Genomic DNA, 49,795 nt, shown 5'->3' on the forward strand with positions numbered 1-49,795 from the left:
TAGTTCTGTATTTTTTCTGTTTTTATATCAAAAATATTTTGTTTATTAAAAATTAAAAAAAAATTATTTAGTATCATTTTCTGTAGAACAATTCTTTTTTAAGAAATATTCTTATATTCTCACTTTAATATTTAAAGAAATTAGGTTGAATTAATTCTATTATTTGTAAAAGATGTTTACTTAGATGTTAAAAAGGCGCCTTGAGCCCTAAGACTTAGCTGTTTTTTTTGAAGTGTACTTAGTAAGCTTTGACGTGTTCTTGAGATATGGTTTTCAATAAGTGATATCGTTTTTTGTATTTTTCCCTTTTTTAAGGCAATCACTATTTGACGATGTTCATCCCATCCCGTGTGATCATATTTGTTTTCAAGCCAGCGGGCTCGTCTTAATCTCATCATTGCATTTTCAGTGCCTTGAATAATAAATTCATTTTCTGACAGTTTTGCAATCCATATGTGAAAATCATGGCCAATTTGATCAAGCTGTTCATGAGTTGAGGTTGGTGAAATTGAATTCAGTAGATTTTCAACTTTTGAAATATTTTTATCTATAACTATTTGTGTTGTTTCTTGAATAGCGGCAACCTCAAGTATTTTACGATAAATGCACACTTGAGAAATTTCTTCTAGATTAATCGGGGATACAATCCAACCGGATTTTTTGTGAATAACCAGTCCCTCACTAGCAAGTTTAAATAATGCGGTTCGAATGGAGGTTCTAGAAATCCCAATGAACCCTACAATATCACGTTCTGTTATACGTTCACCCGGTGCTATTTCCATATTCAGAATAAGATTTCTTAATTTTATTTCAGCATGCTGAGCTTGAGTAAGGGTTTTGTTCATAAATTTGTTTCTTATTATTGATTATATGATAGGATCATTTTGGTATACCAATTTGGTATACCAATCAAAGACAATTTTATGGTGGATTTATCATGTCCTCAACAATTGAAACAGATCAAGATGAGCCATATTGGGTTCGCAATCTTTTTGTTTGTTTATTTGGATCATTTACAACCTTTCTTGCAATGACATTAATGTTGCCTTTTTTACCGATCTATGTTCAGCAGTTGGGAGTCAAAGATCATGCAAGTATAGCTCAATGGTCAGGAATAGCCTATAGCGCAACATTTTTTATAGCAGGAATGATTGCGCCATTCTGGGGATATCTGGGGGATCGTTATGGTCGTAAACCAATGCTTCTTAGGGCAAGTCTAGGTATGGCCGTGACAATGGCATTGATGGGATGTGCGACAAATATTTGGCAATTGGTTGGATTACGATTGCTTGCGGGTTTTGCTGGAGGATATTCTTCAGGTGCAACAATCATGATTGCTGCCCAAACTCCCAAGGATCGTTCTGCTTGGGCACTTGGACTGCTTTCATCCGGTATCATGGCAGGAAATCTGATTGGTCCCCTGATTGGGGGGATATTGCCATCTTTAATAGGAATCCGTATTACGTTCATAGGGGCAGGATGTTTAATTTTCATTACGTTTCTTGTTACATTGGTTTTTATTCGAGAATCTTCAAAGTTGGTTATTCATGAAAAAACCGTTAAAGGAAATTGGTTCGATATTCCCAATAAAAGATTGATTTTCATAATGCTGGTTACGGGTATGTTACTAATGATTGCCAATATGTCTATCGAACCAATTATAACCTTATATGTTCATCAACTGGCTGTTGAGCAATCCAGAATAACTTTCTTTGCAGGTTTGATTATGTCGGCTGGTGCTTTTGGGAGTATCTTGTCTGCTTCATGGCTTGGTCATTTAGCGGATAAAATAGGTCATGCATGGATTATTATCTGGACCTTAATTATTGCCGGGATATTACTTGTTCCCCAAGCCTATGTCACGTCAGTCTGGCAACTTATCGTATTACGTTTTTTTATGGGATTGGCCCTTGGTGGTTTAATGCCCTGCATTATAACAATCATTCGACATCAAGTTCCAAATCATTTAGTGGGAACTGTATTGGGTTATATTATTTCCGTACAATATATTGGTCAGGTTATCGGTCCATTGGTTGGCGGGTTTGTCAGTGGTTATATGGGTATGTATTTCGTATTTCTCGCAACAAGTGTTCTAATGCTGATTGGTGCCATAGGCAATTGGTTTGCGCTAAAAATATTGGATTATAAATATTAATATTATATTAAAAAGGCTAATTTAATGGTTTATTTAAAAAGAATAAAGAAAAAACAGCTTTTCTATTTATGGATTTTCAAGATTTTATGTTAAATAATTTTATATCTTTTTCAGTCGCCGGACAGATTACGGCACTGGATTATAAATTAACTGTTTTAAAAGTTGCTTGTTTCAATAGTGATTCTGCAAACACATAATTTTCTGACAGATAATTTTTTTTCAAAAACTTGGTTCTGTTATATATAATGATGAATTACTAAGTCAGCTTTCATAATACTACTGATACGTCTTCCCGATAAATTAAATTAAAATATTTTTCTTTCATGGGTCTAGATAGTAAGTTGTATTTTTATTCAGAAAATCTTCTGTTACTTTTGATTCCTTTGCAAAAAACATTCTTATAAATGAAATTCGGGTTTTGATCCTATATCTGTTTTTTTTGCAAATAAAAGGTTGATTAATTCAAAAATATGTCTCATTAACAGTATCCTTTGCATAAGGCAAAGTAAATCTGTTGATAACAATGATATGTGATATTAATTTGTAAAAAATATTTTCTTAATAAAAAAAATAGTTTCTTAATAAAAATGTTTTGTTACTATAAATTTTATAAATAATGTTCTCAAAATTGTTTGTAAAATTTATTTAGATAATAAAGGCAGGCATATGAATGAGTTAGCACCGCACCAAGCTCAGTTATCTCTTTGGCGAGTTATTATCATCGGGATAGCTTACATGACTCCCATGACTGTTTTTGACACATTTGGTATCGTATCAGGTGTAACGAATGGTCGTGTTCCTATGGCTTATTTATTGGCATTGGGTGCCATCATGTTGACTGCTTTTAGTTACAGTCGACTCGCTGTTATTTTTCCTAAATCAGGCTCTGCTTATAGTTATACCAATCAAGTTTGCGGTAAAATTAGTGGTTTTATTGTCGGGTGGGGAACCCTGCTTGATTATCTCTTATTGCCAATGATTAATAGTTTACTTTCAGGAATTTATCTCAAAGCTTTATTCCCTGATATTCCCGCGTGGATGTTAATCATTCTTTATACGGCATTAGTTACGTTTATTAATTGTCGAAATATTAAATTTCTTGCCAATCTTAATGCCTTGTTCGTTGGTATTCCTTTAATTTTGATGGTTTATTTCATCTATTTGGTTATTCATGCTTTGGTCTTTAAATATGATGTATCGCACGTAATGACGTTAAAACCTTTGATGAATGGGGACAATTCTTTTATTCCCTTGGTAAGTGGTGCTGCTATTTTATGTTTTTCTTTTTTGGGATTTGATGCTGTAACCACGCTTGCAAATGAAACTTTTGATGCCAGAAAAAATATACCGCGGGCGATTATTGCTACGGTTTTAACGGGTGGTATTATCTTTTTTGTATCGGCATGGTTTATCCAGCTTTACTATCCGAATAATAGCCCTTTCAAAGATCCTATTGAGGCAATGCCTGAAATTGTTTTGTACGTGGGGGGGAAATTGTTTCAATCGATTTTTTTATTAGCTATCTTGATTAATACTTTCGCTTCGGCTCTGGCATCGCATGCCAGTGCAGCACGCTTAATTTATATTATGGGGATTGATGGGGTTATTCCATGGAAAAAATTGCAATATATTCATCCTCACTATCGCTCTCCTATTGTTTGTGTGCTGTTGGTGGGAATTCTTTCTTTAAATGCTATTTTCTTTCGGTTAGATACAGCCGTCTCATTAATTAGTTTTGGTGCAATGGTCGCTTTTAGTGCGGTTAATATTTCTGTGTTTATATGGTTTGTATGTTATAAAAAAGAGTTTTCAACGCTTAAACAAATTTTAAAAAATATTATCTGTCCTTCTTTGGGAATGTTCTCAGTAATTGTGATGTGGTCTAATTTAAAAGAAGACGCACTTTTATTGGGAGGCTTTTGGACCGCTTTAGGAATAACCTATATTTTATACTGTAAAGTTCGTAAACGGCCTTTATTTAAAAGGCATGATTTGTCGTTAACGTCTGGAACAGATATTCATGTAGCTAAATCAACATTATAAGTGTGGTCGGATGAGAATGATGAATACAGAACAAAAACTTGAAAAACCTATTTTAACAGAAGATGTTACCTTTAGAAAAACGGATGAAGGTCCTAAACAGGAAGAATGGAATTGGGTTGATTCGCGACAAGTACAAGATGAGGATGTATTAGCTAGACCCGCCAATTATTATGAGGCGACTTTATCCCCATGGAAAACATTTCCAGCCTTAGAACATGATTGTGAATGTGATATGGTAGTGGTTGGTGGCGGATTGCTTGGGGCTTCTACGGCTTTACATTTGTCAGAATCTGGGGTTGAAACAATCCTTCTTGAAAAAAATAAGGTGGGGTCAGCTGCTTCGGGAAGAAATGGCGGACAATTGACGCCTGGATTGGCACGATGGGAAGCAGAATCTATTATTGAGAATTTCGATTATGACGAAGCTTGTCGTTTGTGGAAATTTACATCCATTGAATCGTTTGATCTTATTCAAGAAATAACAGAACATTATGCCTTGGATTTGGATATGCGTCGTGGGCATTTAACCGCGGCGATTCATCCTGGTCATATTAATGCTTTGACGGTTGGGGCAGATGCACGTCGATATTTAGGTGATGATAGTGTTCGCATTTTAGGGCCTTATGAAATTCGTGATCATATCAATTCAGAACTTTATTATGGTGGTGCTTTGGATAAGATTGGAGGGCAAATTCATTCTTTAGGTTTAACGCGTGGTTTGATTTATGGTTTTGTTAAAAATGGTGGGCATGTTTATGAGGATAGTGAAGTTCTAAAAATAGAAACTGTATCAGAAGGGGTATCTATTGAAACGGCACAGGGTAAAATTCTTGCTAAAAAAGGCGTGGTATTAGCCGTTCACCATACGACCTTTCAATTATTATCAGATGTTAATTCAACCATTCCTTTTTATACTTATGTTGGTGTTACCAATCCGGTTGAGGGGGGGAGTAAAACATTACTTCCGACACAAATGGCTGTTTATGATACGCAGCTACAAATAGATTATTATCGCCCGGTTCGTAAAGAGCGTATCTTATTTGGAGGGCAAGGAACAGGAATGCGATGGAATTCTGATAAAGTTGTTGATTATTTAATGTCACGAATTAAGACCATTTTTCCTCAACGTGATGATATTCATTTAGAATTAGCGTGGAGTGGAACAACTGATTTAACCCTAAATGGGGCGGTAGATTGTCGTAAATTAGGAGAAAAAGCGCCTATTTATGCGGTTCACGGATGGAGTGGTCATGGGATTGCCCAAACGGTCCGTATAGGCAAAGCGATACGAGATGATTTCCTAAAATTAAATGATGATTTTGAAATGCTGGCCTCTATCGAGCACCGTTCAATTTTAATGGGGAGACAACTTGCACCTGTTGCAATTCCTTTAGCCAAGTCGCTGTTGGGACTTGGAAATAAAATTACACCCGGTAAAATGATTTCTTTCTGATAAAATTGCTCGTCATTATTATTTATTTATTGAATTTTGACGAGCTTTTTATAAAAGAAATAGAAATGTTATTTTTTAAAAATAGGTTTGAGTTTCACGATAAAATCCCAGCACATAATTAAAGCGCCTATAGAAAAGAAAATATCCCCGATTATACGTAACCATTGCCAAAATGTTTTGGTATCATAAAAGCTTAAGCTTCTGGCGTAAGTTAATCCGTGTTCGTAAACAGCGTTGAGTTGGGGCCAGCCGACAGGGAAAAAGGTTAATGTAGTCCATAGGACAAGTGTGATATTATAGAGGAATAAGGCAATATATCCCCATTTTTCTATAAATGGATATTTGTCACTAGCAATATATCTTAAACAGAAATAAATCATTCCCAGTCCCAAAAGACCAAAGGCTCCAAAAAGAGAGGTGTGGGCATGATTCAAGGTTAAAAATGTCCCATGTTCATAATAATTAACAAGTGGTGCATTCAATACACCTCCACCAAAGACACCCGCACCGATAAAATTCCATACTGCAGCAGCGATAATATACATATATCCCAATTTATACTGGAAAGTCTGATGGGCTGTAATGATTTTATATTCGTCAATAGATTCGATAACCAATAGAATTAGGGGTAAAACCTCGATAAATGAGAACATGCTTCCCATGGGGATCCAAATGGATGGTTCACCGGCCCAATACATATGGTGACCTGTGCCAATGACCCCACCAAGAAAGATCAGGATAAGTTCAAAATAAACTGTTCGCTCAGCAAAACAACGGGAAATCAATCCTGTCCCCATCAAAAGATAGGCGGTAACACATGCCGTGAAGAATTCAAAGGATTCCTCAACCCAAAGATGAACGACCCACCATCTCCAGAAATCGTCCATGGTATAGGACTTGCCTATTTCAAACATGGGTATCATGCCAAAAATGTACAATACAGCAATATTTAGGGTCGATAACCAGAATAAATGTTCAAGACGTATATTTCCTATACGGAATGATTTAAAGGCTCTTTGCCAGTGACGTTTATCGGGCCAGAAGGAGCGGAATACTAAATAACTCCAAAACAAAAGAGCGGCAAAAAAAGCATATTGCCAACCTCTGCCTAATTCCAGATAGGAATTGCCCTGGTTGCCGAACCAAAACCATAAATGAGGCAGGTAACCCATGATGCCCAGATAGTTGCCAATGACAATATCCGCAATAACTATCACTGATGCATAAAATAAAAGATCAACAAGTATATTCTGATATTTTGCTTCTTTTCCACTGATAATTGGCCCTAAAAACAGAGCTGAACCAATCCAGGAAAATGCAATCCATACAATCGGGGTTTGCAAATGAATACTTCGTAGAAAATTAAAAGGTAAATATTTTCCTATTTCAAATCCGTAAAAACTTGTCCGTTCAGAATAATAATGGGCCATTAATCCACCCATTAGAAGCTGGACGAGGAAAATAGCGGCAACAAATAAAAAATATTTACCGATTTTTTTCTGGCTTGGGGTCAGATTCTTAAATCCGTCGATAACCTGGTCCATCGCCTCCCTATCTTCACCAGATAGCCAGATACGATTGATCGTGATCACGGCACCAAAGCCTGCAAAGGCAAAACAGAACCCAGCCCATGTCCAGGTAAAGGTTTGGCTGGTAGGTTGGTTTCCTGCAATGGGTTCATAAGGCCAATTTTGTGTCCAGGATATGGTGCTGTTGGGGCGATGGCCTACGGATGTGAGGGCTGTATAGATAATAAATTCAGAAGTGCTTTTGGCATCCGCCTGATTTAATGCATGAGCCCGCGAGTAACCGGCCTTGAAATTATCCTGTACTAATTCTTGAGATAAATTTTTTCTGACATCGACGATTGCCTGACTAAACGCAGCAGGAAAACGTAAAGATTTCTGTGTAAGATCAACGTTATGTAACATTATTTGCATTTTCCTTTGAATAAGGAATTGTTGATCTGAAGTTAATAAATGAAAAGACTGATGAAATTTTTCTTGGGCTAGATATTCTCGAATTGCTTTGGCAAGATCCACGAGAGTTTTGGCAGTATAATCGGGTCCAAACATGGATCCCATACCGTATAATCCACCGTAATCAATCAGATCGGCTTTTTGAAAACCCTGTTTTCCAAGAAAAACATCTTTGTCTGTGAATAAAACCTGATCTTGTGATGAAATGAATTGAACTGGAATAGGTGGGCTTTGCTGATAGGTGAATAATGTTGCCCATCCCATAAATAAAAAACATAGAAAGGCTGAAATTAAAAGTAGCCATTTCAATTTTCTGTTAACAGGGTTCCTGTTAAGCTTTGTAAGTATTTCTGATGTTAGATTACTGATAACACCATCTTGATAATTACTTTTCATAGACTTATCGATTCAGTATTTTTAAATATATTTATTTGAAATAAAAGGATTCTTAATATTTAAGTAAAAGATTTATTTCAAATACATCTTATATAACGTTTAATATGAAAAGGCAATAAAGATGTATTTTAATTACATCTTTTTAATTTTTACGAATTAATAATAAAAATGACGAATAAGTTTGATTGTAATTGAAAAAAAGTTAAAAGATATTAATTGATTAGTAATAATGTTAATATATATAGAAAATTGATTTTCAATTATAAAAAAGAATTTATAATGAACTTAAATTAATATTTTAATTGTTTTTTAATTATTTTATTCAAAAAAGATGCAAGATTTTTCTCTTTAAAAAGATATCCTGTAATATTTGCATTTTCTGCAGCCTGTAAATCAGTCGATTTATCACCAATCAAAAAAGAATGCTGACGATCAATGAATAAATCATGAATTGCATGTTCAATCATTCCTGGATGCGGTTTACGATCAGGGTGATCCTGTCGATACTTTTTAATCTTGGCTTCTGGATGGTAGGGACAATAATAAAAGGCATCAATAGCGGTATTATATTTTTTTAGTTTTTCTTGAATATAGTGATGAAAGTTCTGGACATCCCGTTCTGTGAAAAAACCGCGTGCAACCCCGGATTGATTGGTTACTACGACGGTAAGGAAACCGAGTTTCTTGGCTTGACAAATAGCTTCTTCAACCCCTTCAACCAAAATTAAATCTTCCAGACGATAAGGATAGTTCGTATCGATATTGATAACACCATCCCGGTCAAAAAAGATTGCGGGTTTTATAAATTTTGATAAAAAACGGGACATTCGAGAATATTTTCTATTTCATTGACGATTGTTAAATAAAATAATTAATTCGTTTTGACCGGTTATGAAACAGAAATCAATTTAAAAGTTTTCTTATCACGTTTAAAGATTTATGATGATTTCAAATAAAGAAAGCGGTTGATTGTAAGATATAATAATAATTTATTAAAAAAATCATGTATAAAATTGCTTTTACAGAATAGTGAACTAATTCAATAGGAATTAATTTTAATCACAATTTATTTTAATTTTTTCATGCAAGGGTTAACGGATGCCTCAATATCGTTCATACATTTCTACTCATGGTCGTAATATGGCTGGTGCACGTGCTTTATGGCGTGCAACTGGAATGAAAGATGATGATTTTCATAAACCAATTATTGCTGTGGTTAATTCTTTTACCCAATTTGTTCCCGGCCATGTTCATTTAAAGGATTTGGGCCAGATGGTTGCAAAAGAAATTGAAAATGCCGGTGGCGTGGCAAAAGAATTTAACACAATTGCGATTGATGACGGAATTGCGATGGGGCATGATGGAATGCTATATTCCTTACCAAGTCGAGAGATTATTGCTGATTCAGTTGAATATATGGTGAATGCGCATTGTGCAGATGCAATGGTTTGTATTTCGAATTGTGATAAGATCACTCCTGGGATGCTAATGGCTGCAATGCGTTTGAACATCCCTGTTGTTTTTGTGTCCGGTGGTCCAATGGAAGCGGGTAAAAGTCATCTGGCTAATCATAAACTGGATCTGATTGATGCGATGATTGCCGCCGGTGATGATAATGTTCAAGATAGTCAGGTAACGGAATATGAACGAAACGCCTGTCCAACCTGTGGTTCCTGTTCTGGTATGTTTACGGCCAATTCCATGAATTGTCTAACCGAAGTTTTGGGTTTTTCCTTTCCTGGTAATGGCACTTTGTTGGCTACGCATAAAGATCGCCAGTTTTTATTCAGAAGGGCGGGCAAAAGAATTGTTGAACTTTGTAATTCTTATTATAGGGATGGTAATGATAAAATATTGCCGCGTTCCATTGCAACGAAAGAGGCCTTTGAAAATGCGATGGCCCTGGATATTGCTATGGGGGGGTCAACGAATACGATTTTACATCTTTTGGCTATAGCACAAGAAGGGGAAGTTCCTTTTACATTACAGGATATTGACCGTCTATCTCGTAAAATACCACAATTATGTAAAGTGGCCCCGAATACTCAGCTCTATCATATTGAGGATGTGCATCGGGCCGGAGGTGTTTACGGAATTCTGGGTGAACTGGCTAAAGCAAATTTATTGCATCTAAATACAATTACAGTCCATTCAGATAGTTTAAAGGATGCTATTCTTCATTGGGATATTATTTCAACACATGAAAAATCTGTTTTGGATTTTTTTAAAGCCGCTCCCGGTGGTATTCCTTCTCAACAGGCCTTCAGTCAAAATCAGCGTTGGAAAACGTTGGATCAGGATCGTGTTGGCGGCTGTATCCGTGATATTGAACATGCATATTCCAAAGATGGTGGGCTGGCTGTTTTGTATGGTAATTTAGCCGAAGATGGGTGTGTTGTAAAAACAGCCGGTGTTGATCAATCAATTTTGGTATTTGAAGGCAAGGCACGTGTTTTTGAAAGCCAGGATAGCGCAGTTGAAAGCATTTTATCAGACCAAATTGAACCTGGGGATATTGTTGTCATTCGTTATGAAGGACCTAAGGGAGGTCCGGGAATGCAGGAAATGCTTTATCCAACCAGTTATTTGAAATCAAAAAATCTTGGGAAACTTTGTGCGTTATTGACAGATGGACGCTTTTCAGGTGGAACATCCGGTTTATCAATTGGTCATGTATCTCCAGAGGCTGCCGACAAAGGAACAATTGGCTTGGTTAAAGACGGGGATACAATTAAGATTGATATTCCTAATCGCTCCATTCATTTGCAGGTATCGGATGAGATCCTGAAACAGCGCCGAAATGAACAGGATCAAAAGGGCTGGAAACCTGTCAAGGCAAGAGCACGTAAAGTTAGTATGGCCTTGAAATCCTATGCGATGATGGCAACCAGTGCGGACAAGGGGGCGGTTAGAAATAGAAAATTATTTGATTGATTAAAATAACTACGCTTTTAGTGGGATAATTGTTTCAATATTTTATTGAAAGCGTATTATTTCGTAAAAAAATGTGTTTTGAAAATGCAATATAGGATTTTATTTAAATAAGAATATTTTTAACTTTATAATTAAATCCATCTTTTATTCCATTAAATAAATATCTTAAGGATTGGACTCTATTTTTTTGAATCATGCATAAAAGGAAACATGTCATAATTCTGCATAAAGTTGAAGGCAAAGTAAAAAAAGGTTTGTTCCTGTAAATTTTATGGGTAATGATCAGGTTACGTACAAGATAATATAATTTCTTATTTGAAAAAATTTGGGAATGTAAAATAACATCATGTACAAAAATAAAATCTGGAACATACAGAATTTTATTATTTTTTTGTGACAAGTAATATGAAAAAGCCAAATCGTCAAAATAAATAAACAGATCATCTATTATGATATGGGCGTATTTTTTTAAAATGTTTTTATGAATAATGGTTCCTACAAACGAAAAGGTTTGTACTTCACAGATTGCATCAGACTGTGGTAAAAACTGTTTTGGGTTTATTTTATAATGTATTGTGGCCAGTAAAGTTGAAGGTATTTTTTTAAAGGGTATGTTCATGGAACATATTTTATAATCAGGGGTTAATACCCTGCAGCAAAAAATTTGATAATTGTCTTTTTTGAACTGGATAAAATTATCAAGCAAATTCTCAGCTGGATAGGCATCATCATCAAAGAAAAAAATCCAGTCTATGTCTAAAGACGCAATATATTGGGCACCGTATTTAAATCCACCCGCACCCCCAATATTATTTTTCATGCGCAAGATTTGTAGGCGGGATTCTTTTAGAGAGGATAGCCATTGTTCTGTACCATCTGTGGATGCATTGTCAATGACTATTATTGTATCAAATTTAAGGGCAAAGGTTGCGCGTAAACATAATTGTAATTTATTCAGCCGATTGTAAGTTACAATGAGAGCAGCACATTTCATTTATGGGAGAGCCATTTAAAAGAATACATATTTCTTTATATAGCATAAAACAATAGAATAAGTTAAAATAACAAATGGTTATTTAACTTCAGACTAGATATGAATAATATTCGATGCAAATAATTTATGCAATAAATTATTGGCGTCCCGTACGGGAGTCGAACCCGTGTTGCCGCCGTGAAAGGGCGATGTCCTAGGCCTCTAGACGAACGGGACAGAGGCAATGAAGGTTTTAATACATGGGTGTGATCTCTTGGTCAAGTAAAAAATATTAATTTTTTATAAAACTTGCATCTTTTATAAAAAAAGTTGTATTTTCTTTTCCATTCCATTGATTGTTACGTAACCATCCTGCCAAATGAACAGGTCGCCGGTTTTGAGAATCTTCTAAGAATACAGTTATCGGATTCTGATCTGCACGGAAGAGAAGGGCTTTTAAGGATTGTCTTTTTTCTCCCTGAATGATTAACCGTAAGGTATTCCCATCTTTGCCTATCCTGTCCGTACGGATAATGTGTACATAAGACAGGACAATGAGGGGTTCTTCATTTCCATTTCCAAAGGGAGCCAGATTTTCAATCTGTTTGGCCAGTTCAACTGAGGCTCCTGCTGGAGTGATGACGGTTTCAATTTCTAAATCTGCGACAGTCGGATAATGAGTGGCCTGGTTTAAATAATGATTAAGAAAATCGTGTAATTTCTGGCCTTTGTCTTTATGATAGCAATAACCGGCTGCCATTGTATGACCTCCTCCCTGGATTAATAAATCAGCCTGTTTTGCTGCGATAATAGCGGCTCCCAAATCTAGGCCAGGAACAGACCGGCCAGAGCCTTTGACGGTGCCATCCTGTAGTTCTGTCCCGATTAAAATTGGACGGTTGATTTGTTCCTTGATGCGGCCTGCAACAATGCCAACGATACCGGAATGCCATTTTGGATTGCTAAGCATAATGACGGCATTACCTTGTCTATATTGTTCCATTGCTTGTTCAGTGGCCTGATCCAATACATCTTTTTCAATATTCTGCCGTTGTTTATTGATGGTATCCAGACGCTCGGCAATCAGTCTTGCATCAAAGGGGTTAGAGTTCGTTAATAGCTGTAATCCAAGACTTGCTTCGGAAATACGTCCACCAGCATTAATTCTCGGACCTAATGCGAATCCGCAACTAAAGGCGTTGGGTACTTGCGTAATTCCAGCAACATCCAATAAGGCAGCCAACCCTATACGTTCACGTTTTGCTAGGATTTTTAAGCCTTGCGTGACAAAGGCTCTATTTAAGCCTGTCAAAGGCATAACGTCACAAATTGTCGATAAAGCGACGAGATCCATTAATTTAAAAAGATTAGGTTCAGGGTTGGTTTGAAAATAATTTTTTTCCCGCAGATTTCGGGTAATTGCAATGGATGCAATAAAACTTACTCCACCGGCACAAAGATTGCCTAGTCTGGATGTGCAGTCTAAACGATTAGGATTGACGGTTGCATAAATATTGGGAACGTTCTCTGATTTATGGTGGTCAAAAACGATAAGGTCTGTTTTTTCCTGATTAATCTGATCAAAAACGGAATGAGCTGCGGTTCCACAATCGACACAGATGATAAGGGTTGCCCCTTGTTGAATAAGCTGTTCCAGCGCTTGCACATTTGGACCATAACCTTCCTTGAAGCGATCTGGAATGTATGAAATGGCTTGATTTCCCAGCATGGAAAAAAAATCGCTAAACAGGGCTGTGGCACAGCCACCATCTACATCATAATCGCCAAATATGGCAATTTTCTCATGGTTAATTATGGCATCGGCAATACGTGCTGCCGCTTTGTCCATATCTTTTAAACAAGAGGGATTGGGGAGCAATGCTTTAAGGGTTGGGGATAAAAAAAAAGGCAAATTTTCCGCGGATACCCCTCTTAATGCCATCATGCGACCAACAACCTCGAAAAGGGAAGCTTTCTGAGCAATCGCTTGTGCCTGACGATCCAGAAAATGCTGGTCCAGAGAAGAATGACGCCATACCCATTGGCGTCCTGAAAGACTTTGACTGACATTAAGGACTAGAGAAGAGGTTTCCGACATGGAGATTTGAGGAATTTAAATAGTTGTTTGAGGTTTGTTACGCGGGTCGTGGCAAGCGTTAATGAAACGGATGGTTTTTGATACTGATCTCGTAACTATTGAATTTGTCCATACATGATTTCCTTTCCAGCGTACACCTTTAAGGATATCACCATTTGTAACCCCTGTTGCCGAAAATAAGACATTTCCATTGGCCATGTCATGAAGGGAAAGTTTGCGTTGCGGATCAAGGGGATTCATCTTTCTGGCACGATCAATCTGCTCTTTATTTTCAAAAAGCAGTCTGCCCTGCATTTGCCCATCAAAACAACGTAATGCCGCAGCAGCAAGAACGCCTTCTGGGGCACCACCTGATCCTATGACAATATCAACATTACTTTTTGGGAGACAGGTTGAGATAATGCTGGCAACATCGCCATCAGACACTAGTTTGACATGAGCACCGGCTTCACGGGCTTTGGCAATAATTTCCTCATGACGCTCTCTTTCCAAAATGCTGAGAGTTAAATCAGAAACATCAACTTTTTTCGCTTTTGCAAGGTTCATTAAATTAGTTTTAACATTATTATCTATGTCAATGACACCTTCGGGGTAGCCCGGACCAATGGCAATTTTGTCCATGTAGATATCAGGGGCATGAAGAAAGTTTCCCTTTTCCGCCAATGCAACGACAGTGATCGCATTGGGCAGATTCTTGGCAACGAGATTTGTTCCTTCCAATGGATCGACAGCAATATCCATTTCGGGTCCGCCAGCCCCAACTTTTTCACCAATATAAAGCATGGGAGCCTCATCCATTTCACCTTCACCGATTACGACGGTGCCTGAAATGGCAACAGTATCAAAAGCTTGCCGCATGCCTTGAACGGCTGCTGCATCAGCTTCGTTTTTCTTGCCAAGTCCAACCCAGTGAAAGGACTTAAGTGCTGCAGCTTCCGTCACGCGTACAAGTTCAAGTGCCAAGTTTCGATCAGAGACGGTATAACCAGATTGAAAAGGAGGCTTATTCATGATTTAAAATTTCCTTGTATGTAATGATTATGGCTCTTCAATGCGGATCATGATGGGTTTTTCCAGAATTGCAGGAAGGTCATAAATTGCTTTTAATGACTTTAATAAAGAACTTTCCCTGTTTTTATGAGTCACAAGTACGATAGGAACTGTATTTTCAGAATCAGTAGTCATATGATTTTTATGTTGCAACAGGCTTCGTAGGGAAACATTGTTTTCTTTAAAAATGGTTGCAATATCAGCCACAACACCTGGTTTATCCTCAACAATAAGACGTATATAATAGGCTTTGTTAAAATCCGAGTTGGGGACAAGTGTTGCGGGACGGAGTTCATTCCAGTCCGTTCCCCACATGGGTATTGTATTGCCTCTGGCGATATCGATGATATCAGCGCAAACAGCCGTGGCGGTTGGGCCTTCGCCAGCTCCGGCACCTTCAAGCATCAGATAACCTGAAAATTCGCCTTTTGTTCTGATGGCATTAATTACGCCATTAACTCGGGCCAAGGGAGAGGACTGAGGCAAAAGTGCGGGATGAACACGTAATTCCAGTTTGTTTTCTGAATGATATTGTGCCATACCCACCAATTTAATCGTGTAACCCAATTCTTGGGCATAATGGATATCATGTGGAGAGATGTTTCGAATTCCTTCAACAAAAATATCTTTGAAATTGAAAGTATACCCAAAACCAAGGCTTGCCAGAATGGCAAGTTTATGGGCGGCATCAAGTCCATCAATATCGGTGGATGGATCAGCTTCGGCATATCCAAGTTGCTGAGTTTCCTTTAGGATGTTTTCAAAACCTCGTCCAGTTCTTGTCATGGTGGTCAACATGTAGTTACAGGTTCCGTTTAAGATTCCGCCAATTTCAATCAGGCGATCTGCCGCTAAGGCTTCTTTGATGGTTTTAATAATGGGAATTCCACCTGCAACGGCAGCTTCAAAAAGTAATGGAACATTTTGACTGGCAGCCATTTTGGCAAGTTCGTTACCGTGCAGAGCAATCAGGGCCTTATTTGCTGTAACAACAGCTTTTTTATTTTTTATTGCTTCACAGACAAGTTCATAAGCCGCTCCATTTGCACCGCCGATCAATTCAACAACAACATCTATATCAGGATCAGTTGCAAGATCTAACGGATCTTCGTACCATTTAAAAGTTGTTAAATCAATATTTCGATTTTTATGGCGGTTTTTGGCATTCACGGCATGGATGCGGATCGGGCGTCCAGCACGGTTCGTTATAGTTTTTTGATTATTTTGCAATAATCGTAACACGCCAATTCCTACGGTTCCAAGACCAGCGATTCCAAGGTTTAAGGGTTTATTAACCGAAGGATTATCCATAAAATTTCTCCGAGCAAGATATATATTTTTTCTTAAATAAAGATAGTTGGGCTATTTAGAGTAAGCCTGCATGAAATGTTTTATTGAACGGCAGGCTTGTCTCAATCTTTGGGTATTTTCCACCAGACCAATTCGAACATGATCGTCACCATATTCACCAAAACCAAGACCAGGGGCGACAGCAACCTGGGCTTCCTTGAGAAGAAGTTTGGAAAATTCAACACTTCCCATTGATTTAAACTGTTCAGGAATGGGGGCCCATGCAAACATGGAGGCTTCAGGGGAAGGAACATTCCATCCAGCTGAATGCAATCCTTTGATTATGGTATCCCTTCTTTCTTTATATAGGGTCCGAATTTTTTCTACATAATCCTGGGGATTGTTCAGGGCTGCTGTTGCGGCAACTTGAACTGGTGTGAAGGCCCCATAATCTAAATACGATTTGATTCGGGTTAGTGCAGCAATCAGTTTTCTGTTACCGGCGGCAAAACCGATACGCCAGCCAGCCATTGAGTAGGTTTTAGACATGGAAGTAAATTCGACAGCGATATCTTTTGCTCCTGGTATTTCCAAAATGGAGGGTGGAGTTTTCTCACCAAAATAAATTTCAGCATAAGCCAAATCAGAGAGAATCCAGATTGATTCTTTTTTTGCAAACTGAACGAGCTCACGATAAAAATCCAGATCTGCCAAATAGGCGGTGGGATTTGAAGGAAAATTGACGATAAGGGCGGTGGGTTTCGGAATGGAATGTTTAACAGCACGATGCAGTGCTTCCAGCATATGTTCATCTGGTTTTGCAGGAATTGAGCGAATTGCAGCACCAGCGATAATAAATCCAAATTGATGAATGGGATAGGAAGGATTGGGAACGAGAATAGTATCTCCAGGACTGGTTATTGCAGAAGCCAGGTTTGCCAACCCTTCCTTTGATCCCAAGGTCACGATTGTTTCATGTTCAGGGTCAAGGGTGACATTAAAACGTCTTTGATAATAATTTGCGAGGGCTTTGCGTAGGCCGGCAATTCCACGACTGACGGAATAACCGTGGACACGGGGGGCAGAGGTTGTTTCAATTAATTTTTGGATAACATGTTCAGGGGGACGGCTATCTGGATTTCCCATACCCAGATCTATAATATCTTCTCCACGTGCTCGTGCGGCCTTTTTAGCGGCATTTACTTCAGCAAATACATAAGGTGGCAGGCGACGAATACGATGGAATTCTTCTGTCATGACATAGGCTCGTTTGAATAGAATAAATTGAAATTAAAAAAGAAAATACTAATTGTCCATACGAATCCGAACGCCGTGTCCAAATGCATAGGCCCGGATTACAATAGCGGATTCTGGTACATTATGGGCGATTAATAATTTTGCAACTGTTTTTGCACGTAGCAAGGCAAGTGAAACCGCCGCAGTTTGTGCATCGGGGTCAAGAGAGGTTGTATCACCATATCCGTGAACAAAAACGGTTCTGCCTTTTCTTTGCCAGGCAATATTATTTATTATATCTTCTTGTTTGGCATAAGGCGTGTCGGAATCAATCGGAAAACGTATAAGCGTTCCTGTTGGTTCCTTAAAGGATAAACCTGAAGGATGGGATGGAGGGGGAAGGTTGATGTCCGGTGGGACATCAAAATCAGGGAAGTGGGATGGAGGGGGAGGATTGACGGGAATAGAGGGAATCACAACATTTTGTTCATCAATTCTTGCCCTAAGTTCTGGCATAACCACGGGTTCGGTTTTATGGGATTCGACAGTCTCGACTGGTTTAACCGATTTTTCTTTTTGATTGATCGTGTTGTGAATATTCGAGTTCTGGTTTGGTTGAGGTGGCTCTCCTGCCGCATCAAAATTCGCAGAGGATGCGAGATTTTCCGCAGGTTGCATGTTGGTGTTCTGACCAGGTTGATTATTGACAGGTTTGGTTTGAACGGACGATTTTGCAGGTGGGTTATTCTGCTGTGCAGGTAATGGAGGAATATCAGGAATAATAATTGGGTTTTTTACATTTTGCCACTGTGTCTCATTTCTATCCTGTGAGAGAGAATCTGTGATTGCATTACGTAAATCTTGGGAGGGCAGAGGAGGGGAGGCTGTTGGTGTCAACCCTACATAGGGATATTTCTGATCATTTCCCGGAACAGGCAGCCTAGGTTGAGATACAATGCCGCCTTCTATATCATGATATGCGTTTACGGGGGCTTTAATAAACACAGATTGGGAGCATCCCCCCAGACAGAAGAGATTGAAAAATAAGATATATCGTAAAATTGGCTGCTGGATGGAAGACACTCTATCTAGACCCTTAATTTATAAAATAAAAACATATTTGATGAATTTTATAGTGTTTATAGGTTTTTTCTTAATACGCTATTTTGTTTCCATAATATAGAGAAATAATCTTTTCCCCCTGATTTATAAGATAAATTGCAGATCATAATACGTGTTGTTGTAAAAATGATAATTTTACAGGCATATATAAAAAACTGATCAGTGAATAAAAAAAATTTTCATTTATCAATGTAGGGTGTATAAAAAATAGAGTAAATAAAATAAAAATTGTTTTTTTGAAAAGATAATTTGAAGGAAGATATTGGTGAAGCTTATGCAGCTTTCAGATGGTGGACAAAAACATTTCAGTGATAGTGATCCAGATGATGAAGAGAAAAAGGAGGATAAAAATTTTCCTGAGGCTGGTGCAAATAATGAATTGGAAAATAAACTTTTCAAAGAACGTACAATTCTAATTTTTGGTGAAGTGAATGACAAGCTTGCAAGGGAAATAAGCGGGCGTTTGTTGGCCCTGGCTTATGAGTCGTCTAAGCCGATCAATATTTATGTCAATTCGCCTGGCGGTCATGTGGAAAGTGGTGATACAATTCATGATATGATCCGTTTTGTGGACAGCCATGCACCGATTAACATGATTGGTACAGGATGGGTCGCATCGGCAGGGGCCCTGATTTATGCCGCAGGACGTAAAGAACGACGTTTCTGTTTAGCCAATACACGTTTCTTATTGCATCAGCCAATGGGTGGGGTCAGAGGACCGGCGACGGACATTGATATCGAGGCCAGGGAAATTATAAAAATGCGTGAACGTTTGAATGCAATTTTTGCAAAAGAGACTGGACATTCTTATGATAAAATTGCCAAAGATACCGATAGAAATTATTGGATGTCTGCCCAGGAAGCCATCAAATATGGGCTTGTTAACCGTATCATCCATAAATTATCAGAACTGAAATGATTTAAAAAATTAATGATTTTAAAAGTAAGGAGTCGATTTGGAAATGTCTGACTTGGAAGCAATTTATACGCAATTACCTGAAGATTTACATACCTTGCCTCAGCCAAAATCAGATAAAGAGCTCGAGGAGATGAATTATCGAGTGCGCCATTGGATGAGTAATATTCCAGGCTCGATTAAAATCGGTAGTAAAGAACATAGGCAAATGGTATGTCAGATGTTCCGTGAGACTTTTAATCCTTACAGACCAACTTTTATGGACTGGCCAAAGCTTACCGATCAGGAAATTGATCGTTTAAAATCTTTGCCTATTTGGGATATCGCTGTGCAGACAGAGGGCAAGGCCCGTTTGAGGATGGCTGCCTATGTCAAAGAAATTGTGGATCCAGAATGGGCTGATGCCATTGCACGGAATGCTTGGGAGGAAAATCGTCATAAGGAAGTTCTTTCTGATTTGGTCAGGTTTTATGGTATCCCCCTTGCATCAGAGTCTCCTTATTCGGTTCCAAAAGATCCGGAATGGGCCTATTTGGTAACAGGATTTAGTGAATGTTGGGATAGTTTTTATGCCTTCGGTTTGTTTGCAATCGCAGAAAAGTCTGGATTTTTCACGAAAGAACTGATTGAAACCTTTGAGCCTGTTATGCAGGAAGAATGTCGCCATATCCTTCTATTTGCAAACTGGTTGGCTTGGCATCGTGCGAATTTGCCCTGGATAAAACGTATCTTGTTTGAACTAAAAGTTATCGCAGTCCATGCATTTTTGGTTTACGAACGGATCGGTTTGATTAAAACGATGGATGCAGAGGGGGAAGAGCATTTCCAAGATAATAATTTCACGATTAACGGAGTTGCTGAGCTGGGTAATGAAAAAACGACCCTTGCTGATTTTCTTCGCTTATGTCTTTCAGAAGATGATCGTCGTTTTTCTGGTTATGACCGTCGTTTATTACGTCCAGAAACAGCACCTTTTTTGACAAAAATGGCTCTTTGGCTTCTTCCTAAAAAGCTGCTTAATAAACAATTGGTTGGCTGAACGTTGGTCTGGGTTAATGCCTCATTATTTTAAGGAGGCATTAAAGTGTTACACAAAACTGCTTGGCGATATGACCCGATTTCAGGCTGTTGGGGACTTGACCCAAAAGTTTGAATTCATCGATATATTGGGCAACCTGCTCCCACAAGTTATCATTTATTATGGCCATATTTCTGTTTTCATTCAAAAACATTTTTAATATTTCTTCAGGTCTCATTTTCTGCCATTCATCAGTTAGGATTTGACTGGCTTCCTGAATATGCTGTGATTGCCATACGGAGGCATTTCGAATTGCTGTGGCAAGATATTTGAGTGCAAGTGGATTGGATTGTTGAAAATGATTTGAGATTCCCAAAACATAATTGATTCTTTGACTCCAGCTACCTGTCTGGCTCCCGGCAAGTTGGAACAATTTTTTATTGTTATGATGAAGAATTCGCCAGATAAAAGGGTCAGAGCCAATTAATGCCTGTATTTGACCTGATAAAAGAGCGGGAAGTAATTCATCTTTTTCCAGTTCAACCCATTTAACATTCAAATCCGGATTTATACCTTTACGTCTTAGAAGAATAGAAAAGAATAGTTTTTCTTTTTCGGAATGAGGTTGAATTCCAATGGATAGATTTGCCAAATCCATCAATCTTTGGATTTTTTGTTTATGTGTAACCAATAACCGAAAATCCCCACCATTTAAACCAATCATTAATTTCCCACCTTCAGAGCGGGATTTAAGAAGTTGTGGCAGCCAGTCCAGAATGGATAAAATAGCCGCATCACACTGATTGGTCTTGAGTAGATCGAAAATCTGGGTTTTATTTTTAATATTGGCAATGGGATCAAGGTTTATTTTGTAATGTTTCAGAAAACCTTTTGTCTGGGCAATGGTGAGAAGCTGGTTTTCTTCATTCTTTAGGTATGCAATACGAATCATTTGTGGTGAGATATCCTGAGGCATTATCTCGGGATCATGTTTGTTAATGGAATGATATAATCCCATTCCTGTTAAAGAGCCTATTGCCCCTATTCCAATCAGTAAATTACGGCGATTAAAAGATTTTTTTGTTTTATTTGAAAAAGGGGTCATAGAGCAAATTCTAGAAAATGAAAAAAATTGGATTTTATATAAAAAAACACTTTACCATTAATTTTAAATTAGGTATACAAAGTCTACCAAATGATCCCGAATAGCTCAGTTGGTAGAGCAAGCGACTGTTAATCGCTCGGTCGTAGGTTCGAGTCCTACTTCGGGAGCCATCTAATTTAAAAGATGTGCAAAAAATAAGTTGATAAATTATATCACCTAATAAATATCATTCTTGTAAAATTGGCTATTGTTCTTGATGTTAATAATTTGTAGCAGAGTCAATTGTCAAATCTGTTTAAAAGTTAGCCGATAATTAATAATGATACTATTATTAAATAGTATCATTGGGTTATTGAATGCAGTGGGCATGAATTTGTATTATTCATTAATGGATATATATGGATGTTAAATGAAGACCATAAATTTAAAATATATACCCATTTATTGAATCATTGAAAGTTATTGGTGCTCTGTAACATGTATAGACATTTCTATCATGTCTTTTGTCTTGGGTTTAATAATTTGCATTTGATTCAATAGTGTTCCAACCTCAAGGCACATCACTTGATTCCATAATGATGCAGGAAATTGATCTAAGGTTTTGGCTTGTTCTTTCCAAGGTGTCCATAACACGGCAGAATGTGAGAAAGGAGCTCGGATGATAATGTTTCTTTTCCATATAGGATCAATAATAGTTATTTCAGAGGGAACATCACTGTAAATTCGATCAACGGGACCAGTTAAATGGTGAAAGAATTTTTGTATGCCTGATTTCTGCTGACCCAATTCATTTTGTTCTGTATAGGTTAGATTTTCCAATCCATGAATATGGATATTACGGATATCACTGACATGGAAATAGTTATGTAAAGCCTGAGTTATGGCTATATCCTGGTTACTCTTGTTTTCAATATGAAGTTGTATGCTTAAAATCTCATTAAAACATATAATGAATTTCAATTCCGTTTCATGTGGCCATTCCGGAGTTAATGTTGGTGAGGTTTGTAGACTATTAATGATAATGATCCCTGATTTTGATGCATCGAGCTGATGATTTTTCCATTCAATGCAACGTGCAAAACCATGCGATAATGCGGGATGAGTTAGGCTATGCATATTTTGGACTATTGAAGGATTGGCTTTAAGATGACCGAACCAGGGCCAGCATAACGGGATGCCACTTCTTATGGCTTTGCCATCCTGATAGGTAGCCTTTGAATTTCCCCATAAAATATCCGGCTTTTTAAGAGATCCATAACGTATTATCTGAGCTCTTTTAGGAATATAATCGAGAAATCTGTCTAAAAAATGTAAACGTAAGGCTTCATAGGGACCATATTGAATTTTTTCAATTTTCATTTTCTTCCATTGAAATAATATTGATGATTAAAATGACCTACTTGCTACAAAAAAACAAATAAAACAATTTAGGTTTATAGTCCTAATAAATCTATAAGCCAAAACATATAATGGTTGTTTTTTAATGATGCAGAATTTGGGTGGAATAAATGAATAAAAGAAGTGATTTGATTCCATGTTGTAAAAATCGTGTCGTTTCGTCCAGTTTTGATTACTCCTTGAATTTTGGAAAAATAGATTTTCGTAAACATCCTGAATATTATCGCATTGGCAAGGGAGAGCAAGGAGTATTGCTGGTCGAGCCATACAAGTCAGAAATATTGCCGTATTGGCAATTTGCGACTGTTGAAAAGGCAAGGGAAAGCAGTGAAAGGATATATCAATTATTTTTGCAGTATTTGAAACAAGAAGATTTTGTTGGGGCTGATATGGCGCGTAAATTTCTGCAGATGGGTTATACGCGTGCCTGACGTTACGCTAATCATAAAGGTGGCAAAAAATATAATGGATTTGTTCCCAAAGATAAAAAGGGTTTGAGTGGATCTCATGGTAGACAGGAGTTACCCAAAGGTTTTGAGGATCCGATTAAGGCAAAAGCGGCATCAGTTTTTAAACAGAAATGGAAACAGGCAAGAGAACATTTAAAATATAAAAGTTTGAAAGAGAATTTTGTAAAAAAAGTTTCAAAAACAGCGGTCAATAATTAAGGTATTATAAAAGTTTTTGTTTTAAATAGGTGTGACAATATTTTTCAATTTGGCATAATCATGGTAATTATTTGGTAAAATTTTTTACTGTGATTAAATTCAGCTGCATGGCACAGCTCATGGAGGATAACATAATCAATGGCGATGGGATTTGCATTGGTTAGATGTTGATTTAAAATAATGATCCTATTATTTTTTTGAATATAACTACCCCATTGATTTTTCAATTTTTCAATTCGTAACAAAGGTGGTTTATTTTGCCAATCAATCCAACAAATTCTTGATTTTAAAAGGGAAAGACGTTCAGAAAAAACCTCTAAAGCCTCAAATTTATACCAGTTTTGAAGCATGCTATAGATTCTTGACGGAAAATTCTCTCGAACTGTTATTACAATATGATGATCAATTAACTGGATAGTTTGTGCCTGATTGGTTATTTTAAGAATTTTTAAAGGATAAAGGCATCCTAAATAAAGATGTTTTTCATGATTGATATACTGGTAATGGGATTCTTGAAATATAGGATTGGAGAAAATCCAGTTCTTATGATAATCCAGAATTTCATGAACACGCTGATGGGAAACAGATGGATGAGCCTTTATTTTGATAATTTTATCTGTAGTGATTTCAAGGGTAATTCTGTTCCTATTATGAGTTAAATGAAGCTGACAGTTAATTTTTGATTTTTATAAGAAAAATCAAAATGTTTGACAGGATAATCCAAAATAAAATAGATTTTGAAGGGGACAATTATATCATAATACAAGATGGCTGGGGTGGGAGGATTCGAACCTCCGCATGGCGGAATCAAAATCCGCTGCCTTACCGCTTGGCTACACCCCAAGGTTTGTTAAAGCATCTTTTAAAGGAGTTATTAGGTTTCGTAAAGAGGAAAAATAAAAAAATTTTAAAATTTATTGTTGGTTTCCATCTTTATCTGAATAATAGGAAGTATCCACTTGATTCTTCTTTTTTCCATTTTGATCTGTTACAGTTCTTTGAACACAATAACGAGCAAATTTTCCAGCTTTTTTAAAACTTTTATCTAATGAAGCCATGGTTTGGGATAAATCTGAGCTTTCATCTTTTAACCAGATACGCATATTTAGCGCCCAAATGGCTGTCAGTCCCTTTATACAAGCAATTCCACGTAGGCCGCTTGTGTTGATTTCCGCTGCTTCAGCTAGCCATTTCATACTGTTTTGAATGGCTATCTGTAGAAGAAATGCTAATGGAGGGTTAAGGGGTAAGGAATGAATTGCAGAAATCAATCCTTGTCGATATTGTTGGAACGTATCAAACCGTTCCATAAAAAGATCGAATAAATATTCAGGAACGGGTTGATGCTGGTAGGATTGTTTCAATGCAGCCTGATCGGCGAGACGGTTCAGATAAAGTAAAAGGGAGGATTTGCAAGGAAATAATTTTCGTGCCATATCAAGCGAAACATTACAGCGTCGTGCCGCGTCACTTAATGACATGGCGTTCCATCCTTGTTCTGCCGCCAGATCCATGGAATTTTTTAAAATACGGTGGCGTATTTCTTCATCAGACATCATCAATCTCCTATATTGCTTTTGTTATTTTATGAAGATAAAGCCCTGGAACGATCTGCAGCTGCCTGTAGGGCTTTAGAAAGAATATGGGGCCATGCATCGGGTTGAATTAGAACATTAACAGCTTGTTCTGTTATCCCGTTAGGGGTCGCAACATTTTTTCTTAGTGTTTCCGCCTCTTCCCGGGAATGATTCAATAATGCAGCAGAGCCAATCACGGTTTGTCTGGCTAAAAGACGTGCCAGGTCTTCTGACAATCCTTTCTCTTGTCCTATCTTTTGCAACAATTCCGCTAATAGGAATATATAGGCGGGCCCACATCCAGCAATTGCTGTGGCGATGTCAATTTCCTGTTCTGTATCAAGCCATGCGGTTTTACCAATGGCATTAAACAATCGTTCTGCAATTTGTTTTTGATCCGATTGCGTTTGGGAGTTGGCAATCATGCTGGTCATACCTAATCCTAATTCCGAAGGGGTATTAGGCATAACTCTGATAATAGACTGATGATCTCCGAATTGTTGTTGTAACCAGGCAAGCGTTTTCCCGCCAAGAACGGAAATAACAGGTATATTTTTACACCATGGTTTTAAATGGGGGATAAGTTCGGCAGCTTGATCCGGTTTGACGGCAAGTACAACAGCTTCTGGTTGAAACGTTTTTGGAACATCCTGAATAGTATGTGCCAATTGATGTGGAGTAACTAGATCGAAATCATGTCGATTAACAATGAAAGAATGATTCAAGCCTTTTTTTATCCAGCCTTTTAACATGGCTTTCCCCATATGCCCGCAGCCAATCATTAAAAGGGAGGGAAGTGATGACATAATGAATTCCTCGATCAATAGTGAATAAAATAGGATTGTTTCTTTGTATATGATTGTAAGAATTCTAACATAAAAATGTCCAAATAAAAATATTTGTACATTGTCAGAAAAACCATATGTATTTAACAAAAATTAGTATTAAATAATTAGTATAAATTTTAATATTTTATTTCATGAAAGAAAATTGTTCCATCATTTTTTTTAAGTTAAGTGCGTCCCAAGGCATGTGTTCTGCAAAAGTTATTCCGGCTATATCCGTTACGAGGGAAACATCCTGGATGATTTTGCTCAATTGGGGAATGGTCATTTCTCCTTTTACGTTATTAAAGGTTTGTGGTGAGATGGGATTATTTGAAAATTGCGAATAAAAAGATCGGGGATTAAGGACATCAACGTCCACATGTATTGCAAGATGCTCAAAATTGTTTTTTCTAATCCATGCCAAAATGGCTTGATTATCTGGGGTAAGATCGGGACTGGCAATGGTTTGCAATCCTAAATCATGTACAATTTTTTTTCATAGGCATTGTTATAATTATGAATGCCAATGATTAAAACCTGGTTGGCTTTAAAAGGTAATCTGACTTCATTTGCAAGATATGGATCACCTTTTCCCAATAAATTTCCCAAAACCATTGCATGTTCTCGATCAAAATGTTTGGAAGTGGAAATATCAGGATGGGAATCAATCCATAACAACCCTATTTTTCCGTTATAATGTCTATTGAGATAGGCAAAAGGCGCCTGGCTAACAATACAAGTACCGCCGAATGTAATAATCCGATCAGGTTCGTGTTCATCTATAATTTTTTGCGTTGCTTTTAATTGATGAATAATGACATCTTGCCAAACAACACCATTTTCCCTGGTTCTTTGTTGTTGATGATAAGGTTCAATGGGAACTTCAACAATCGGGGATGTATTATTTTGGGGAGCTAAGAAAGCTAACAGACGAGCTCCCAGGGGGTAGATCTCGCCGGAGGGTTGACTGTCATAATCTCCACTTTGCCATTCTGGAATTAGAAGTCTTAGGGTTTTGCAACGTTCAGTTTTATAAATCATAATTATTTTTCTTGTCTGAAAATTCAATGGAATTAAATTATTGAGCAAAAAGGAATTATGGATCAACAAGATAGCTAGAATTCAAGTTATTTTTGTACCGTTAGGCACGGGACGTTCCACGGTTGTAATAACGATTCCATCTTCTGTTTCAAAACCTGTTAGTAAGAATTGCGAACGAAAAGGACCAATTTGTTTTTCAGGAAAATTAATAATTCCTATAATTTGTTTATGAATCAAATCCTCGGGCTGGTAGAGTTTAACCAGTTGAGCGCTTGTTTTAAGCTTGCCATAGTGTCCAAAATCAACCCATATTTTATATGCAAGTTTACGGGCTTCAGGAAATTTTTCTATTTTTATAATGGTTCCAGTTACCATTAAAATTTTTTCAAAATCTTTCCATTCTATTAAATCCATCAATAAAATTTCCCTGGATTGATCAATATAAAAGGGGTTTGAAATATCCCCCTGTTAAAATATTTACGATTAAATATTTGCTTTTTTTTCTAATTCTGCGATTTTTTCCTCAAGTTTTTTGACATGTTCTTCTAATTTTTCTTGAGCGGCACGGGTACGGCTGGCAATTTCTGTAACAATTTCAAATTCATCACGTCTGACCAGTTGAAGGGTTGACAAAACCTCATCAACCCGTCCCTTGACAATGGCAGCAATCTCTTCCTTGATACCACTGAAAACAGAAAATACACTGCCAGAAGCATGAGAGGCATCGTCAAATATTTTTTTTGGATTAGGCATGATTTTTCCTTATTATTATTTCAAAATTAGTAAATTAGTATAAGTTAATCTAATACGTTATCAAAGTTATAATATAGCATGTTTTTTTTAATTTATAATTTATGTGTATGAAAACAATATGATTATTATCACTGGTGCAACAGGGTTTATCGGTTCTTGTTTACAGGCCAGACTCTATGATTTGAAAGAGAAGACGGTTGTAATTGACTGGTTGGGGGATGAGGGAAAATGGCGCAATATTGCAAATCATGTGCCAACAGATTTAATTTTTCCTGAATATATTGATGATTTTCTGGTGCAGCATTGCAAAGTAATAAGGGCTGTCATTCATTTGGGTGCAATTAGTGAAACAACGGCCCGTGATGGGGATCTGGTTTGGAAAACCAATGTCAATTTGTCAAAAAAATTATGGCATTGGTGCGCTTTGAATCAGGTAAGATTTATTTATGCTTCATCTGCCGCAACCTATGGGGGAGCCAATCAGCTGGAGGAATTTACAGATGAACCCAACCATATTGCAGATTTAAAACCCTTGAATTTGTATGGGTGGTCCAAACAGGTTTTTGATCGATTTGTATTGGAACAGGTTAGGAATCATCAACCTGTCCCCCCGCAATGGGCCGGATTAAAATTTTTTAATGTATATGGACCAAATGAATATCACAAGGGCAAGATGATTTCAGTTGTAAAGGTCAAATTTGATGATATTCAGAAGGGAGGTGTTCCCCGTTTATTCAAGTCTGATCGCGATGGTTTGACAGACGGTGCCCAGGCCCGTGATTTTATCTGGGTTGGGGATGTTATTGAAATTATTTTATGGCTTTTAAACAATCCCGATGTAAATGGAATATATAATTGTGGTACCGGACAAGCTAGAACCTATCTTGATTTGGCATATGCCGTCTGTGATGCGGTTGGCTGTAAAAGAGAGGTTGAATTTATAGATATGCCCCAGAGTTTGCAGGGACAATATCAATATTTTACCCAAGCTGACATGACACGTTTGAAAGTTGCCGGATATCAACGGGCATTTACCTCATTGGAAGAAGGTATTTCAAAATATATTCAGGGTTATCTTTTACGGCCAGACCCTTATTTATAAGGTCATATTTTTTAATGAAAGACAGGTTTTATGTCATCTCCCTTGTATTATCCTAATTTTGATCCTGTTATGTTGCATATCGGCCCCTTATCGATACGTTGGTACGCTATGGCCTATATAGCAGCATTGCTTGCCGGTTGGTTTTTGGTAAGACGATTGGTTCAAAGGGAACCCGTGGTTGCAACTGTTACACAAGTTGATGATTTTTTAACTTGGGCGACGTTGGGCGTTATTTTGGGGGGACGTTTGGGATATGTTTGCTTTTATCAGCCTGCTTATTATTTAACGCATCCATTACAGATCATTCAGGTATGGCATGGAGGAATGTCCTTTCATGGTGGTGCTTTGGGGGTTATATTCGCCTTAATAATATTCACCCGTTATAACCGTTTAAGTTTTCTTGGTTTTTCTGATCGTGTCACAACCGTAGTGCCTATGGGACTAGGATTTGGAAGATTGGCAAATTTTATTAATGGGGAGCTAGTGGGTCGTGAAGCTCCGGACTGGCTACCCTGGCGTATGATTTATCCCGGTGTTGAAGGTGCAAGACATCCATCTGAATTATATGAATGTTTTTCAGAAGGTGTGTTGCTATTTTTTATCATGCTTTGCTTGATTCAATGTAAAGCCATTCGAGAGCGGCCAGGATTTCTTTCCGGTGTGTTTCTATTGGGGTATGCCATGGCACGAAGTGTTTGTGAGTTGTTTCGTGAGCCAGATGCTTTTTTGGGTTACTTTGCTTTTGGTTTGACGATGGGGCAAATTTTATGTATCCCAATGGCGATTGCCGGGATATATTTCATTTGGCAGTCTTATCAATTGCCGAAATTGCAAAATTTGACAGTTTCTGAAAAGTAAAGGCAGAAATGAAGAATTGTTCAGAAATGCGATTGGATCAATTTATGGAAAAGGCAAATGCCGCCTATTATGAAAAAAGAGATCCATTTTCTGATTTTATTACTGCACCTGAAATTTCACAGATTTTTGGTGAATTGATCGCGGTTTGGATCATTACGGTCATTCGGTCCATGTCCAAACCAGACAAATTGGCAATCGTGGAGGCCGGGCCGGGCCGGGGGACGCTCATGATGGATATTCTAAGAGTTTTATTCCGTTCGGCTCCTGATATCTGCCAATATTGTACGGTTTTTCTGATTGAAACCTCGTCGCGTTTACGTCAAATTCAAGAAAATACATTGAAAAATTATGAAATTGAAATTCAATGGCTTGATTCTGTTTATGATATCCCGACTTTACCCCTGATTATGGTGGCGAATGAATTTCTTGACGCTTTACCCATTCGTCAGTTTATTTACAGGGGCGGAAAAAAATGGGATGAGAATTATGTTTCCCAAGGAAATATGTTTCATAAGCCTATATCCCAATTGCCTTTTTCACCTGTATTCCAGCGTCCTATAAAGGTTGGTGACACTGTAGAGGTAAATGAAGCTGGACAGGATATTGTACAATATGTTTCAGCACATATCTGTCATTATGGGGGGGCGGCTTTATTTATTGATTATGGGTATTCTTCCCAGGTTTGGGGAGACAGTTTACAGGCAATTGCAAACCGAGAAAAAGTCTCTCCTTTTGTTCCGCCCGGAGAGGCTGATCTAACTGCTCATATAGATTTTCCTTCCTTGAAAGAAATTGCAGAAAAACAGAATGTGACTGTTTACGGGATACAAACACAAGGTGCTTTTTTAAAGCAGCTTGGCATACTGATACGGGAAAAAATCTTATTGGATCATGTACCGATAGAACAACGAAATGAAATTCGGTCTTCTGTACAACGTTTGATTGACCCTACAGAAATGGGGGATTTGTTTAAAGTTATGGCAATTTGTAACGCTGAGTTATGTGCTCCACCGGGTTTTTAGGAAAACACACTATACTTTTTTATATTTCAAAAACAAGGTTAATTTAAAAGGGTTATAAATTTCATGAACTGTAAACCATTGGCCATTCAGCATTCCTTATTGTCGAATATTGTTCGGCATGGTTTTTTTACAAGAATAGGTGGGGTTTCTCAAGGAGAATATACTTCGTTAAATTGTGGTTTGAAATCAGGTGATAACCCTCATTTAATTATGGAGAACCGTAAAATTGTTGCTGAGTATATGAAGGTATCCTCGAATTATTTGTGGGGGGGGGTACAGATTCACAGCAATAAAGTTTTATGGATTACAAAATCGAATTGTATACCTGTTGAGGGGGATGGAGCCGTGACGACCGATCCTGATATTGCTATTAGTGTTGTTACAGCTGACTGTGCCCCTGTATTATTTAGTACAAAAACTGGTGATATTGTTGGAGCAGCCCATGCAGGCTGGCGGGGCGCAGCATGTGGAATTTTAGAAAATGTCGTGGATCAAATGGAGGCTTTGGGTGCGGATAGACAGGATATCATTGCTGTTGTAGGACCCTGTATTGCCGTGACACATTATGAAGTGCGGGAAGACATGCGTAATGAGGTTTTGAGACAGGATCCAGATGGAAGAGTTTTTTTTACCCCCGTTCGTGAAGGATATTATTTGTTTGATTTGGGTCGTTATTGTATTGACCGGTTAAGACGTAAACATGTGGGTATTGCGGCTATAACAGGAAGGGATACATTTATGGATACCACTCATTTTTTTAGTAATCGTAGACGTGTCATGGAACGGAAAGCGGTGTTTGGACATCAAATTTCAACAATTGCCTGTCGTTAATATTCGTAAGGGAAATCATAAAGATGCAATTTAAAAGTTTAAAGTCTTTTAAGATTGGATTCAGTTTTTTAGGTGTTTTATCTTTAATAGGTTGCATCCAGGTTCCACATCCATTTGAAAAAAACAAAACCACATCATTGACGACACCTCCTCCGTCAAGGTTAATTGTTCCACCACCTTCTAATTCAATGTTAAATGATAAAAACGCCCAGGGATTTGCCGAGGAAATGGCAAAGGCAATGTTGGAACAGACGGTTCCCGCAGTTGCACGACCTGCTCAAAAGGGGGACTGGATTTTATTGACCAAGGTGAGATCAGAAGAAGATATGATTATTCCTTCTTTTACAATTATTGCCCCTAATGGAAAAGTCGAAGCGGTGAGAAAAGGAATGCCCGTTTCAAAAAAGGATTGGATAAGTGGACAGCAGAGCATTTTTCATGATGTTTCAGAACAATCTGCGCCAATAATCAATCAGGTATTAACAGGATTACAAGCTCGGCAGATGGCAGCTGATCCACATAGTTTAAAACATCGGGCAGCCAAAATTTATTTCAAGGGTGTTTTTGGGGCTCCTGGAGACGGAAATAAAATTATTGCTCAGCAATTTGCTATTTCGTTTGCGGACAAGGCAAATGCTATTCAATATAAACCTGACCAGGCAGATTATACTGTGGATTGTCATGTCAGTGTAACAGATGGTGCGCAGGGGACACGTGGTAATCCGGTACAACATGTTGAAATTATTTGGCGGGTGACCGATAATAAGGGAAAAGAGGCGGGTAAAGTTTCACAAATCAATGATGTTCCTGCGCATCGTCTTGATCACTATTGGGGTGATATTGGCTCTGCGGTTGGAGAAGAGGCTGCTGGTGGGGTTAGGCAGGTCATCACTAATTATTCTGGTCGTGATAATCAGCCTTTGCCTGCAAATAATGCAAAAGAGTCCGCTTCTTCTAATGCACCAGAATTGAAAAATATTCAGATGCAACATAAATAATATGTTTTTTATGGTATAGATCGTTTTAACTGGTTCTGTGTGTTGGAGTTCGTTGATGAAAATTATTGCAGGGAATAGTAACCGTCCATTGGCAGAGGCGATTGCGGCAGAGTTGAAAATGCCTTTATGTGATGCGTCCGTACAACGTTTTTCGGACAAGGAAGTTTTTGTGGAAATCTACGAAAATGTAAGGGGTGAAGATATCTTTGCTGTACAAAGCACGAGTTATCCAACCAATGATAATCTTATGGAATTATTGATTATGTTGGATGCCCTGCGTAGAGGGTCTGCACGACGAATTACAGCTGTTATGCCCTATTTTGGCTATGCCCGGCAAGATCGTAAATCAGGTCCAAGAACGCCCATAAGCGCCAAGCTTGTTGCCAATCTTTTGGTTGAAGCAGGAGCGAATCGTATTTTAACACTTGATTTGCATGCAGGACAGATTCAGGGTTTTTTTGATATTCCTGTAGATAATTTATATGCGGCACCTCTATTCACACGTGATATTAAACACAAACATGCTGGTAAATCGAATTTAATGGTTGTTTCTCCTGACGTTGGCGGAGTTGTAAGAGCACGTCAATTGGCAAAAAGACTTGATGTTGATTTGGCAATTATTGATAAGAGACGTGAGCGTGCCGGTGTTTCCGAGGTTATGAATGTTATTGGTCGCGTTAAGGGACGTCACTGTCTATTGGTCGATGACATTATTGATAGTGGCGGTTCCCTTTGTAATGCGGCACAAGCTTTGATGGATGCGGGGGCAACTGGAATTGACGCATATGTGACCCATGGGGTTTTATCCGGCAGTGCCGCACAACGTGTTGAAGATTCCGTTATTGGAGAGTTAGTCATCACCGACAGTATTAAAATGACAGATGCAGTGCGTTCCGTTCGTAAAATTCGTCAGATTAGTTTGAATAATTTGATTGGTCGGGCCATTCGTGCCGTAGCGGATGAAAGCTCCGTTTCTTCTTTATTTGATTAATTATTTGAAAGGTATATCATTATGTCTCCTTTACTGCATCGGCCCTACTGGTATCTTCGTCATGGGCAAACAGATTGGAATGTATTAAATCTGTCTCAGGGTAGAACAGATATACCTTTGAATAATACCGGCATTAAACAGGCCATAACCGCAGGGAATGCGTTGGCTAGAAACTGGAACAATTTAGAATTATCCATTACTCAGATTATAAGTTCACCTCTTGGAAGGGCAAGACGTACAGCAGATATTGTGAAATCAATCATTCATGACAAAGTTGGTGTCCAATTACCATTGGAATTGGATGATGGGCTCAAGGAGGTGTGTTTTGGTGAAGAGGAGCAAAAACCTATGGGGCCATGGTATGACAAATGGATTTCAGGTGAATTTACGCCAAAAGGTGCCGAGCCTTTTTATGTTTTATGTAAAAGGATTAGCGACGCTGTAAATCGTTCTATACTGAAAGCTGGTGATGGTCATGTTTTGATTATTGCGCATGGAGGTGTTTTCCGTTCCTTGCGTTATATGATGGGATTAAAACCTAATGTAAGATTGGCCAATGCACAACCTTTATGTGCTTGTCCTCCCTTTCAGGGAGGTAAGTCCTGGTCTTTGGATCCTGTTTCTCTGGAAGCCTGATAGAGTTGGACTGGAAAGGGTGATACAATTTTTCTCTTTCCTGGATAGGGTTATTTATTGTGCAAATGATCGAAAGATGATTGCAACGGCTCGCCCGATTGACGCGGGAATTACACTTTGATGATCTTCATTTTCAAATTTTGTGCATGTTGTTGAAAGATCATCTATTTTTTTAAATGTTTCACAAGCTGCCAGAATACGAGAAACTTGCTGTTTTCTAAGAAGCTGCTGTTTTATTTTTGCGACTTGAGGAATTGATTGCCAATAATCAGGAAATTTCTGTTCATACTCTCCAACGGATAGGGATAGGGTTGGATGTAGTTTATGAACGTCAAGACTGGATTTAAAAGATTGGGTATGCTTGTCAATAATGCTTGGATCAAGCCATAAAGAAGGACTTGCGGCTATATAAATCTGATAGGAATCTGGATGATAGATAAGATTATATATTGTAAATAATCCACCAAAAGAGTGACCGAAGATGGCTTGTTTATGGTGATTAATTTTAAGATGTTTATCCAGTAGGGGTTTCAGATCATCTTGGATGAAATGATAAAAATAATCAGCCCCTCCAGTTTTGTATAAAATGGGGATCAAGGTATTTTGCGGTGGTGTTAAATCATAAGTTCGCAATTTAAGAATATTTTGATCTGGAGGATAGCCAATTCCAACAAGAACAGCATGATTTTTATGGATGTTATCCGGACGCTTTTCATAGGATCTTATTGTTTCCCGAACCGTGTCAAAAATACTGTTGGCATCTGTGATATAAATGATTGGATAACCATCTTCTGGGGGTGGTTCTTTTGGAATAGAGGCAAAAATCTTATAAATTTGTGATGTCTTTTTATTTTGCAGGTTAAAAGTGATAGTATCGTTGATTGTTAAGGGTTCGGTGGAAAGGCCAGCAAGGGGAGAACTACTGTTAATTGCCTTTACCGGACTGAATAACAGGAAATCCAGACAGACTAGTGTCAGATAGAACCAGAGGCGTATCATAAGATTATATCCATTATATTATTTGATAATGAAAAGAACATATTACCATTGTGCTCTTACCTGTCCCATTATAACGCGACGTGTTCCATAAAAACAGTTAACTTTTGATGCGCAAGCAACAACATATTTTTTATCAGCAATATTGGTTATATTCAGCTGTAATAAGGTGCTGTTAATTGTGGGAAAGCTGTTTTTAAGGTCATAATGTACCTGCATATCACCAATGACAAAGCTTGGGACCTTAAAACTGTTGGCATTATCCCCGAATGTATAACCATTGTAACGAATGCCACCGCCAATTCCAACACCCTTGAACATACCCTGTTGCAGATCATATGTTATCCATCCAGAAACCAGATTGGCAGGAGCTCCCAAAGGGCGGTTACCGATATTGTTTTTATTTGTGTCCGCACGGATCTGGATATCATTATAGGCATAGCTGGCGATAAGATTCAGTCCCGGCAATAATATTGCGCGAGCTTCCAATTCAAAGCCGCGGGATCGTGTTCTGCCTGTCTGAATATTGTAGGTTGTATGTTCCGGATCGGTTGTGGTTACATTCTCTTGTGAAATGGTATAGGCAGAACCTGTCACCATGATATTGTTATTAGGCTGGTATTTGATCCCGACTTCATATTGATCTCCCTTAGTAGGTTTAAAAGCCTTACCTGCAAAGGTTGTCCCGGGTGTAGGCATGAAAGAGGTGGAATAGGAGAAATAGGGTGAAATTCCATTTTGAAAATTGTAAACGATACCGCCGCGATAGGTTACAGCTCGATCAAAATTAGAGGCTGATTTTCCGCCATATTTGAAATTGGTCGAGGTGCCGACCCAGTCATATCGCCCACTCATAATAAACGACCAGTTTCTATAATTTGCTTGATCTTGAATGTAAACACCCAACTGGTTCTGGGATTGTGTTCCGTATGAAGTGATTAGGGGTGTAAAACGTGCGCCATAAACAGGATTGAACAAATCAAGGCTTGGAATGGCCGTATTGCCCAAGGCACGTTTGGAATCTGCAAGCAGATAATCAATTCCTGTAATCAGTATATGTTTTACATTCCCTGTATCAACATGAAACTGAAGGTTACTGTCGATATTATAACTGTTCAAATGTTCATTTGATATTGTCGCCATTCTTGATACAGTTGCCTGATCACTGGCAAGTCCCTTGATAGAAATGGATCGGAAATCTGAATCAAGATGCAGGTATCTGAACTTCTGATTGAATTGAATAAAATCCGTAAAATCATGGGTTAGATTGTATTCAAACATATATTGAGAACGATGATACTGATCAAAACCAGGTTCACTGGTGTTAAGATGTGTTGAAATCTTTCCATGTCGATTTGGCAGAACTGTACCTGACGCGGGAAGTGCGATACCATAAAGGCTATTTGGATCATACTGATATAAGAAACGCATGGATACAGAAGTATCATCAGTGGCTTGCCAACTGATCTGGGGCATAATGGCGATATGGCGTTCCTTGGCAAAATCAACCTGTGTATCTCCATACCGTCCCACAGCTGTTACCCTATAGGAAAGTGTCTTGTCTTTGTTTAAAGAACCGCCAGCATCACCCATAATGTCTCCATAATTAAAGGAGGCACCACTTGCCCTCACTTCATAAGAGTCTACGGGACGAGCTTGTTTCATGGTCATATTTACAAAACCGCCTGGGCTGGCCTGTCCATAAAGTACGGAGGCGGGTCCGCGCAGGACTTCAACGCTTTGCATTAAATATTCATCAAAGGAAGGAACGGCATATGACATGCCACGTAAAAGACGAAGACCATCAAGGAACTGGACATAATTGGCATTTCCCCCAAATCCTCCAAACCCTCTTAAATAGATACTATCAAACCGTCCGCCTGGCCGACTTCCTGCAGAAATACCCGCACTGTATGCAAGTGCATCTGAAACGGTCCTGGCATTTTGGTCATCCATCTGTTTGCGGGTGATGATGGTAATGGATTGGGGAACTTTTCTTAATGGACTGTTTGTCTTGGTAGCAACATCAGAATTGGTTTCAACGAATGGATTGTAATTGCGTTTGCCAACGACGGTTATTTTTTCATTATCCTTGTTTTCTTGATCTTCCTTGGAATAGGCTATTGGGTCTGCAAAAATTGTTGTAGAAACGATTAATAAAGAGAATGTTACGGTAAAATGAGTAAATCGCATAGATCAGATTTTCTTGCATAATTTGAGAATGATTGTAATTATTATTTTCAACAAGAAAGAAAATCAATTTGTATTTTACTTAAAATCTTCAATTAATTTAGAAAGATATTTGCACTTTTCCAGTTTATTAGGTAAAGAGGATAGTGCATCAACACCCCTGGAGGTTGATGTTTCAGTTTTGCCTTATTTACTAGGAGTTATAACGTGGCAAGAAATTTTGTTGAATTAAAAGTATCGATGCGTGCGAAGGCTGGTAAGGGGGCAGCGCGCGCAACCCGTCGTGAGGGACTGGTTCCTGCTGTTGTATATGGTGGCAAATCAGAACCGGCCATGATTGCCCTTGATCCGCGTCTTGTTATGCGTGAATTGGGAAAATCAGGATGGCGCTCTCAACTGTATCAATTGATGGTTGATGATAAGAGAACAGTTGCCTTGATGCGTGCCGTGCAATTACATCCCGTAACCGATCGACCATTACATGTGGATTTCCAACGTATGGTTGCTGGTCAGCATATTCGCGTTGAAATACCGGTCACTTTTGAAGGTGAAGAAATCGCCCCTGGTGTAAAACGTGGTGGTGTTGTAAATATCGTTCAACATTCTGTTGAAGTAAACTGTGACGTTGAACATATTCCAGAAGCCTTTATTGCTGATCTTTCCAAATTGGATATTCACGATAATATTCGTTGGTCTGATTTAAAAGGTGCGGATAAAGTTACGCATACAAATCAGCATGAAGAAGATTTTGTAATTGCAACTATTGCGCCGCCAACCGTTGCAGTTGAAACAAGTGAAGAAACTTCGGAAGAAACATCTGAAGAAAAAACGGCCGAAGTTTCTACTGAAGAATAGTTTAACGAAAGAATAGATCATGTTACTGTGGGCTGGGCTTGGAAATCCCGAGCCTGGGATGCAGGCAAATCGTCATAATATCGGTTTTATGGCGTTAGATCGAATTGCTGAACGTCATGGATTTTCTCCATGGCGTAAGCGGTTTAAGGGCGAAATTGCCGAAGGTATTATAAAGGGTGAAAAAATTCTTTTACTAAAACCTATGACCTATATGAATCTTTCTGGTGAAAGTATTCAGCCTTGTATCGCTTTTTATAAAATTCCACTTGATAACCTTTTTGTATTTCATGATGAAATGGATTTGGTCCCTGCCAAGATACGGATTAAAAAAGGGGGAGGGGCGGCTGGTCATAATGGTTTGCGTTCTACGGATAAAATGCTTGGCAGTCAGGACTATTGGCGTGTGCGCTTGGGAATAGGGCATCCAGAAGACAGATCTCAAGTTGTACGTTATGTTTTGGGAGATTTTTCAAAACAGGATAGGGAATGGCTTGATCCATTTATTGATGCAGTTGCGGAAAAGGCATCATTGTTAACTGAACGAAAAATGGACGCTTATCTATCCAAAGTGGCTTTATTGTTAAAAGGATAAAAAAAGATATGGGGTTTAATTGCGGTATTGTTGGATTGCCTAATGTTGGAAAATCAACATTATTTAATGCGTTAACGGCAACGGTTGCCGCTCAATCGGCGAATTATCCATTTTGCACCATTGAACCTAATGTTGGACGGGTTGCTGTCCCCGACCCGCGTTTGACTATTTTATCAGAAATTACGCATTCTCAAAAAATTATTCCCACAAGCTTGGAATTTGTTGATATTGCAGGTCTGGTTAAGGGAGCTTCACGTGGAGAAGGGCTCGGAAACCAGTTTTTGGCGAATATCCGAGAGGTTGATGCAATTATCCATGTTCTGCGTTGTTTTGAAAACGATGATATCACGCATGTTGAAGGGTCTGTGAATCCTATTCGGGATGCTGAAATTATCGAGACAGAGTTGATGATTGCAGATTTGGAAAGTTTAGAAAAAAGAACGGTTGCTTTACAGAAAAAAGCCAGAGGAAATGATAAAGAGGCTCAGGCCACTCTTGAATTAATTGAACCTTTGATCAAGGCCCTGCAGGATGGTAAGCCGGTTAGGGATGTCATTCCTGTTGGCGAGGAGAAGGCCATCGCCCGATTACAGCTTCTAACGAGCAAACCTGTTTTATATGTGTGTAATGTTAACGAAGAAGCCGCCGCAACTGGAAATGGGTATTCTCAGCAGGTTATTGAAATGGCAAGAAAACAGGGGGCTGAAGTCGTTATTGTTTCTGCTGATATCGAGGCAGAGGTCAGTCAGTTGGGTAAAGAGGATCAGACAGAATTTTTATCGGGTCTGGGCTTGGAAAATAGTGGTCTCGATCGTGTTATTGCTGCAGGATACAGATTGTTAAATCTGATTACCTATTTTACATGTGGTCCAAAAGAAACCCGTGCTTGGACAATTTCAGAAGGAACCAAGGCCCCGCAAGCGGCGGCAGTTATTCACAATGACTTTGAACGGGGATTTATTGCCTGTGAAACGATCGCTTATGATGATTATGTTAAATATAAGGGGGAAGCTGGAGCAAAAGAGGCCGGTAAAGTTCGAATTGAAGGAAAAGACTATATCGTTCATGATGGAGATATTTTATTGTTCAGATTTAATGTATAATCTGCAATAATGTATTTGTTCAAAATTATAAAGGAGTAGGTGGAGTGAATCGTAATTCTGCCTTATCTCAATCGAACTCGATCCAACAATTGGCTAGAAAGGTTAAAAAAGCTTCTTATTTATTGGCCCACAGCTCACTTCAACAGCGTAACAAAGCTTTGCTTTGTGCAGCAGAAGCGCTGCGTGCTTCAATGAATGCCATCCTGTCTGTTAATTCTGAGGAAGTGGAGAAAACAGAAGTTGGTGAAGCCTTTAAGGATCGTATGACATTGAATGAAAATCGATTGGAGGCAATGGCGCAGGGCTTGGAGGCGATTGCGACGTTACCTGATCCTTTAGGAAAAGAGCAGGCTTGCTGGACAAGACCAAATGGACTGGAAATTAGACGAGTTACCGTTCCTCTGGGTGTTATTGGCATGATTTATGAAAGTCGTCCCAATGTTGGTGCTGATGCGGCAGGTATTTGTATCAAATCTGGTAATGGTGTTATATTACGAGGTGGTTCCGAATGCTATCAAACGGCAATTCTAATCCATCAGGCCATGCAAAAGGGTGTTCAGGAGGCCGGCCTTGATCCTGATATAATAGCCATGGCACCGGATAATAATCGTCAACATGTGAAAGACATGTTGCAGGCCGTTGGATTAATTGATGTTTTAATCCCTCGTGGGGGACGATCCCTTGTTGAATTTATTCAGAAAGAGGCCCGTATACCTGTTTTGGCTCATGCAGCTGGATTATGTCACACCTATATACATGGGTTGGCGGATTTCGAGAAAGCACGTGCTGTTTTAATAAATGCAAAAATGCGTCGAACAGGGATTTGTGGTGCCACTGAAACTTTATTGATTGATCAAGCTGTAGCCAGACAATATTTACCCAAATTAGCCGATGATTTAATTGAGTTGGGATGCCGTCTGGTCGGAGATACTATGGCAGTGAAAATTGATTCCCGTATCGGTGTGGCAAAGGAAAATGATTTTGCCACAGAATGGCTGGATTCGGTGTTATCAGTTAAGGTAGTTAAAAATATTTATCAGGCAATTCAGCATATATTAAAATATGGTAGTGGACATACCGAGGCTATTTTAACCGAGGATAAAGAGGTTGCCCGTTATTTTATGGATCATGTTGAGAGTGCTGTTGTTATGTGGAATGCCTCCACGCAATTTTGTGATGGAGGTGAATTTGGGTTTGGGGCCGAAATTGGCATTGCTACAGGTCGTTTACATGCACGAGGACCTGTTGGAGTTGAACAATTAACAAGTTATCGTTATGAAGTTATTGGAAATGGACAGGTGAGACCTGTATGATATCAATACCGACATGGGGTGATCAGAGAAATATAAAGGTTGGATTATTAGGCGGATCCTTTAATCCTGTTCATAGTGGTCATTTACAACTGGCTCGTCGGGCTTTTACCATTTTACAATTGGATCAGGTATGGTTGATGGTATCTCCGGGAAATCCTTTGAAAACCGGAAAAGAAATGGCTTCTTTTTCGGAACGTTTTCAAGGGGTACAAAAATGCGTTGATGGTCGGCATATCATTGCGACAGATATAGAAAGTCGGTTACATACACGGTATAGTTACGATACGTTGAAAAAATTATATCAGCGCTTCCCAAATTGTAAATTTGTTTGGCTGATGGGCGCTGATGGATTGTCACAAATGGCATTCTGGTCAAGATGGCAAAAGATTTTACGGCTCGTGCCTATAGCAATTTTTCCACGCCCTCCTTATATTTATAAGGCTTTAAACGGAAAGGCTGCACAATGGGCCCGCTCATATCGGTTGTCCTCACAGAAAGCTTCGGTTTTGGCAAGTTATAAGCCGCCAGCTTGGGTATTTGTTCCATCTCCAGAAAACAAAATTTCAGCCACAGCTTTAAGGGCTCAAGGAAGATCAGGTTTATAACGGTTACATGTAAATATTAAACAATAGAAATAGGGTTATTAATGAATCAAAATAATTTATCGGAAATATTACAACAAAACAGACAACAACATGATATCAATGACAAAACGATTGTAGATATCAAAAAATTGCAGAAATGCGTCAATTTGATTATTGAATCTTTGGAAGGAGATAAGGCGGAGAATATTGTTGTCATTGATTTGGTGGGAAAAGCTTCATTTGCAGATCGTATGGTTATTGCAACAGGTATGGTGGATCGCCAGATCATGGCAATGGCTGAACATCTTGACAAGATTTTGTATGAACAGGGAATTAGAAAGATCGCAATAGAAAAAAGCAGTGATTGGGTTTTATTAGATACAGGAGATATTATAGTTCATTTGTTTCGAGCAGAGGCAAGAGAATATTATAATATTGAACGTATTTGGGGGGTTGAAATTCCTGAATTTTCTGAACCTGATCAAGTCTAATTTTTCTATGTTTTCAATTATTGCCATTGGCAAAATGCGGGATAGGGCAGAACTGGATTTATTCAATCGTTATGCCAAACGTATTCGTCCCAGTTTGGATCTAATCGAAATTAATGAAAGCAAAGGTCAGCCTATTGAGACCAAGATAAAGGACGCTCAAAATCTTTTGAAGGCAGTTCCAGAAAAATCCTTGATCATTAGTTTGGATGAGGGTGGAAAACGTTATAACAGTTTTGATTTTGCAATGCATATGCAAAAGTGTTTGGAATTATCTAAATCAATTTCATTTTTAATTGGCGGGGCAGAGGGATTGCACGCTTCTGCAATCAAGACCTCTCACTCTGTTATTTCATTGGGAAAGTTAACCTGGCCTCATATGATCGCCAGAATCTTGTTAACTGAACAAATCTACAGGGCTCAAATGATCTTGTCGAGACACCCCTATCACCGACAGGGTCGTCCGTAGGCTATTTTAAAGAGCGGTTAGGGGCGTCAGATCCAAAGAGATCACTGTCAGAAATGTTTGGCGCCAATGCAACTTCAGTTGTTGTTTTTGCTGTAGCGGCGTCAGCTGTCCACGTCCGTATATTTCCTTTTGTATTTTCACGAATAATAGGACGGGTTGTTTCCTGAGTGGATGGATATATAAATCCATGAGTAGGATAGATACTTCCAAAGGCATTTTTATTGCCATTTAAAGCCACACGAACGGCTGACCAGTCATTGTTTGCGGATACATCTATGACAGGTGTATTATGACTGATGCCTCTTTGCGCCCAATGAGATTGGTCGATTATGATTGTTCGCGAATCAACCACTTGTTTTACGACGGCAACATGTCCCAGGGGCATTCTTCTGGTTGGACGAAAACTCAAAACACTATTTGCTTCCGGAGTGTTTCCACGTTTATAGACGCCTTCCGCATTATTCCACCAGTCCCTTGCATTTCCCTTTAGTTGAATGTCAGAAGCGGATCGGGCAAAAGCGACACACTGAATGACATGACCATAAGATTTGTGTTTGAATTTATAGGGTCGGGTTCTGAAATGTGAATTTCTTGTATGATGAGTGGCAGAAACCTTGTGAACATTTGCTTTTTTATGGATTCTTTTATGTGTATGATGAACAGGGGAACGTGCCTCTACATTTGTTGACACAGTGTAAAAAGATACAAGGGAAAAAAGTAGAATTTTAATTCTTCTGGGAATAACTGGTTGAATCTTTTCCATTGGAATCCTGGTAGGTTAGGGCTTGGATTTTACGACGAACAAAATTTACTTATACTGATCTGTATATCAAGGGCAATATTAATTTGGCAGTTTTTTATTTTTTTAGAAAAATTTCTCCAAATGTGTTTTGTTATGGTGCAAAATAGCAACGATCGTATAGTTAAGGTTATTATTTGAATATTTATTTATATTTGTATAAAGAATGAATATTGTTGAAGTAACAAGCTATAAATATTGAGGGTGAACACGCTTTGTTTTTAGAAATGTCCAGTTTGAAAATAGAAATTATTCCGGTTACACCCATCTATCAAAATTGTACACTAGTCTGGAACAAGGATAATAATATCGGAGTTGTAATAGATCCGGGTGCATATGTTGATACGATTCTTTCTGCAATTCAAACCAATCATATAGATATACAGGCTATTTTGTTAACGCATGGTCATTTTGATCATGTTGGTGGGGCTATGTTGTTACAGGAAAAACTTGTGCAAATATATAATAGAGCGGTTCCTCTTCTTGGTCCATTAAAAGAGGATTTGTTCTTGTTAAGTAAAGTTGTTGAAAACTGTAACCATTTTGGTTTTCCCACTTCAGAGATTCGAGATGTTAAACCATCGCGTTTTTTAAAGGATAAAGAGCGTTTGACATTTGATGGAATAAATTTTGAAGTTATTCATATTCCTGGTCATACGCCAGGTCATATAGTTTATTTTGAACCTTCTGCACGTTTGTTAATTACCGGAGATACTCTTTTCAAGGGCACGATAGGACGTTCTGATTGGGAATATGGTAATGGAGCTCTGCTGATCAAAAGCATCAAAGAGCGTTTATTAACATTGGGAGATGATATTTACTTTATACCCGGGCATGGAATGGGTAGCACCATTGGTGTTGAAAAAAAGACTAATCCATTATTAACTTAAAAATTCAGGATGTCTAAAATGAAAAATTTTTTTTTCCGCTATAGTTCAGTATTAGTAGGAATTGTAGGATTATTTACAGGAATGAGCCGGGAGGTTGTTGCAGAAAATCCCGATCATGTAATAAATAAAGCGCAGGCTGAATTGGCAAAAGAACCTCTGACAATTTCCTCTAAAGATGGAAGAAAGCATAGTTTTATAATAGAAGTTGCGAAAACCCCTAAAGAGCAAGAGATAGGGGAGATGTTTAGAACTTCAATTCCTGAAAATGGCGGAATGTTGTTTATGTGGCCAGCCCCGCAACGTAGCATGATGTGGATGAAAAATACACTTGTTTCCCTGGATATGGTTTTTATTGGTGCGGATCATCATATTCAAGCAATTGCTGAAAATACGGTTCCATATAGTTTGGCTCCTGTCAGTAGCCAGGGTCCGGTCATCGCCACCTTGGAGTTGAAAGGTGGGATAACAGAAAAATTGGGGATCAAGGTAGGGGATGTGGTTGATAGTGCAATTTTTGATAATTCCATATCAAATGAAAAAAAATCTGTACAAAATCAATAATAACAGTTTAGAAAATAAAAAAATCTGCTGGAAAAAAATACCAGCAGATTATAAAACAAATTATGTAAAACAAAATTTCAGACAAAAGCTACTTGGCGTGTAACTTGGATGGATAGGGTTTATGTGCCTCCAGGAACCATAGTTGTTGATCCATTGCACGGGACACCTCGGTAAACAAGTCAGAAGTATCCGCATCACCAGCCTCATCAGCTTCATCAATAGCTTTACGAAGGGCATTGGCATAGATTGCAAATCGTTCAGAAAGTGCGGTCAAATGGTCATCGACACTGATGATATCTGTTGGATATTCAGCAATGCTTGAATTCTTGGCGATTTCCTGAGTTGTTCCCAAGGCTGTTCCACCGATGGCGGCAATTCTTTCAGCCATTTTATCATTCAGCTCGTTTTGTTCACTGCGGAAATCATCCATCATTTTATGAACGCCTATAAAATTGTGTCCTTTCATATTCCAGTGGGCCTGTTTGGTAATAAGTGCGATATCAAGACCATCCGCAAGACGGGCATTTAATAGTTGGATAACAACGGTTTTAGTATTGGAATGCAAATTATTACGAGTAGGATGTAGCGGGTATTTTGTTTTGGTCATTAGACTATCTCCTAAAATAATTATTTGTAAGAATTATAAAATATTTTAAGTAATGATACAATAATAGTTTATTTTTAATTATGAGTTGTCGATTTTATTTAATAATTAATTAATATTTATTTATGGTAAAGTTAAGTTTTTAGAAAATAATTAAGCAGGGCTTCAGACTTGAAGATCTGGGATAATTCTGATTATAATCCGTTTTTTATAATTTTAAGTGACAAGAGCTCAAAAGTGATTTTTTTGATTACGGGTGCGGCAGGATTTATCGGTTTTCATATTTCAAAAAAATTGTTAGAACGTGGTGAAACGGTTATTGGTTTGGATAATCTTAATGATTACTATTCCATCGATTTAAAAAATGCTCGATGTGACAGATTAAAAGAATATAAAAATTTTATTTTTCATCAAGTTGATATTTCTGATCAAGAGGCGGTAACCTCATTATTCAATAAATATAGAAATATTAATTATATAGTTCATTTAGCCGCACAAGCGGGGGTAAGATATTCCCTGAAAAATCCTTTTGCCTATATCCAGACCAATGTTACAGGACAGTTGGTTATATTAGAGGAAGCACGTAGATTGGAAAAACTGGAGCGCATTTTTTACGCTTCATCTTCTTCCGTCTATGGGTTGAATAAAAAGATTCCTTTTAGTGAAAAAGATCGCGTCGATAAACCGGGTTCGGTTTACGCGGCTTCCAAAAGGTCTGCCGAATTATTGTCCTATAGTTACAGTCATGTTTATGGCCTGAAACAAACGGGATTACGGTTTTTTACAGTATATGGTCCATGGGGTAGACCTGATATGGCATACTATATATTTGCAAGGGCAATTGAACATCAACAGCCAATCACATTATATACAGGGGATAATCTTTCACGTGATTTTACCTACATTGATGATGTAGTGGGTGCATTAACAAGTTTATTTGATTGTTCTACCTTGGAGGATTATGACGTATATAATATCGGGAATAATTGTCAGGAACGGGTTGAAAAACTTATTGTATATTTGGAAAATTTTCTCGGTAAGAAAGCATTGATCAATTATGTAACTCGCCCTAATACGGATATTGAGGCGACACTTTCAGATATCAGCAAAATCAAACAAAAAACGGGCTGGTTACCTAAAACAAACTTAAAAAACGGTGTCGAATATTTTGTCAGATGGTTCAAGGGGTATATTTAATATCGATTAAGATCTGGACTGATTATTGTCCAAATCTTAAATTCTAAATAAATCAGGCTATATGTAATTGTTGTTGATACTCTGATTTTTCATTAATATAATAATCATGGGATAGTACTTGGATTATCAATATGCCCGGTTTGTCAGCTTTGCTATTGTCAATATTTATTACAGCATTACCATTAGTCCAGCGAGCATTGGCATTTTCCCGTGTATGCCAGCCATCCAAGGTATGAGAGGAGAGGTGCTCTGTTAGGGAGAATGCTTGGTTTTTACGCAAAAGCGTCACATTTCCAATTAAAACACCGAGTATGCGACGGTCATCAATGTAGGGACCGATAACCCGGTTTGGGCAGCTCGCACGAGAAACTAAACGTACATATACGGTGTCTGGTGGAATCTTAAAAGCAACATATCCTTCTTTTTGATATAGTTTGGTCAAAGTTATTCCAGTATTGGTTACTAGGCGCAATGCACTGTCATTGGTGATGCTTTTTTCAGGCAGTTCAATTTTATAACCTAAATCTTTAGCCCTATCCATTAAGTGACTGAAAATAGGCTCAACCAATTCCTTTGTTGTTCCCAAGGGAGCTGCTGAATCAATATTCCAGCTTTTTCCCCGATTGATAATGCTGATCACTTTTTGGTCGTGATTGAATACGGAGCGATGTCCTGTATCCAGATAGCTTTCAGTCAGAGCGCCATCAGCTTTGATGATCGCGTGTTTTTCAGTTTCAATGTGATAATAGGTATATTCTTTAATTGAATGATCATAAAAGATGGTGGATCCATTAACCAGCATGCGGACCGGAATGAAATGATTCTTAAAGAACATGCAATGTTCGGCTGTAATCAACATATCCTTAAAAGGAACACCATCAGCGATCGCATTTTTGATAATACGTACAGGATATCCGGCATTCTCGTCATTAAGGGTTGTTTTGACTTTGATTGTACGATGACCTACCCAAATAACAGAAGACGGTTTTTCTTTACCGTCAAGATAGGTGATTATCTGGTCCCCCTCTTTAATATGTTCAACGGCTATTAAACCCTTGAGGCTGGCTATCATCGTGCCTTCCAAGAAACAAGGATCGGAATTGTCCTGGTTGTTGATTATACCACCGTTTACCAATACCTGGTATGTTCCGGCACCCTTGTCAACACCAACATAAGATCCATCAAAAACACCCCCTTGGGTTAAATCGACAACTCGGTTCTGACCGCTCGAATTTGATGCGCAAAAAGGAGCGGTGGCAGATTGATAGAAAAAATCATGCTTCGTAACAGAGCCTTTTGCGCCATTGTAATTAATGGAATAAAAGGTGTTATTTTCTGTTACTGCGCCAACGTGATTATTAATGGTGCTGTTTGATAATATGGAATCCTTAAGAGTCCCATAATTATTAATAGTGGAATCAGCTGATCTTGTATTTATTGTTACCCTGAGATGTTCAACAACAGCTCCTTTATTGATGGTCAAGGAATTAATGTCCACAAGATTGATAGGGCCTTCAACGATAATTTTCGTGATATTATTTGTATAAACTGTTCTACCAGTTTCCGGATCCAGGCTTGCAACCCAGTCTCCACCGATAAAAACAGGATTTTCATTCGATCTTACCAATGTTTGGTTTATATTATTTATATAATTATTTTTTACATCTATGTTACCAAATTCTGTACCGCCATTTAATGTGAAATTACCAACTGTTGGTTCACCTTTGATAATAGGATTTATTATTTTGGCATTATTCAGTAAATTGAAGCCACTGACAATGCCATTGTCAGGTGTAAAATGATAGGCACCATTAGCAGAGATAAGATGTGAATCATAAATCTGCCCGTTATTATATCCACCAAAAGTATCATTTTTTGAAATGCCTTGGATACCCTTGCATATGTCTGCCATATTTATTGATGTATACGTGTTGTTTTGAGATAAACCACCATCTTCAATATTTAACCAGGCGTTATAAACATTTGAATTTTGAAGTATTCCACCATTTTGAATGTCAACGGTTGGCCATTGTCCATCACTGGTAATTACTATCAAATCAGTGGCAACCGCACCATTCTCTACAATTAATTTACCTCCAGATATATTGATGGGTCCTTCATAAATACCATCAGGTGCGCCAAAACAAGTATCAGCACCGGTGACTTTGTACATTGTTTTGCCGGTTGCCTGGTCATAATAAGCATGAATTGTCGCATTGACGAAGGTGGTATTCTGGTTATGAATGGTTACCATTCTACGAGTAATATGATAATTTCTATCTTGTATAATTTCTTCCTCTATTTTTGAGGATTTATTATTGTCTGCCATTATATATTAATTCTTTCTAAAATGTTTCGAAACAATTTCCGCAATATCGTTGCAGTTTATTTAATATTTATAATTCTTTATAAGTAATATTTACGTATTTATAACATTTTGTAAACAGAATAATAATTATTAAAGGCATATATATTTAAAAAAACATGGTTACTTTATAAAAGGCTTGGTATTTATTTGATTCTGTAAGTGTAGTTTCTTATAACATTATGAATATTAATAAAATTTTTAAAAAAATAATTTAACAAAATTAAAAATGATGGAATCGGAGATTTGGATGTATTGTTGGCTGGGTTATGGTTATTTAAGGTGTAAGGTCTTGATAACCTATTATTTTTGTTATTGG

Annotated in this window: 46 protein-coding genes, 3 tRNA genes and 1 pseudogene; 25 read left to right on the forward strand and 25 right to left on the reverse strand. The window is 38.1% G+C overall.

Features of this window, described 5'->3' with window-relative positions; translation table 11 throughout:
• Nucleotides 1-176: 176 nt before the first annotated feature.
• Entirely contained in the window at nt 177-845 is a 669-nt protein-coding gene (locus tag H3T57_RS08410; protein WP_122122914.1) for a GntR family transcriptional regulator, read from the reverse strand.
• Between the two features lie 92 nt (nt 846-937).
• Here H3T57_RS08410 and H3T57_RS08415 point away from each other — a divergent pair, with 92 nt between their 5' ends.
• The 3 genes from H3T57_RS08415 to H3T57_RS08425 all read left to right on the forward strand — a co-directional run bounded on the left by H3T57_RS08415 (nt 938) and on the right by H3T57_RS08425 (nt 5,651).
• Nucleotides 938-2,155 (forward strand): MFS transporter, encoded by a 1,218-nt coding sequence (locus H3T57_RS08415; protein WP_198194043.1) that lies wholly within the window; start codon nt 938-940, stop codon nt 2,153-2,155.
• Nucleotides 2,156-2,821: 666 nt separating this feature from the next.
• A complete protein-coding gene (locus tag H3T57_RS08420) occupies nt 2,822-4,198 on the forward strand; it encodes an APC family permease (RefSeq protein ID WP_198194045.1) in 1,377 nt (458 codons plus the stop codon).
• 16 nt (nt 4,199-4,214) lie between these two features.
• On the forward strand, nt 4,215-5,651 hold the full coding sequence (locus tag H3T57_RS08425) for an FAD-binding oxidoreductase (protein WP_230882814.1): 1,437 nt from the start codon (nt 4,215-4,217) through the stop codon (nt 5,649-5,651).
• 68 nt (nt 5,652-5,719) lie between these two features.
• On the opposite strand, the gene H3T57_RS08430 is transcribed toward H3T57_RS08425, so the two are convergent.
• Nucleotides 5,720-8,026 (reverse strand): nitric-oxide reductase large subunit, encoded by a 2,307-nt coding sequence (locus H3T57_RS08430; protein WP_232349820.1) that lies wholly within the window; start codon nt 8,024-8,026, stop codon nt 5,720-5,722.
• Nucleotides 8,027-8,316: 290 nt separating this feature from the next.
• Complete coding sequence (locus H3T57_RS08435; protein ID WP_198194047.1) at nt 8,317-8,853, reverse strand: D-glycero-beta-D-manno-heptose 1,7-bisphosphate 7-phosphatase; 537 nt, start codon at nt 8,851-8,853, stop codon at nt 8,317-8,319.
• Between the two features lie 271 nt (nt 8,854-9,124).
• Here H3T57_RS08435 and ilvD point away from each other — a divergent pair, with 271 nt between their 5' ends.
• Nucleotides 9,125-10,960 (forward strand): dihydroxy-acid dehydratase, encoded by a 1,836-nt coding sequence (gene ilvD / locus H3T57_RS08440; protein WP_198194049.1) that lies wholly within the window; start codon nt 9,125-9,127, stop codon nt 10,958-10,960.
• A gap of 103 nt (nt 10,961-11,063) precedes the next feature.
• Here ilvD and H3T57_RS08445 read toward each other — a convergent pair whose 3' ends face one another.
• The 7 genes from H3T57_RS08445 to H3T57_RS08475 all read right to left on the reverse strand — a co-directional run bounded on the left by H3T57_RS08445 (nt 11,064) and on the right by H3T57_RS08475 (nt 18,690).
• Nucleotides 11,064-11,954 (reverse strand): glycosyltransferase, encoded by an 891-nt coding sequence (locus H3T57_RS08445; protein ID WP_198194051.1) that lies wholly within the window; start codon nt 11,952-11,954, stop codon nt 11,064-11,066.
• A 140-nt stretch (nt 11,955-12,094) separates the two neighbouring features.
• A tRNA-Glu gene (locus H3T57_RS08450) sits at nt 12,095-12,170 on the reverse strand.
• A 55-nt stretch (nt 12,171-12,225) separates the two neighbouring features.
• Entirely contained in the window at nt 12,226-14,031 is a 1,806-nt protein-coding gene (recJ, locus tag H3T57_RS08455; RefSeq protein WP_198194053.1) for a single-stranded-DNA-specific exonuclease RecJ, read from the reverse strand.
• Nucleotides 14,032-14,046: 15 nt separating this feature from the next.
• A complete protein-coding gene (gene glpX, locus H3T57_RS08460; protein ID WP_110439552.1) occupies nt 14,047-15,042 on the reverse strand; it encodes a class II fructose-bisphosphatase in 996 nt (331 codons plus the stop codon).
• Between the two features lie 27 nt (nt 15,043-15,069).
• Nucleotides 15,070-16,392, reverse strand: a complete 1,323-nt coding sequence (locus tag H3T57_RS08465) for a homoserine dehydrogenase (protein WP_198194055.1) — start codon at nt 16,390-16,392, stop codon at nt 15,070-15,072.
• 51 nt (nt 16,393-16,443) lie between these two features.
• A complete protein-coding gene (locus H3T57_RS08470; RefSeq protein ID WP_198194057.1) occupies nt 16,444-17,628 on the reverse strand; it encodes an LL-diaminopimelate aminotransferase in 1,185 nt (394 codons plus the stop codon).
• A gap of 48 nt (nt 17,629-17,676) precedes the next feature.
• Nucleotides 17,677-18,690 carry an OmpA family protein gene (locus tag H3T57_RS08475; protein WP_155568795.1) on the reverse strand — a complete coding sequence of 338 codons (1,014 nt, stop codon included), beginning with the start codon at nt 18,688-18,690 and terminating at the stop codon, nt 17,677-17,679.
• Between the two features lie 313 nt (nt 18,691-19,003).
• Between H3T57_RS08475 and H3T57_RS08480 the strand changes: the two genes are divergently transcribed.
• Together H3T57_RS08480 and H3T57_RS08485 are read left to right on the forward strand one after the other, a co-directional pair.
• Nucleotides 19,004-19,648 (forward strand): ATP-dependent Clp protease proteolytic subunit, encoded by a 645-nt coding sequence (locus tag H3T57_RS08480; RefSeq protein ID WP_110439590.1) that lies wholly within the window; start codon nt 19,004-19,006, stop codon nt 19,646-19,648.
• A gap of 43 nt (nt 19,649-19,691) precedes the next feature.
• Nucleotides 19,692-20,684 carry a ferritin-like domain-containing protein gene (locus H3T57_RS08485; protein ID WP_110439556.1) on the forward strand — a complete coding sequence of 331 codons (993 nt, stop codon included), beginning with the start codon at nt 19,692-19,694 and terminating at the stop codon, nt 20,682-20,684.
• A gap of 40 nt (nt 20,685-20,724) precedes the next feature.
• On the opposite strand, the gene H3T57_RS08490 is transcribed toward H3T57_RS08485, so the two are convergent.
• A complete protein-coding gene (locus H3T57_RS08490) occupies nt 20,725-21,768 on the reverse strand; it encodes an ABC transporter substrate-binding protein (protein WP_198194059.1) in 1,044 nt (347 codons plus the stop codon).
• A 94-nt stretch (nt 21,769-21,862) separates the two neighbouring features.
• Between H3T57_RS08490 and H3T57_RS08495 the strand changes: the two genes are divergently transcribed.
• A tRNA-Asn gene (locus tag H3T57_RS08495) sits at nt 21,863-21,938 on the forward strand.
• A gap of 289 nt (nt 21,939-22,227) precedes the next feature.
• On the opposite strand, the gene H3T57_RS08500 is transcribed toward H3T57_RS08495, so the two are convergent.
• Nucleotides 22,228-23,127 (reverse strand): D-hexose-6-phosphate mutarotase, encoded by a 900-nt coding sequence (locus H3T57_RS08500; protein ID WP_198194061.1) that lies wholly within the window; start codon nt 23,125-23,127, stop codon nt 22,228-22,230.
• A 149-nt stretch (nt 23,128-23,276) separates the two neighbouring features.
• Between H3T57_RS08500 and H3T57_RS09145 the strand changes: the two are divergent.
• Nucleotides 23,277-23,834, forward strand: a pseudogene (locus tag H3T57_RS09145) (DUF4385 domain-containing protein).
• 44 nt (nt 23,835-23,878) lie between these two features.
• Here H3T57_RS09145 and H3T57_RS08515 read toward each other — a convergent pair.
• From H3T57_RS08515 to H3T57_RS08550, 8 genes are all read right to left on the reverse strand, one after another.
• Nucleotides 23,879-24,511, reverse strand: a complete 633-nt coding sequence (locus tag H3T57_RS08515) for a YgjP-like metallopeptidase domain-containing protein (protein ID WP_198194101.1) — start codon at nt 24,509-24,511, stop codon at nt 23,879-23,881.
• 91 nt (nt 24,512-24,602) lie between these two features.
• Nucleotides 24,603-24,677, reverse strand: a tRNA-Gln gene (locus H3T57_RS08520).
• Between the two features lie 71 nt (nt 24,678-24,748).
• Nucleotides 24,749-25,393, reverse strand: coding sequence for a TetR/AcrR family transcriptional regulator (locus tag H3T57_RS08525; RefSeq protein ID WP_155567611.1), 645 nt, complete (start codon nt 25,391-25,393; stop codon nt 24,749-24,751).
• A 26-nt stretch (nt 25,394-25,419) separates the two neighbouring features.
• The gene (gene proC / locus H3T57_RS08530) at nt 25,420-26,217 is read right to left on the reverse strand and encodes a pyrroline-5-carboxylate reductase (RefSeq protein ID WP_198185551.1); all 798 of its coding nucleotides are present in this window, start codon (nt 26,215-26,217) and stop codon (nt 25,420-25,422) included.
• Nucleotides 26,218-26,383: 166 nt separating this feature from the next.
• Entirely contained in the window at nt 26,384-26,710 is a 327-nt protein-coding gene (locus H3T57_RS08535; protein WP_198194065.1) for a hypothetical protein, read from the reverse strand.
• A gap of 2 nt (nt 26,711-26,712) precedes the next feature.
• Entirely contained in the window at nt 26,713-27,279 is a 567-nt protein-coding gene (locus H3T57_RS08540; RefSeq protein WP_198194067.1) for an arginase family protein, read from the reverse strand.
• 81 nt (nt 27,280-27,360) lie between these two features.
• Nucleotides 27,361-27,693, reverse strand: coding sequence for a tRNA-binding protein (locus H3T57_RS08545; protein ID WP_198194069.1), 333 nt, complete (start codon nt 27,691-27,693; stop codon nt 27,361-27,363).
• Nucleotides 27,694-27,762: 69 nt separating this feature from the next.
• A complete protein-coding gene (locus H3T57_RS08550; RefSeq protein WP_122122936.1) occupies nt 27,763-28,032 on the reverse strand; it encodes an accessory factor UbiK family protein in 270 nt (89 codons plus the stop codon).
• A gap of 118 nt (nt 28,033-28,150) precedes the next feature.
• On the opposite strand from H3T57_RS08550, the gene rfaD reads away from it, so the two are divergent.
• The 7 genes from rfaD (at nt 28,151) to H3T57_RS08585 (ending at nt 34,470) form a co-directional block, all read left to right on the forward strand.
• Nucleotides 28,151-29,134, forward strand: a complete 984-nt coding sequence (rfaD, locus tag H3T57_RS08555; protein ID WP_155564915.1) for an ADP-glyceromanno-heptose 6-epimerase — start codon at nt 28,151-28,153, stop codon at nt 29,132-29,134.
• Between the two features lie 30 nt (nt 29,135-29,164).
• Entirely contained in the window at nt 29,165-29,992 is an 828-nt protein-coding gene (gene lgt / locus H3T57_RS08560) for a prolipoprotein diacylglyceryl transferase (RefSeq protein WP_155564916.1), read from the forward strand.
• A gap of 8 nt (nt 29,993-30,000) precedes the next feature.
• On the forward strand, nt 30,001-31,014 hold the full coding sequence (locus H3T57_RS08565) for a class I SAM-dependent methyltransferase (protein ID WP_198194071.1): 1,014 nt from the start codon (nt 30,001-30,003) through the stop codon (nt 31,012-31,014).
• A 63-nt stretch (nt 31,015-31,077) separates the two neighbouring features.
• Complete coding sequence (gene pgeF, locus H3T57_RS08570) at nt 31,078-31,845, forward strand: peptidoglycan editing factor PgeF (RefSeq protein WP_198194074.1); 768 nt, start codon at nt 31,078-31,080, stop codon at nt 31,843-31,845.
• 23 nt (nt 31,846-31,868) lie between these two features.
• Entirely contained in the window at nt 31,869-32,843 is a 975-nt protein-coding gene (locus H3T57_RS08575; protein WP_155568806.1) for a hypothetical protein, read from the forward strand.
• A gap of 55 nt (nt 32,844-32,898) precedes the next feature.
• Nucleotides 32,899-33,834 (forward strand): ribose-phosphate pyrophosphokinase, encoded by a 936-nt coding sequence (locus H3T57_RS08580; protein ID WP_110439573.1) that lies wholly within the window; start codon nt 32,899-32,901, stop codon nt 33,832-33,834.
• A gap of 21 nt (nt 33,835-33,855) precedes the next feature.
• Nucleotides 33,856-34,470: a histidine phosphatase family protein gene (locus H3T57_RS08585; RefSeq protein ID WP_198194076.1), complete on the forward strand. Its 615-nt coding sequence runs from the start codon at nt 33,856-33,858 to the stop codon at nt 34,468-34,470.
• Nucleotides 34,471-34,524: 54 nt separating this feature from the next.
• Here H3T57_RS08585 and H3T57_RS08590 read toward each other — a convergent pair whose 3' ends face one another.
• Nucleotides 34,525-35,469: an alpha/beta hydrolase gene (locus H3T57_RS08590; protein ID WP_198194079.1), complete on the reverse strand. Its 945-nt coding sequence runs from the start codon at nt 35,467-35,469 to the stop codon at nt 34,525-34,527.
• Nucleotides 35,470-35,511: 42 nt separating this feature from the next.
• Complete coding sequence (locus tag H3T57_RS08595; protein ID WP_198194081.1) at nt 35,512-37,659, reverse strand: TonB-dependent siderophore receptor; 2,148 nt, start codon at nt 37,657-37,659, stop codon at nt 35,512-35,514.
• A 204-nt stretch (nt 37,660-37,863) separates the two neighbouring features.
• Here H3T57_RS08595 and H3T57_RS08600 point away from each other — a divergent pair, with 204 nt between their 5' ends.
• The 7 genes from H3T57_RS08600 to H3T57_RS08630 are packed head-to-tail and all read left to right on the forward strand — an operon-like array spanning nt 37,864 to nt 43,060.
• Nucleotides 37,864-38,511, forward strand: coding sequence for a 50S ribosomal protein L25/general stress protein Ctc (locus H3T57_RS08600; protein ID WP_255412384.1), 648 nt, complete (start codon nt 37,864-37,866; stop codon nt 38,509-38,511).
• A gap of 19 nt (nt 38,512-38,530) precedes the next feature.
• Entirely contained in the window at nt 38,531-39,103 is a 573-nt protein-coding gene (gene pth, locus H3T57_RS08605; protein WP_198194083.1) for an aminoacyl-tRNA hydrolase, read from the forward strand.
• A gap of 8 nt (nt 39,104-39,111) precedes the next feature.
• Nucleotides 39,112-40,206 (forward strand): redox-regulated ATPase YchF, encoded by a 1,095-nt coding sequence (ychF, locus tag H3T57_RS08610; protein WP_198194085.1) that lies wholly within the window; start codon nt 39,112-39,114, stop codon nt 40,204-40,206.
• A gap of 44 nt (nt 40,207-40,250) precedes the next feature.
• Nucleotides 40,251-41,519, forward strand: a complete 1,269-nt coding sequence (locus H3T57_RS08615) for a glutamate-5-semialdehyde dehydrogenase (RefSeq protein ID WP_198194087.1) — start codon at nt 40,251-40,253, stop codon at nt 41,517-41,519.
• Entirely contained in the window at nt 41,516-42,124 is a 609-nt protein-coding gene (locus H3T57_RS08620) for a nicotinate-nucleotide adenylyltransferase (protein WP_155571593.1), read from the forward strand. The genes H3T57_RS08615 and H3T57_RS08620 overlap by 4 nt, the downstream gene beginning before the upstream one ends.
• A gap of 41 nt (nt 42,125-42,165) precedes the next feature.
• Entirely contained in the window at nt 42,166-42,594 is a 429-nt protein-coding gene (gene rsfS, locus H3T57_RS08625) for a ribosome silencing factor (RefSeq protein ID WP_198194089.1), read from the forward strand.
• A 7-nt stretch (nt 42,595-42,601) separates the two neighbouring features.
• The gene (locus tag H3T57_RS08630) at nt 42,602-43,060 is read left to right on the forward strand and encodes a 23S rRNA (pseudouridine(1915)-N(3))-methyltransferase RlmH (RefSeq protein ID WP_198194091.1); all 459 of its coding nucleotides are present in this window, start codon (nt 42,602-42,604) and stop codon (nt 43,058-43,060) included.
• A gap of 1 nt (nt 43,061) precedes the next feature.
• On the opposite strand, the gene H3T57_RS08635 is transcribed toward H3T57_RS08630, so the two are convergent.
• Entirely contained in the window at nt 43,062-43,823 is a 762-nt protein-coding gene (locus H3T57_RS08635) for a CHAP domain-containing protein (RefSeq protein ID WP_198194093.1), read from the reverse strand.
• A gap of 263 nt (nt 43,824-44,086) precedes the next feature.
• Here H3T57_RS08635 and H3T57_RS08640 point away from each other — a divergent pair, with 263 nt between their 5' ends.
• Together H3T57_RS08640 and H3T57_RS08645 are read left to right on the forward strand one after the other, a co-directional pair.
• Entirely contained in the window at nt 44,087-44,749 is a 663-nt protein-coding gene (locus H3T57_RS08640) for an MBL fold metallo-hydrolase (protein ID WP_122122950.1), read from the forward strand.
• An 81-nt stretch (nt 44,750-44,830) separates the two neighbouring features.
• The gene (locus H3T57_RS08645) at nt 44,831-45,310 is read left to right on the forward strand and encodes a DUF192 domain-containing protein (RefSeq protein ID WP_198194102.1); all 480 of its coding nucleotides are present in this window, start codon (nt 44,831-44,833) and stop codon (nt 45,308-45,310) included.
• A gap of 88 nt (nt 45,311-45,398) precedes the next feature.
• Here the strand turns inward: H3T57_RS08645 and dps are convergent, their stop codons facing one another.
• Nucleotides 45,399-45,917 (reverse strand): DNA starvation/stationary phase protection protein Dps, encoded by a 519-nt coding sequence (gene dps, locus H3T57_RS08650; protein ID WP_155564929.1) that lies wholly within the window; start codon nt 45,915-45,917, stop codon nt 45,399-45,401.
• A 234-nt stretch (nt 45,918-46,151) separates the two neighbouring features.
• Here dps and H3T57_RS08655 point away from each other — a divergent pair, with 234 nt between their 5' ends.
• Complete coding sequence (locus H3T57_RS08655) at nt 46,152-47,111, forward strand: SDR family NAD(P)-dependent oxidoreductase (RefSeq protein WP_198194095.1); 960 nt, start codon at nt 46,152-46,154, stop codon at nt 47,109-47,111.
• A gap of 52 nt (nt 47,112-47,163) precedes the next feature.
• On the opposite strand, the gene H3T57_RS08660 is transcribed toward H3T57_RS08655, so the two are convergent.
• Entirely contained in the window at nt 47,164-49,440 is a 2,277-nt protein-coding gene (locus tag H3T57_RS08660; RefSeq protein WP_198194097.1) for a Hint domain-containing protein, read from the reverse strand.
• Nucleotides 49,441-49,795: the final 355 nt, after the last annotated feature.

Source organism: Commensalibacter sp. W6292M3 (genome assembly GCF_016101315.1).
GTDB classification, from domain to species: Bacteria; Pseudomonadota; Alphaproteobacteria; order Acetobacterales; family Acetobacteraceae; genus Commensalibacter; species Commensalibacter melissae.

What these genes read in the sequence shown, in the direction of transcription:
- H3T57_RS08410 (WP_122122914.1), bottom strand. Translation starts at nt 845, where the DNA reads ATGAACAAAACCCTTACTCAAGCTCAGCATGCTGAAATAAAATTAAGA.
- H3T57_RS08415 (WP_198194043.1), top strand. Translation starts at nt 938, where the DNA reads ATGTCCTCAACAATTGAAACAGATCAAGATGAGCCATATTGGGTTCGC.
- H3T57_RS08420 (WP_198194045.1), top strand. Translation starts at nt 2,822, where the DNA reads ATGAATGAGTTAGCACCGCACCAAGCTCAGTTATCTCTTTGGCGAGTT.
- H3T57_RS08425 (WP_230882814.1), top strand. Translation starts at nt 4,215, where the DNA reads ATGATGAATACAGAACAAAAACTTGAAAAACCTATTTTAACAGAAGAT.
- H3T57_RS08430 (WP_232349820.1), bottom strand. Translation starts at nt 8,026, where the DNA reads ATGAAAAGTAATTATCAAGATGGTGTTATCAGTAATCTAACATCAGAA.
- H3T57_RS08435 (WP_198194047.1), bottom strand. Translation starts at nt 8,853, where the DNA reads ATGTCCCGTTTTTTATCAAAATTTATAAAACCCGCAATCTTTTTTGAC.
- ilvD (WP_198194049.1), top strand. Translation starts at nt 9,125, where the DNA reads ATGCCTCAATATCGTTCATACATTTCTACTCATGGTCGTAATATGGCT.
- H3T57_RS08445 (WP_198194051.1), bottom strand. Translation starts at nt 11,954, where the DNA reads ATGAAATGTGCTGCTCTCATTGTAACTTACAATCGGCTGAATAAATTA.
- recJ (WP_198194053.1), bottom strand. Translation starts at nt 14,031, where the DNA reads ATGTCGGAAACCTCTTCTCTAGTCCTTAATGTCAGTCAAAGTCTTTCA.
- glpX (WP_110439552.1), bottom strand. Translation starts at nt 15,042, where the DNA reads ATGAATAAGCCTCCTTTTCAATCTGGTTATACCGTCTCTGATCGAAAC.
- H3T57_RS08465 (WP_198194055.1), bottom strand. Translation starts at nt 16,392, where the DNA reads ATGGATAATCCTTCGGTTAATAAACCCTTAAACCTTGGAATCGCTGGT.
- H3T57_RS08470 (WP_198194057.1), bottom strand. Translation starts at nt 17,628, where the DNA reads ATGACAGAAGAATTCCATCGTATTCGTCGCCTGCCACCTTATGTATTT.
- H3T57_RS08480 (WP_110439590.1), top strand. Translation starts at nt 19,004, where the DNA reads ATGCAGCTTTCAGATGGTGGACAAAAACATTTCAGTGATAGTGATCCA.
- H3T57_RS08485 (WP_110439556.1), top strand. Translation starts at nt 19,692, where the DNA reads ATGTCTGACTTGGAAGCAATTTATACGCAATTACCTGAAGATTTACAT.
- H3T57_RS08490 (WP_198194059.1), bottom strand. Translation starts at nt 21,768, where the DNA reads ATGACCCCTTTTTCAAATAAAACAAAAAAATCTTTTAATCGCCGTAAT.
- H3T57_RS08500 (WP_198194061.1), bottom strand. Translation starts at nt 23,127, where the DNA reads ATGAAAATTGAAAAAATTCAATATGGTCCCTATGAAGCCTTACGTTTA.
- H3T57_RS08525 (WP_155567611.1), bottom strand. Translation starts at nt 25,393, where the DNA reads ATGATGTCTGATGAAGAAATACGCCACCGTATTTTAAAAAATTCCATG.
- proC (WP_198185551.1), bottom strand. Translation starts at nt 26,217, where the DNA reads ATGTCATCACTTCCCTCCCTTTTAATGATTGGCTGCGGGCATATGGGG.
- H3T57_RS08540 (WP_198194067.1), bottom strand. Translation starts at nt 27,279, where the DNA reads ATGATTTATAAAACTGAACGTTGCAAAACCCTAAGACTTCTAATTCCA.
- H3T57_RS08545 (WP_198194069.1), bottom strand. Translation starts at nt 27,693, where the DNA reads ATGGATTTAATAGAATGGAAAGATTTTGAAAAAATTTTAATGGTAACT.
- H3T57_RS08550 (WP_122122936.1), bottom strand. Translation starts at nt 28,032, where the DNA reads ATGCCTAATCCAAAAAAAATATTTGACGATGCCTCTCATGCTTCTGGC.
- rfaD (WP_155564915.1), top strand. Translation starts at nt 28,151, where the DNA reads ATGATTATTATCACTGGTGCAACAGGGTTTATCGGTTCTTGTTTACAG.
- lgt (WP_155564916.1), top strand. Translation starts at nt 29,165, where the DNA reads ATGTCATCTCCCTTGTATTATCCTAATTTTGATCCTGTTATGTTGCAT.
- H3T57_RS08565 (WP_198194071.1), top strand. Translation starts at nt 30,001, where the DNA reads ATGAAGAATTGTTCAGAAATGCGATTGGATCAATTTATGGAAAAGGCA.
- pgeF (WP_198194074.1), top strand. Translation starts at nt 31,078, where the DNA reads ATGAACTGTAAACCATTGGCCATTCAGCATTCCTTATTGTCGAATATT.
- H3T57_RS08575 (WP_155568806.1), top strand. Translation starts at nt 31,869, where the DNA reads ATGCAATTTAAAAGTTTAAAGTCTTTTAAGATTGGATTCAGTTTTTTA.
- H3T57_RS08580 (WP_110439573.1), top strand. Translation starts at nt 32,899, where the DNA reads ATGAAAATTATTGCAGGGAATAGTAACCGTCCATTGGCAGAGGCGATT.
- H3T57_RS08585 (WP_198194076.1), top strand. Translation starts at nt 33,856, where the DNA reads ATGTCTCCTTTACTGCATCGGCCCTACTGGTATCTTCGTCATGGGCAA.
- H3T57_RS08590 (WP_198194079.1), bottom strand. Translation starts at nt 35,469, where the DNA reads ATGATACGCCTCTGGTTCTATCTGACACTAGTCTGTCTGGATTTCCTG.
- H3T57_RS08595 (WP_198194081.1), bottom strand. Translation starts at nt 37,659, where the DNA reads ATGCGATTTACTCATTTTACCGTAACATTCTCTTTATTAATCGTTTCT.
- pth (WP_198194083.1), top strand. Translation starts at nt 38,531, where the DNA reads ATGTTACTGTGGGCTGGGCTTGGAAATCCCGAGCCTGGGATGCAGGCA.
- ychF (WP_198194085.1), top strand. Translation starts at nt 39,112, where the DNA reads ATGGGGTTTAATTGCGGTATTGTTGGATTGCCTAATGTTGGAAAATCA.
- H3T57_RS08620 (WP_155571593.1), top strand. Translation starts at nt 41,516, where the DNA reads ATGATATCAATACCGACATGGGGTGATCAGAGAAATATAAAGGTTGGA.
- rsfS (WP_198194089.1), top strand. Translation starts at nt 42,166, where the DNA reads ATGAATCAAAATAATTTATCGGAAATATTACAACAAAACAGACAACAA.
- H3T57_RS08630 (WP_198194091.1), top strand. Translation starts at nt 42,602, where the DNA reads ATGTTTTCAATTATTGCCATTGGCAAAATGCGGGATAGGGCAGAACTG.
- H3T57_RS08635 (WP_198194093.1), bottom strand. Translation starts at nt 43,823, where the DNA reads ATGGAAAAGATTCAACCAGTTATTCCCAGAAGAATTAAAATTCTACTT.
- H3T57_RS08640 (WP_122122950.1), top strand. Translation starts at nt 44,087, where the DNA reads ATGTCCAGTTTGAAAATAGAAATTATTCCGGTTACACCCATCTATCAA.
- H3T57_RS08645 (WP_198194102.1), top strand. Translation starts at nt 44,831, where the DNA reads ATGAGCCGGGAGGTTGTTGCAGAAAATCCCGATCATGTAATAAATAAA.
- dps (WP_155564929.1), bottom strand. Translation starts at nt 45,917, where the DNA reads ATGACCAAAACAAAATACCCGCTACATCCTACTCGTAATAATTTGCAT.
- H3T57_RS08660 (WP_198194097.1), bottom strand. Translation starts at nt 49,440, where the DNA reads ATGGCAGACAATAATAAATCCTCAAAAATAGAGGAAGAAATTATACAA.